The sequence below is a fragment of the Halobacillus sp. B23F22_5 genome (genome assembly GCF_043497085.1).
In the GTDB taxonomy this organism is placed as follows: domain Bacteria; phylum Bacillota; class Bacilli; order Bacillales; family Halobacillaceae; genus Thalassobacillus.
The window spans coordinates 228,797-286,467 of the sequence record NZ_JBIEKI010000001.1 but is presented as its reverse complement, the minus strand read 5'-3'; the positions used below and the strand labels follow the sequence as shown (position 1 = coordinate 286,467).

Sequence of the window (57,671 nt, the reverse complement as noted above, 5' to 3'; positions counted from 1 at the left end):
ACCTGATTTAATACTGGTGTCACTTCACATTCATCGAGGATACGCTGCAGGTGGTCGATGTCAAAGTTACATACACCGATTGCTTTTACACGTCCATCATGATACAACTTTTCCAAGGCCTTATACGTCTCTACGTAGTCATCGAACTCTGGTGTCGGCCAATGAATCAGATATAAATCTACATATTCAAGCCCAAGCTTTTCTAAGCTTTCGTCGAAGGCTTTTAAGGTATTTTCATAGCCTTGATCGGTGTTCCATACTTTCGTGGTAATAAAAAGCTCCTCACGCGGTAAACCGCTTTCCTGGATGGCTTTCCCCACTCCGCGTTCATTTCCGTAGATGGCAGCTGTATCTATAGAGCGATAACCTGTTTCCAAGGCTTTTTTTACTGCTGGAACAGCCTCTTCATCTTCTACTTGCCACACTCCAAAGCCGAGCTGTGGCATGATGTTGCCGTTATGTAAAGTTACTTTCTGCATAGAAAACACTCCTTTATTTGTAATAACTGTAGTTTATCATAAGAGAATAGGGTAAGACCTATATAAGCAATTAAAACAAAACAGACCGGAGGGGTTCCCATGCTGGATAAAGCTAAGCTATTTGCAGAGAAAGCTCATGAGGGGCAGCAAAGAAAAGGCACAGGTAAGCCATACATCGTCCATCCAATACAAGTAGCAGAAACGCTGCACCAGGCAGGCTGCTCTATAGAGGTGGTTTGCGCGGGCTACCTGCATGATGTCGTGGAGGATACCGACTATGATATTTCAGATATTGAAAACGAGTTTGGCAAAGAAGTTTCACGTCTGGTAGCTTCCCATACAGAAGATAAGTCAAAAACCTGGAAAGAACGCAAACAACACACCATCGATACGGTTAAAACAGGATCAAAAAATGTTAAGTACCTGATTATCGCCGATAAACTGGACAATCTTTTATCAACAGAACAAGAGTTGGAAAAGCACGGGGATAAAGTTTGGAACAACTTTAACGCCGGATACGAAAAGCAAAAATGGTACTACGAATCAGTTGCTAACCACATGTATGACGGCTTTCTAAAAGCTGAAACCCCGGACTTCTTCAAGAAGTATGAAAAAGCAGTTGCCAGAGTCTTTGGATAATAACACAAACATTTGACTCCTTTCACATGGTAATAACCAACCTTTATACTAATAAAGGATAGGCCTGGTATTTTAACGTAAGCCTGTCCTTTGTTTATTTTTCTCCGATAATCTTTTTATGCATCCAGATTGCAGCCTGAAGTCCTTCTCCCATAGCTACGGCCACTTGTTCCGAATGGGCAACGACATCCCCGGCTGCCCACACCCCTGATATATTCGTCATTTTCGTCCTGCCATCGACAAGGATATGTTGATTATGATGCAGTTCGACTCCGATTCCTTTTGCCAATTCAGATTTCACTTTATTTCCTCCAAAAGCTAAAAAAGCATACTTCACTTCGATCCGGCTACCATCTTGTAAAACAACCCCATGGAATGTATCCTCATCTGATAAAACCCGATCCACTGATTGGTGAATATACTTAATATTTTTTTCGGCAAGTTGGGCCTGTAAATTGGAATCAACTCCCCTCCGTTCATGATTGATGTAAGTAAGATCCTCCGTCCAATAAGAAAGAGTTAATGCCATATTAGCCCCCGGATTTCCTGTCCCAAGCACTAATGTCCGCTCCCCTTTCACTTGATACCCATCACAATCCGGACAAATAAACACACGTAACCCAAGACAGGGGTAAAGGTCTGTAAACTTAGGAGGAATACGATCGACTACACCGGTAGCCAACAAAACGCAGGAAGTAATGAAGTCGCTATGTTCATTGGTAGAGATAAGAAAGCCATTCCCCTCTTTTCTTACATCTGACACAGTATCCTGAAGAAAATTAACTCCTAATCGTTCTGCCTGTTGTTTACCAATTGACCGAAGCTCCTTGCCACTGATGCCATCAGGCCATCCTAGCAAGTTATGATAACAACGACATAAATTCGACCTTCCTCTGTCTGAATCAATCACCAAAGTTTCATGCTGATACCTCCCCAACTGAATCGCCGCCTGAAGTCCTGCAATGCCTCCCCCTACAATTACTGCCTCATATTTTTTCACTGGTACCACTCCTAATTATTCACCTATCCTCTTAGTGTCACTTACCTTGTGAATCCCATACATTAGTTCACTCATTTAAATATATTCCCCAGGAAATATTAGAAATCATTTATCTATCTAACAAAAAAACCTCTCTTTACGAGAGGCTTGTTAACGGATGTGAAGCAGGTATCCCTAATTCATCAAAAGTGAATAACAGGTATTCTACTTCTACTTCATCAGAGGTGTTTTTTAGATTGATTTTACTTAATTGCTTTATCAGATCTTCTTTGGTTTCCTTCACAAAAGCACTGACAACAACATAACTTATACTGATTTTCTTATTTTTATGGATGATTTTTTGATATTCAACTGTTTCGTGCAGGATGTGTTGAATGGAATAGGTGAGTGGTTCGATAGGAAATGGATCATGAGGAATGATTTTAGTAGCACATATGACATTTTTATCTTTCAGTTCTAACAGCCCGTCAAACTCTAACCGCTTCTCCTTTGTTGTAATCCTAATATGGCGCTGGATTGGGGTATTGTAGCGTCTTTCGATTTCTTTAAAAGCAAAATCTTCTGCTATGAGAGCTAATTGTAAAGGCTGCAAAGTTTCTATAGTATTTACTCCCCCAGGGGTGGCAGTGACCAATTCCGCATCATCCGAAGACTGTTTTTCACCTTGTTCAAACTCGATGATCTCCTGAAGTTTATGATCGAATATCTCCTGGTTCGACACGAACTCTTTTTTATAGTCGAAATACTCTTTATTCCCCCGTATAATAGCAGCGAGATTCTGCAAATATTCCGTCCTGGTAACAGCACTGGCAATGATGAATATTCCAGCAAAATAGCTCCATGTGTTATTGGCAAACAAACATAAGCCAAGCAATAACAAAATTCCAGCAATTTTTAAAGCATGAGCTTTTAACACAGATTTGAATGAAAGAAATGAACTGATAAGTCCAAGCAAAATAGTTACTGCCGCTAAGCCTTCTCTTAAATTTTCAGGTAAAAGTATCTCGATCCCCTCCACCTCCCAACTCGTTTATTACATTATATGCCCCAGAACATGGAAAAACAACGCAGCCATTTCCCTATTAAATCAGGACTTAATACTTATTTTTTAGATTTAAAACCCTGAGTTTCACTTATTAGAAAAACTTGGCTTATCGCCAAGTAATTATGGCGAAAGCCTTAGTTTTTCTTATACTTTAATCCTTTAACAAGGTTAAACTATCCTAAAGTATAAAAAAATGACTTTCAGGAAAAGCACTACCTTTTCTGAAAGTCATTTTTTATTAATTATTCATTTTTGAAAGAAAGCCTCCAAGCAGATCATCATCCGATTCTTCTTCATCGTCTTCGCGATCATCTTGGTGCTCTTTCAGTTCGTCTCTCATTTGGTCAAAGTTAAGGTCATCCAAAGCCTTATCCATCTCTGCCCAGTCTTTCTCGTCTTTCTCTTCTTTTTCTGATGGTACAGGCTCACTTTTTTCTTCTACCGCAGTAGTTGCTGCCATTTCTTCTTGTAAGTATAAAGCTTCATCTATATTTAGATTGTTGCTATTCATAGAAGCAAGAAGCGAAGTGGCTCTGACCGGATCAGCAAGCAAGTGATGAATGATGCTCCCAAGCAGCGCTTCCGAATGCTCATGTTTGATCCAATTTCGTTGTTCTTTTGTCAATTGTCTTGGAAGTGGAATCGTGATAGTCTCCCTATCTTTTGAAAGAGATTCATTGACCCCATCTAAAACGAACTGAGCAATTTTACTCGAGAAATTCCTGCGTTCTGTTTCTTTCAATTTACTCAGTTGTTTTAGTAGATGGTCAGGCGTGTCAGAAGGGACGCGAAATGTGATGGACTGTCCCCTCTGAATACCTTTCCCTGCATTACTCATACAATCACCCTATTTTGATGAAGAAGCTTTTTGTTTTTCACCTTTTTTATCTTCCACTTTACGGCTGTCGTTCTTGCGGATAAAGTCAGAGATCAGCTTGTAGTAAGCATTGGACATCATCCAGATACTTTCTTTTTCATCCTCAAAGAATTCAATATTGAAACCATCCAGGTTGTTATTCAATGTCTTCAAGTAATCTTTCAAGACAGAGGCACCACCTCCGACAAAGTAGCAGATTTCTGACTGGGAGTTCTTTTGCCATACATTACGAAGGAAGCGGTATTCTTTTTTCGCAAGTTCCAGCAAAATACGATCCGTAATATCATGCACGCTTGTTCTGCTACCTTTAACCATGATGTGGTTACGGTCATTTTTACGAGTAATGATATCAACGACATCTCTGCGGCTGTCTAATTCTACGCCGTGCTTGCTTCTGATTTCTTCACGGATTTGTTCAAGAGATTCAGATACCCCAAGATTGAACCCTTGCGCCTTATCATCATCTACATTACGGTTACGGATCACAGCGATATCTGTAGAAAGTCCCCCGATATCCTGAATAAGAATCTGCTTATCGATCAAGTCTTTATTGATGATATTCAAATGGTTATCCATTACCAGGTTGATATATGCCGCGAAACCTTCCGGATAAACTTTCACTTCCTCAAATTTAATATTTACTTTCTTGCCTTGATATTTTGGCGTTACAAGAAACTCTACCTGGTGCACTGAACCTAGCAGTTGAGAACGATAGCCAACATCTTTTCCTTCTTTTACTTCTCTTAATGGCAGGCCGGTACCCAATGTGTAATTTGCATCGATGACACCATTATTCGTTTTGAAGCCTTTTTCAGGTGTTTTTTCATTTACAGCATCCAGTGCAAGCGCTGCAAACAACATGACTAATGTCTGATCTTCTTCTGCTTTACTGCTTCCTGGATCCAGTTCTGTAGAATTGGAGCTTTTCGTTGCCAGGTTACCCACACGGTAGATTGCATTATTTTCATGAAGGGCAGGGGAGTGGACACGAATGTGAATGTTATCGATGGGATCCTTATCATCTAAATCCTCAATTCCGATCACCGGGCGATCTTCAACCTCACGCGCTATCACATTCGGTATGTATAGATCGGAATCCAATTTTCCAAATAGTGCTTTTACAGCATCATTACCAACATCAACAGCTGCAATTCTTGAATTTGTCATTTTTTACAACTTTCCTTTCTATTTTGGGATTACTTTTCATACTGTTCCATAAACTACCTATATATCCAATTACTATTTTAAAGTTATAGCAGATTGATAGTATCGTCAATAAGAAAATAGTTGCATACATTCAAGCAAACAAGCATACATTTCCGTGTACTTGTAAGACAATTTGTACACATGGCTATGTAACAGCATGTATACTGATTTGTGTACTTGCACACCAATTTGTGTGCAATTTGTATTCTTTTTGTGTACATGTATACTTTTAAGTACACTTGCATGCATTTTTGTATACTTGGGAAAATATCTGTTAATATTCTATTATTTTACAAATACGAAAAGCCTCGAATAATGAGAGATTATAGTATATCCGAAGAGAATTGAGTTTAATTGTATGGTATTTAATGGAAAGATAAGAGGGTAATAGAGAGAAAATGATGAATTACTATGAAAAAAAGGGAGGGAGGGAGGGAGGGAGAAAGAAAAGGTTTATATTACAAACAAAAAAAGCCATTATCAATAATAAGATAACGGCTAAAATGAGGGAGAAAATATCCAAAAGTTAACAGATAGGATTATTGATCCGCTGGATAGACAATTCCAGCCTGCTTCCTGGCTTCTTCAACTATTTTAATGGTAGTGAGAGAGTGATGATGAGAGTTAATAGCCGACTCTCTTTTACCTTCTTTAATAAGTTTAATGAACTCAGCTGCCTCATAGTACATAGAGGGAGAAGCAGAGGGTTGAGTAAGATTTTCCTCACTCCCATCCTTATATCTAATCTCTACGTGCTCAGGGTCGGAAATGTTATCAATCAATATACTGCCATACTCCCCCTGTATTTCAGATGGAGAAAAAGAGGTAGAGATCTTGGAGTGCATCACCACCGCTTCCTTATCATCATAACTGAAAATGATGCTCCCTTCTCCATCCACACCCGTCTCCAGCTTCACTGCATGAGCTTGTATGCTTTTAGGAGCTCCGAAGAGAAGCAGCATCGGGTAAATACAATACACACCTAAATCCATCAACGAACCATTCGAAAACTTCGGATTGAAGGCATTAAGGACCTCTCCCTCCTTATAAGCATCATAACGAGAGGAATACTTACAAAAGCTTCCTACATAACGCCTTACCTTCCCTATTTTATGGATGTTCTTTTGTATACTTAGAAAGTTTGGCAGGAAAGTGGTCTTCATGGCCTCCATAAGCAGCACATCATTTCTTCCAGCTGCTTCAACCATAGCTTCTACTTCTTTAACATTTGAGGCCATCGGTTTTTCACATAACACATGTTTTCCCTGCTCCATTACTGTGATTGCCTGCTGAGCATGAAAAGAATTGGGACTGGCTATGTAGACAGCATCAACATTATTACTTTTTGCCATATCTTCAACGCTTACATATACCTCTTCAGCACCGAATCTTTCAGCAAACTCTTCAGCTCTTTCTTTCGTACGAGAATACACTGCTGTTAGCTGGAAGTCCTCATAACCTTTTACATCTTCTAATAATCGTTCCGTAATAAAATTCGTACCGATAATACCAAAACGAACCATAATTATTAATTCCTTTCCTAAAAACATTTGGTTTACCTTCATATTGCACTAAAGGGCATTGCCTCTTTGTCACCCTGCATTCAAATCATTATTTTGTTGGGCTCTTACTAGATCCGCGTAGAAACCCTCTTTTTTAAGCAGTTCCTGATGACTGCCTTGCTCGATAATTTTCCCATCCTGAAGTACCAGTATCAAATCGGCTGAACGGATGGTATTAAGCCTATGGGCGATGACAAAACTTGTCCGTCCTTCCATCAAATTAGCCAATGCTTCATTGATTTTGATTTCTGTCACGGTATCGATGCTGCTTGTTGCTTCATCAAGTATCAATAGAGACGGATCGGCCAGTATTGCCCTGGCTATAGAGAGCAACTGGCGCTGGCCATGACTGATTCCTTTCCCATCCGCATCAAGGACTGTATCATAGCCTTCCGGAAGACGGCTGATAAAGCTATGGGCATTAGCTGCTTTGGCGGCATCTTCTACTTCTTCATCACTGGCATCCAGCCTGCCATAGCGAAGGTTCTCTCTAATCGTAGTATGGAATAAAGTAGCATCCTGTAATACGACCCCCATCTGCTTTCGGAGGCTGTCCCGTGTGATATGCTTGAGATTCTGTCCATCTACTAGTATTTCGCCTTCATCCGTTTCATAGAAACGCGACAGGAGAGAAATGATGGTTGTTTTTCCTGCTCCCGTCGGCCCGACAAGGGCTACTGTCTCTCCCGGTGAAGCTGTAAAATTAATATTTTTCAGGGTTGGCTGCTCATCCTCGTAGGAAAAGTAGACAGAACGGAACTCTATTCCTCCGTGGAGGTTTTTAATAGCTTCTGCTTGTTCCTCATCTTTTGTCTCTTCTGTTTCATCAATAATCTGAAAAACGCGATCAGCCCCTGCAACTGCCGAGAGAATCATATTGAATTGGTTGGCAAGGTCGTTCAATGGACGGGTGAACTGCCTGGAATAGGTAGTGAACGTAACAATTACCCCGATAGAAACGGCACCATTTACAGCCAGAATCCCTCCCCCGCCGACGATGATGGCAAAACTGATATTATTCAGCATATTCATCAGCTTCGGGATAAAACCGGAGTACGTCTGTGCCCAGTAACTGGCGTGCTTAAGGGTTTCGTTTTTCTTCCGGAAGGTGTCGATGACATTTTGTTCCTGGGAGAACATCTTGATGATCGTCTGCCCGGAAAACATTTCCTCCACGTAGCCATTCATATCCCCAAGTTCTCTCTGTTGATCCTTGAAAAACCGCCCCGTCCGTTTCGTAATCCATTTCATTCCGAAATACATCACCGGCACAATGGTGAGCGTAAGTACCGTCAATAGTGGACTTAACCACAGCATCATTCCAATAGTTCCGAGAATAGTGATCAGGCTGGTAGTGAATTGGATGACGGCGGTGTTCAATGTTCTGCTGACATTTTCCATATCATTCGTCAGCCGGCTCATCAGCTCTCCGAATTGCCGTTCCTGGAAAAATAAAATCGGCAGCCGCTGGAGATGTGAAAACAGGTGGTTACGCATCGTAAATACCGTGTTTTGCGATATGCCGATCATCCAGTAGTTTTGCAGCCATAAAGTTATAGAGTGAAATATATAAACCGCTCCTAATAGAACCAGCATTTGCAGCAGTGTACTGGTCTCTGGATCTTCAATCACTCTATCAACTGCCACTCCGAGCAGGTAAGGACCTAACAAAGACAATAACGAACTGATCAGAACAATAACCAGTACCAGCCAGAACAACCGCTTCTCGCTTCGCATATAACTCCAGACTCTCTTTATAGTTGCCTTAATGTTTTCTACTTTTGGAGGCCTTGTTCCGATACCGTGATGACGGGCTTTTGGAAGCTGGGGAGACTCTGTCTGTTTATGCCCCTTGTTATCCGCCATTTAAATCGCCTCCGTTTCTTGCTGGGACTGGTAGACTTGCTGGTAATAGGCATTATTCTTCAGTAATGTTTCATGGTCGCCTGCTGCGAGGATGTGACCTTGATGCATCAATAGTATTTTGTCAGCGGCCTTTAAAGAGCTTATCTTTTGAGCGACAATTACTACCGTGCACTCCTTCTTCCGCAGGCTTGCTAACAGCCTGGCTTCTGTATGCGCATCAAGCGCACTGGTACTGTCATCTAACAAGAGTATCTTAGGGTCCCGTACGAGCGCTCTCGCGATCGACAGGCGCTGTTTTTGCCCGCCGGAAAAGGTAACCCCTTTCTGACCGAGTTTCGTCTCATAGCCGTCCGGAAGGGATGTAATAAAGTCATGGATTTGAGCATCCTTTGCCGCTTTTATCACTTCTTCCATGGTGGCATCATCTTTTCCCCATTGAATGTTTTCCTTCACACTTCCTGAGAATAAATGAATCTCCTGGGGAACAAGACTGATTTGCTTACGCAGTGCTTTGACATCATATTCTTCAATCGGCATTCCATCGATAAGCACTTTTCCACTAGTTGCCTCCTGCAGTCTCGGGATAAGATGAAGGAGCGTCGATTTACCTGAGCCAGTTTCTCCTAAGATCCCCACTGTCTCCCCTGCTTTTGCGTGAAAAGTGATCCTTTCAATAGCAGGCAGCTTAATGGATGGATAAGTATACGAAACTTCTTCAAACCCGACGGCACCCTGGATTTCTTTTTGTATTCCACCTTTTTGTTCGTGAGTCTGTACTCCTTCAGCCTCTATGATTTCATTAATCCGGTTAGCAGAAGCTTGTCCTCGCGAAAATACCATGATTAAAAAGGTGAACACAGAAAAGGTGAACATCATACGGGTAGCGTAATTAATGATAGCCACAACTTCCCCCGCTTTCGCAGTTCCGAGATTCAGCTGGCTAGCACCGAACCATAAGATTACGAGTATGACCAGGTTCATTCCAAGCATGACCATTGGCATGGCTAACTCCATCAGCCATAACGCTTTTTTGTTATCGTTCATCAAAGATGTGTTAGCATTCTTGAACCTGCCTTCTTCATAGTTACCCCGGTTAAAACCTTTGATCAACCGGATACCGGCAAGGTTTTCCCTGATAATGGTGTTTAGGTTATCCAGCTTTTCCTGAACACGACGAAAATACGTCACACCCTTTGTCAGTATCCAAAATAAGAACAACAACATAAGGGGCACGGATAATAATAAAATCATCGCTAATTCTTTATGTACGGTAAATGCCATCACGAGCCCGCCGATGATGAATAACGGGGCGCGCAGGGCTATCCGCATGAACATAAAAATCAAGTTCTGGATTTGTGTAACATCATTTGTCATCCTCGTGATCAATGTCGGTGTTGAAAAACGCTGAAAGTTTTTACTGGTGAATTCCTGGACTTTTCGGAACATGTCATCGCGCATGTCGTAGCCTGCCCCCTGGCTGACATTCGCTGCAAAATAGGAATTGGTGATGCCGGCTGCAAAAGCAACCAGTGAAATCGCCACCAGTACACCTCCCCAAATCGCAACTGTCTTAAGATCTTCCTGCAAAATTCCATCATCGATGATTCGGGCCATTAACAATGGCTGGATCAATTCGACAACCAGCTCGACAACCATCAAAAACAACCCAATGTACATCGATATTTTATAGTGGTAAGCATAAGCAAACATTCTTCGCATGTCCGGTTCCCCCGATAGTTCTGAAAGTTCTTATAATTATACAGCAAAAACGGGTTTCAGCGAACCATTAAGCAGGTCTAATACCCCTATATTTTGGAAAAGATAGTACCAAGTATTTATAGGAGTGAAAAAATATGCTGGAGCTATTGAAAGAATCATTGCTTGTACTTGGGCGTATTTCCACTATCGTCCCTTTGATGCTCATTACCGCTATTTTTATGGGGAAAAGAGCGATCGGAGAACTTCCGATTTTCGACTTGCTGATCATCCTGACCCTCGGGTCTGTCGTTGGGGCGGATATCGCTGACCCGTCAGTAAATCATATTCCTACTGCCGTGGCCATTATCACCCTGGGGTTATTACAGAGGCTTGTCGCAAAACTGAAAATATCCAGCCGTTCGTTCGGAAGATGGATTACGTTCAAACCGACTGTGGTTATTCAAAATGGCAAGTTCATCAATGAAAATATGAAAAAAATCCATTACTCGATAGATAATGTCCTCCAGATGCTGCGTGAGAAGGATGTCTTTGATATCGCGGAAGTTCAGACAGCAATCGTGGAAGCGAATGGCGAGTTGAGTGTACTGAAACATGCGCGCCATCAGACTGTGACGAGACAGGATATGAACATCATCCCCTACTCTTCCGATATCGCTCTGCCGATCATCATTGAGGGTGATATCTCACGGGAAGTTTTAAGTTACTTTGGAGTGAAAGCTGTCTGGGTACGCCGCCAGTTGCTTAATAATGGAGTCAAAGATATCAATGATGTATTTTATGCTTCCCTCAATCGGGAATTAGAGCTGCACTATACGCTGAAAAGTGAAGTTAGACAAGCGGTACCACCAGTACAGCATTAACAGTAATACAGTCATTTTCTCGCTTTCGATACAAACCGGTTTCCAGTTACCCAAAACCTCCAGGGATAATCACGAGCTTCTCCACTGTTATCGATGCCAACCCGAGGACCGGCAGATATGGATTCAGGCTTATCTCCATCTGCGATATATAAGGGCGGGCGGTCGAATTTCAGACCATAGTCTGATTTGATGATTCCCAACGCTTTCGTGAGCTTCCCCGGTCCATTAGTCAACTCGATCTCTTTTTTATTTTCTCCGCGGCGCTGGTACATCAAGTTAATCCCTTCCAGCGGCTCTACAGCACGGATCAATATCGCTTCCGGTTCCAGCACATTGCCGCTCACTACGTTAACAAGGCAATGGGTATGCATCACATACGTATAGACATGACCTGGCGCTCCAAACATAACCTCCGTCCGTTTCGTCCTCCGATTTCCATAACTATGGGCTGCACGGTCACCTGGACCTATGTAGGCTTCTGTTTCCACAATTCTGCCTGAAGCAGTTCCTTCCTCGGTTTCTTTCACTAATGTTTTCCCTAATAACGCTTCAGCGAGCTCTAATGTAGGCTGGTGAAAAAAATCTTGTTCCAGCGGTTGATAACTCATTCAGACACCTCCTGTATCGGTATCATTCCCCATTATCAGCTTGTCAAAAATATTCCTTTTATAGAATACTCTGGTTTTGTTCATACTTTAACTATACTTAATTTTACAATAGGTGGTTTTGATGGAAATGAAAAAAGTGACAATCAGCATTAATGGTCAGGAAATCGAAGCTAATGAAGGACAGTCGATCTTTGAAGCCGCACGTGACAACGACATTTACATGCCGGGAATTTGCGCTTCACAGCCTGATTTAGGAGTGGGAGTCATCCAGACGTGTGACACTTGTTTTGTCGATGTAAATGGAAAGCTTCAGCGCTCCTGCTCCACTAAAATCGAACAAGGCATGCAAGTTTCCGATAAATCCGACAAGGTTAAGGAAGCCCAGCTCGAGGGAATGTCCCGTATATTAGAGAACCATGAGCTGTACTGTACCGTTTGTGATAATAACAATGGAGACTGCGTCGTGCATAACACTGCCGAGCATCTGCAAGTGAACCATCAGAAATACCCGTTCACACCCAAACCTTACACGGCAGATAACACCCATCCATTCTACCGGTATGAACCAGACCAGTGTATTCTTTGTGGATTATGTGTAGAAGCCTGTCAGGACTTACAAGTCAGTGAGGTGCTTTCGATTGACTGGGAACGGAAAGAACCCCGTGTCATCTGGGATAATGATGTTCCGATCAATCAGTCCTCCTGCGTTTCCTGCGGCCACTGTGTCAGTGTATGCCCTTGCAACGCCTTAATGGAAAAATCGATGCTTGGTGAAGCAGGATATATGACAAAAATACCAAAGAACATACTTGAACCAATGATTGATGTGACAAAGGAAGTTGAACCAGGCTATAGTGGCATTTTTGCCATATCCAATGTTGAAGCTGCGATGCGGGAAAGCCGGATCAATAAAACGAAGACAGTTTGCACGTACTGTGGGGTCGGATGCAGCTTTGAAGTATGGACAAAGGGCCGGGATATTTTAAAAGTCCAGCCTCATCCTGAAGCACCTGCCAACGGAATTTCCACATGTGTCAAAGGGAAATTCGGCTGGGATTTCGTTAATAGCAAGGAACGGTTGAAAACACCATTGATTCGTAAAGGAGAAAAATTTGTAGAAGCCTCATGGGATGAAGCCCTCTCACTTGTGGCAGAAAAACTGCAGGGCATCAAACAGCAGAACGGTTCCGATGCGCTTGGTTTCATAGCTTCCTCTAAGTGTACCAACGAAGAAAACTATTTGATGCAGAAGCTTGCCAGACAAATTTTCCATACGAACAATATTGATAACTGCTCGCGTTACTGCCAGACTCCTGCCTCTGCCGGGTTGATGCGGACAGTCGGGATCGGCGGGGACTCCGGGACGATTGAAGATATCGCTGCCGCCGAATTGATTATCGTCGTAGGGGCGAATCCGGAAGAATCGCACCCGGTTCTTGCTACCCGGATCAAGCGGGCACATAAACTGCATGATCAGAAGCTGGTAGTCGCAGACTTACGTAAAAATGGTCTGGCGGAACGTGCAGATTTACACCTGCATCCTAAGCCAGGCACAGACCTTGTCTGGATTTCAGCCGTAGCGAAATACATGATAGACCAGGGATGGGAAGCCAAAGACTTTTTAAAAGAACGTGTCAATAATGTCGAAGAATACATGCAATCCCTGGATAAATTCACGATGGAATATGCAGAAAGCGTGACAGGCCTTACCCAGGAGACCATGAAAAAGGTAGCGGAGATGATTCATGAATCCAATGCGACTTGTATCCTGTGGGCGATGGGGGTCACCCAGCATATGGGGGGCACCGATACAAGCACTTCGATTGCCAACTTGCTGCTGGTGACTGGAAACTTCGGCAAACGCGGCACAGGAGCTTATCCGCTTCGCGGGCACAATAACGTGCAGGGTGCCAGTGATTTTGGTACGATGCCGAACTTCTTCCCGGGATATGAAGCTGTCGATGATGACGCAATCCGCGGCCGCTATGAAAAAGCGTGGGGAACTCAACTGCCGAAAGAACCCGGGCTAAATAATCATGAAATTGTCGCGGCCATTCATAAAGGATCCGTCAAAGGTGTCTATCTGTTCGGCGAGGAAATGGGACTGGTCGATTCAAACATCAATTATGTCCATGAAGCTTTTGAAAAACTCGATTTCTTCGTTGTGCAGGACGTGTTCTTTTCTAAAACAGCCCAGTTTGCCGATGTCGTTCTTCCGGCTGCCCCGAGTCTAGAAAAAGAAGGTACATTTACCAATACGGAACGGCGCATCCAAAAGCTGAATAAAGTGATGGAGCCATTAGGCGACAGCAAACCGGATTGGGAGATTTTCCAGGAGCTTGCTAATCGGCTTGGTGCTGATTGGAATTATGATAACCCAGGTGAAATTATGGCTGAATCAGCAGCGCTTGCCCCTGCATTCGCAGGCGTTGATTATAAACGACTGGAAGGATGGGACAGTCTCGTATGGCCAGTCGATAAAGATGGACAGGATCATCCATTACTATATGAAAAAGAATTTGCCTTCCCGGATGGAAAAGCAAAGCTCTTCCCGGTAGACTGGACCCCGCCTTATGAAGCTGGCGAGGGGTATGATCTCCATTTAAATAACGGCAGGATTCTGGAACATTTCCACGAAGGAAATATGACTTACCAATCAGACGGGATATCTCATAAAGTACCAAACCCATGGCTGGAAGTATCTCCGGAGCTTGCCAAAGAAAGAAACATAGAAACGGGGGCATTAGTGCGTCTGACTTCCCCTTATGGAAAAGTGAAGCTGCGTGTCTGGGTGACTGATCAAGTTAAAGGTAACGAGCTCTATCTGCCAATGAATACACGGAAGGAAATAGAAGCCGTCAACAAACTGACGAGCAGCTACCATGATAAAGATACGCATACCCCGAACTACAAAGAAATGCAGGTGAAGATGGAGCTGTTAGAAGCAAAAGGAGAATCTCCTATTGTTGTTGGAAACTTCCGTCTGGGCAACCCGCAGCCACAAATCGGTGTCAGAGTGACAAAAAAATGGGAGCGAGAAGATTTCACTCCAATACCTGAATTGATTGAAGAGGAGGGGTTGTTCGATGGCCAAAGCGATACAGCAAATTGATACCCAGCAAGCGACTGCTGAAGAACAGCAACATAAAGACATATCAGCATTAGTGAGTCAGATTGCTGATAATAAACAGGCAATCGCCAGCATGCTTGAAATTGTCGAGCAATTGGAAGCAACGGGAGCACTCGATATTATGAAAGGATTTCTGAGCGCGCGTGAAAAAATCGGCACTATCGCAGTAGAGCAAATCAACCAGCCGAATATTCACCACACCATAAAGAATAGCTTTTATGCTTTAGGATTCGCCGGTAATCTGGAGCCTGAAAAATTAAGGACGATGCTGGAAAGTGTACAGCAAGGAATTGAATCAGCCTCCAGCCACGCAGAAAAAACAGATAAGAACAACCTTTGGGGATTGATGAAATCTCTTCGTGACCCACATGTTGTTACCGCCCTTTCCACCATGGTCAGCTTTTTGAATGGAATGGGTAAAGGATTAGAAGAAAAAGGTGATAGCCATTGATTACACGTACATTTTCAATAGCTGATTTCCACAAGGATGATGAGGCACGTGTTGAAGAAATACTATATGATGTGTGGGGAGTTCGGAACGTGGAGGTCAACTCCCACCTGGGATTGGCAACGGTCTCTTTTGATGAAAAAGCCGCTTCCTGGCAGGATTTCACCCAGGCAGTCGCCGACTCCGGATTTGAAGTAAATGGATAATGGTATCGTAAAAGAGGCACTAATCCAAGCAGGATTAGTGCCTCTTAGTTATTTCCCGGGAAATAACTCATTTATCTGCCACTGACGGAATCACGGTGAAAGCGGCCGTTAGCTTGATATAGCAGCTTTTCTGGCACCACTTCTTCAATCATTGGAAAAATTGTCCGCTCTTCTAATCTTACATGTTCGTCTAGCAGTTCTCCTAATTCTCGAAACTGTTCCGCGGTTAAGCGCGGCTGCTCGCGAATCCGTTCGACCATGCCTCTAATTTGTGCATGCTGGATCAGCATCTGTCTGATCGGCTCTTGATCGACATTTCCATACTGGGCGTACAGAGGAAGCAGCACCTCTTCTTCATCGCGAAAATGCCCACGCCCGTCCTGGTTCCAAAAATCAATCACACTCCTGCGATAATCCTGCAAACTTTTTTCTGTTTTTTCCGTGCCTGCTTTTTTCAACTCTACCGCAGTAACAAGCGCATGATGATGGTGATGGGATAAAGGGTATAACGCTTCGTGCCTTTTCATATCCTTTCGACCTCCAATCGAAATGAAGACTATATTGCTATTATATACCATGTGATGGATTACAGAAGTGACCTCCCCCACATTACTTATGTGTTTGTAATACCCTTAAAGAATGAACTCTTTCGCCAGATCCCCCCTAATAATAGACTTTTCCACCTAAATCGATTGTCCTAATTACATACGACGAAAGCATTGTTTTCAGATTTTTCAATAAACTATTGACAATTTTCCCTTATACTTCAAGTTATATGACAATAAAGGAGGAATTGGGTGTGAAAAAGACAGGACTCATGCTTATGCTTTGCGCAAGTCTGATCGTTCCCACGACTGCTGACGCTGCGCCTGTCGATGACACCAACGATACATACAACACGAACATTGATATTGAGAATGGGATGACCCAGCCAATTTATTCACTGGATGACGCTATCGAGGAAGAGGTCTATATTGAAACCACGGTCGACAGCGACAATGATGGTGAACTTGATCGTGTCCATGCCACGATCATTCGTCCAGCTGAAACCGAAGAGGGGCTGGATGTGCCTGTGCTTTATACGATGAGCCCTTATTATGCAGGCCTTAACTTCCCATTAGAATTTTATGATGTCAATAAAGAACTGAATGTCGTCAACCATCCTGGCAAACCGCTTCTTACCGGACAAAATAATGCAGCAGGGCTGCCTGGTTACTTAGATGATTACTTCGTTCCACGCGGTTATGCTTTCATCGCTGCAGAAAGTATTGGAACCGGTCAGTCGAACGGTTGCCCAACCACTGGTGATTACCAGGAGGTGGAAGGAACAAAAGCAGTCATTGATTGGCTGAATGGCCGTGCGGAAGCCTATAATGAAAATGGAGAACAGGTAACTGCCGATTGGTCGACCGGTAAAGTCGGGATGGCAGGAGTTTCCTATAATGGTACTTTACCAAATGCTGTTGCTACTACTGGTGTTGAAGGGTTGGAGACGATTGTGCCGATTGGGGCAATTAGTGATTGGTACGATTATTACCGTTCCAACGGTGCTGTTATAGCTCCAGGAGGTTATCAAGGTGAAGATACGGATGTACTTGCAAAAGCTGTGATGACTCGGGAAAATCCCGAAGTGTGCGCTGGGCAGATGGAGGAATTAACAGAAGGACAAGAACGGGAAACCGGTGACTACAATGACTATTGGTACGCTCGCAATTACGTAAAAGACGCCAAGAATATTGAGGCCAGCGTCCTGCTTGTCCATGGATTGAATGATTGGAATGTAAAAACAGAACAATTCCAACAATGGTGGGAAGCCTTAGAAAAAAATAATGTTCCAAGAAAAATGTGGCTTCACCAACAAGGGCATACCGATCCCTATTATGTCCGACAGGAAGAGTGGATGACTACTTTGAACAAATGGTTCGATTACTGGTTATATGATGTGGAAAATGGCATCATGGACGAGCCGATGGTGGATATCCAGCGGGAAGATCAATCCTGGGAAACAATGGCTGCCTGGCCTGCCGAAGACGCTAAGGCCACGAAGCTTCACTTCAGTGCGGAAGAAGGGCTTGGCTCACTCAGCTTCTCGCCGGTATCGAATAATAACAAAACAGAAGATACGATCATCGATGATCCAAGTCGTACCGCAGAAACATTGGTAAAAGATTTGAATGGTAATAAGGATAACCTCGCAGCCTACTTAACGGAACCTTTAGGTGAGGAAATGCGACTTAGTGGTGTACCGGAGGTTTCTCTCCGTGCTGAATTTGACCAGCCAACCGCTAACCTTACCGCTCTGTTAGTGGATCATAGCAATGAAGGTACGGAAATTATTACACGGGGCTGGATGGACCCGCAAAATATCAATTCCGATTGGAAAGCGAAGTCTCTCTCACCAGGGAAAGATTATACTTTCCAGTGGGATATGCAGCCGGATGATTATGTTTTCGAAGCTGGCCACCAGCTCGGCGTCGTAATCATTTCTACTGATTACGATTACACGCTTCGCCCTGAAGGCGGCACAAAAATAACAATTGATCCTGCGAGCAGCTACATCCAGCTGCCATTAGTGAAGTAAATCAAAAGCCAGTATGCACCAGCATACTGGCTTTTACATGGAATAGCGTATAGCCAATATATCAAATAAATATTATTTCCTCATATTCACACTGCTTTCTCCTCCATATTTTGAAATTTAGGTTTTGTCACTTCCCTCAAAGGAAAGAATAAAATAAATTATTCACAAAAACATTACATCGTAATAGATAACGTTGGGGGTGGCCATTATGAACAACTTAGAAGAGTTAGAGCAGAAAATAGAAGAAATGCGAGTATATATGTATTCCCTTTACCATCATGATCCCTTGGATGATAAGTTGATTGAAGCCTCTCAGACGCTGGATCGGCTGTTAAATGAACTTTCAGCGGCAGACAGTGCGATCAACTACGAATGAATTTTCCACCTTGTAAACCAAAGAACATGAAAAAACTGCCTCAAGGAATCGAAGACTGATCCCAAGAGACAGTTTTTTTACGAGAGCCGTTTACGTTTGGACGAGGCAGGGATTTGGAGTTCTTCCCTGTATTTAGCCACCGTCCTCCGCGATACGGTTATCCCTTCTTTTGTTTTAAAATGGTCGGAAATCTTCTGATCGGATATCGGCTTACGCTTATCCTCCGTTTCGATCAAACTTTTTAATAGCGCTTTTACTCTAGCGGAAGATGTATCGTTACCCGATTCACTACTGAGTTTGGAAGTGAAAAAGATACTTAATTCAAAGCACCCTTGAGGGGTCTGAATCACTTTATTCGCTTTGGCCCTACTTACGGTGGACTCATGGACTCCGATTGCTTCAGCCACTTCTTTCAGGGTCAGGGGCCGGATAGCCGTAAATCCTTCTTCGAAAAATCCTGCTTGCTTTTCTACAAGCACTTCGGCAATTTTCATCATTGTTGCCTGCCGTTGTTCCACACTATTAATCAACCATAAAGCCTTTTGGTAATTATCCTTTACATATTTTGCCGTCTGGTCATTTTTATTAATCAAGGTGCGGTAATTCGTATTTACGTGGATCGAAGGTAAATAACTGTCATGGAGAACAATCTTATACTCCCCTTGATGCTTCTTTACGGTTATATCGGGACGCATATATTCTGCAGGTGACTTCGCAATACCTGCAAAAGGCTTAGGTTTTAACTGTTGAATCACTTCTACTGCTTGATGTACTTCAGACAGAGGTGCATTCAATTGTTCAGCCAGCATGCGCCATTTTTTTTCCGCCAGCAACTCCAGGTGATTCGCAGCGATTTGTTCAGCCAATATGTTATCTTCCTGCAACTGTCGTAGTTGAAAAGTTAGATAATCTGATAGATTTCCAGTTCCAACTCCTATAGGGTCAAGGTATTGCAGTGTTTCAATAACCCCTGCCACTTGACCTCTTGGCAGCCCAAATTCATCAGCAATCTCGGACACTGGAATGGGAAGGTAGCCATTGTCATCTAAATTCCATATCAGGTATTGCATCAGCAGTCTTTCTACGTCAGGCAAATCTAATAGGCTTGCCTGCTCCCATAAATCCTCTCTTATATCTTTTTCCCTGGTAGCAAAATCAAGTGGACTGGCACCTGAGTGATAGGACCTTTGCTGATAGACAGGTTCGTGGTCGACCTCTGGTGTTTTTTCCTTTAATTCAATCAGCGGATTTTCCAGTGCTTGTTCCTGGATATACGCTGTCAGTTCCATCGAAGAGAATTGCAGCAATGATATCGCCTGTCGTAATTCAGTTGTCATAGCCAGGTTCGTCGTTTGCCGTTGAGACAGACTTAACTCCATCATGTTTCTCCTCCCTGCTTAAAACCATATGAACGCGCTTACATTTCACAATAGACTGATTTCTTTTAGAATATATTTTATTTTACTATGCATCATGATCAATTAGAAGTTGTTCGAGATTAACTTATACTTATTATCATATTGGCGTATCCATCATGAAATTTCAAGCTCGTATCAAAAAAACTTCCCCAGGAGAACCATTTTCTGGTTCTCCTGGGGAAGACGGTTAAGACGGTTAAAGCTGTTTTACTGATTGTGGGATGTCTTCTGCCTGGGTGATAGCGCTAATGACCGCCACGCCATCGGCACCCGCTGAAATGATAGAAGGCGCATTTTTGCGATTAATACCTCCTATTCCAACTATAGGTATAGAGGGAAAGTTCTCCCTTAGCTCCTTGATCCACGCAGTACCGACGGGGCTTTTGGCATCGGCTTTGGTAGTAGTAGGAAACAGCGGACCGGCTCCAAAGTAATCAACATGTTCTATTGGACTTTTCTCCACTTCCCTCCAGTTTGATACCGATAATCCTATCACTCTGTCAGGAAAAACTTCTCGCAAATCGCCAGGCGATATGTCATCCTGGCCCACATGAACACCATCCGCATCCAGTGATTCAACCAGATCGGTATCATCGTTAACGATATACAGCACTTCATGTTCCTTACAAATCCTTCTCAGCTTCAGTCCTAATTCCAGTTTTTCTTTTCCTTGTAAGGATCCTTCCCCTTTCTCTCGATATTGAAAAGCGGTGATCCCACCCTCAATGGCTTCCAGTAAAATTTCTACCGGATCACGGGTGCAATTAGTACTTCCCATAACTAGATATTTTCGCAGTCTACATGCCAAATTCATCCTTGGAGTCCCCTTTGCAGCTGGGAGAAATCAAACGATAGAGCATCGATGAACCTGGGTACAAACGTTCCTGAACCAGTCACTCCCGGATCTGCAGCAGCATATTCTGCTGCCAAACCGTAAAACTCTACGGCCGCCAATGCCTGCATTTCAGCAATACCTTCTGTAGTTAGACATGCGGTCAATATGGAACCAAGCAGACAACCGGCACCTGTGACTTTTGCAAGCAGAGGATGACCAGTTTCATTTTTCACCAGGCGACTTCCATTACTAATGACATCTGTTGCTCCTGTAACAACCGCCAGGGTGTTGTATTGACGGGCTACTTGCTCGGCAACTTCTTCGGCATCCCCTTCTCCGCGCGATTCGACACCTTTCATTTCCCAGGAAATATCGACAAGGTTTGCAAGTTCAGCTGCATTTCCTTTGATTGCTGTAAGTTTGACTGTTTGTAATATTTCCTCGACGGCACGCCTGCGAAATCGCGTAGCTGCGACCCCGACCGGATCGAGCACAACCGGGATACCCTTTTCATTAGCTGCTTTACCAGCATGAACCATTGCTGGAACCTCTGCAGCGGTCAGTGTTCCGATATTGATCAACACACCATCGGCATTAAAAGCCATCGATGCTGCTTCTTCCTCAGCCTTAGCCATGACGGGGGCACCGCCAAAAGCCAACAGCCCATTCGCTGTAAAATTCATGACGACTTGATTGGTCAAATGATGGATCAGCGGGGTGTGATTACGCACTTCTTCAATGACATTCATCATTTATTCCCTCCTCACGTATCGCCCAGTGATTCGTTGGTCCGTTACCCTTTCCGATAGAAAAGCCATGACGAATCGCAGCAGTGATATAGTGCTTCGCACGTCTCACTGCTTCGTCTAATGGGAACCCCTGACTTAAATATGCAGTAATGGCTGCTGAATAGGTACAGCCAGTACCATGCGTGTTTTTAGTGGTAATACGATCGGAGGTGAACCGATACATCTTTTTTCCATCATACAAGACATCCAGCGCCTCCCCTATTCGATGACCGCCTTTAATAAGTGCCGCTCCTGCACCGAAGCCATGCACGATGTGTTCAGCGGAAGCTTCCATATCGGCTGACGATTCGATGTTTTCTTCCGTAATCATTTCCGCTTCAGGTATATTTGGTGTCACCAGGGTTGTCAAAGGAAGCAAATGCTCCCGTAAATAAAAACGAGCTTCGCTTTCCATCAATACATCGCCGCTTGTCGCTACCATCACAGGATCCATGACATAAGGAGTCTGGAAGCGGGGTATCGCTTCTGCGACCACTTTCATCATATGGATATCTGCAATCATGCCTGTTTTGAGCGCATGGATCGGCATATCTGCTCGTATCGCTTCAAGCTGTTGTTTTATTATCGACGGTGGCAAATGATGGACTCCTTGCACACCAGTTGTATTTTGAGCGGTGACAGAAGTGATGACAGACATGCCATAGCTCTTCAGTTCTTGAAAAGTTTTCAAATCAGCCTGTATGCCCGCTCCTCCACTTGAATCGCTGCCCGCTATGGTCAGTGCACATGGGATTGGTCTGCTCATCGCTGTGTCACCACTTTCTGTACCGGCCATTCTTCACACGTATAGGCCATTTCCCAAAAAGCCAACTCAAGTTGACAACTCTTCCGGAATGCTTCTTTCATACGGGTGCGTTGTTTTTCAGATACTTCTTCTGCCAGTTCATCCAGGCGGTTACGCAGCTTTCCTGTCAGCCCTCTCATCTCAGCATCCGCGTAGAATTTGATCCATGGATAAAACGGATGGCTACCGTTCGGCTCGTATTGACCCGTCAACACCTGACCGATTTCTAAATATGTCCACGGACAAGGAAGCAACGCACATAGGATTTCGCCTAAGTTTCCGGTATGGGCATGGTACATCATGTGCTTGATATAGTGGTCCGCCGTTGGTGGCAGCGGGTATCCTTGCATGTCTTCATATTTCACCCCAGCCTGCTCACAAAAGTTATGATGGGGATGGGTTTCACTGTTCAATACAAAGCCTATCTGGTCATTGAAGAGTGAGATATCATCTCTATTGCCTGATTTGGAGACGGCTATGCCATAGATATGCATGAACGCATTCAAGTACTCAAAGTCTGCTTTGATATAGTGCTCCAGGGCCTCTTTTGGCACGTCTCCTTTTCCTATACCGACCACAAATGGATGGCTGAATATCTTTCGAAAAATATCATCGTTTTCTTTTCTTAAGTCGTTTGAAAAAGTCATGGTAAGCCTCCTTTAATAGTTAGGAAGCTACTAGGGGAATAAAAGTAGAAAGATAGAGGGTGGTGAAGTTGGTCCTCTACTACTTCCCTGCGCTGGCATTATCCAGATCAGGTTCCAAGGGACAAAGGAAATCATTCCTTATCTCAGCTGTACGCGCCCCTAGTAGTTTTCCGTTAAAAAGTTAAACACTATGAAACTCTTCTTGTATTAGGCAATAATTGTTCTTGTTTGATTTTGACGACGACCAGCCAGCCGATTACAGCACCAGTAATACTGCTGACCAGAAATGATGGAATAAAAAACAAAGCTCCAACCGCACTTCCCATCAGCACATTGGCAAAAGGGACGGCAAACAAAGCGCCAATTACTCCAGTCCCCACAACCTCGCCAACGGCAGCCCAGGCTTTTCTGCCCAGCTTCTTGTATAGATAGCCAGCTAAAAATGCGCCGACCATGCCGCCCGGAAAGGCCAGCAAAGTGCCGATTCCAAGCAGATTACGCAAAACGCCGATCATAAACGCAATGACCACCGCCGGCAGTGGTCCGAGCGTTACAGCCGCCATCACATTGACTGCATGCTGGACTGGGTAAGCTTTAGCTATCCCTGCCGGAAACCAGAGCAGCTGTGCTCCCATGGTGCCAATTGCTACAAATACAGCCATTGTCGTAAGCAGACGCGTACGATTCATTTCTCCCCTCCTTTCTCCAAGAGCGCACTAAAAAAGCCAGATCCTCATGGGACCTGGCTTGGTAGGTTAAAAGAAAATAGACGTATCTTCCGACTACTTCCCTCCGCTGGTATTAACCAGATCAGGTCCATAAGAGTCGGAAAGCTTCACGCGCTTTCCTCTCAGCCCACCATTCAGGGCACCCCTAGTAGTTGTTTCATATATTTAATTTGATGTTTCCATTTCATCATAACAAAGTATAGGAAGCTCTTCCACTTCTCTATGATAAATTTTTGAAAATAAAGCCTGCACACGTATGCTTTGATAGATTTAAAAACTCTCAAGCAGCAAATAGAGCCCGGTGAATAACAAAATCATGTACATGAATAGCTGAAATAAACGCTGGTTGATCCATTGAAACAATAATTGGCCCAAAACAAGTCCAGCCAGTACCACAGGCAAGGCTAATCCGCCAGCCTTCCATACTTCGATGTTCGTGCCCGCAAAAACCACTTGAATCAGCAGGCTCACGAAATAAATGAATAAGTAGAAAGCGAGCGTAGTTGCTCTCAACTTTTCCTTCTTCGTATCCGTACCGGAAAAATACAGCAGGAGTGGTGGTCCAGGCATTCCGATACTGGTGGTCATCGCTCCCGATATACCTCCTGCGATAAAGTCTCTACGCAAAGACTGATGAGTCCGGAATTGGAAGATCAAAAGAATTGTAAGCACCAGGATAACGATACTGATACCGAGCTTTAACTTGGTCATGTCTGCCAAAAGAAAGATGAGGATGCCAATCGGAAGTCCGGCACTACTGCCGATGATGAACCTTTTTAAAATTCCTGTATCGACATCATGACGGATTTTCATAATCAAGACACTGGAAATGACCAGTGAAAGAGCCAGATTGATCTGAATCGCTTCCCTGGGAGCGAACAATAATAATAAAAACGGTGTAGCCATGATCGAAAAGCCGAAACCTGTACTGGTTTGTAAAATGGAAGCTAATAAAATGATGACAATAAATAAAAAAATAGAATCCAAATAAACACCTCTGTTTAATACCGATAACAATCCATGGTCGTCCTATTAAGTAGTGAAATCTCTAAGCTTTTCAGGAAAGCTGAGAAAGTATATAATTTAATAAGATTGTCAAAAAATATCAAGAAAATCTTTTCTATTTGATCTTCCTTTTATGATAACATGTTGATATTATCAAGCGTTGCGATTGCTAACTTAAAATACATATAGGAGTGTAACCATGGCTGAAAATAATAAAGGCTCGATGAAATTCGTTGTCATTTTAACTGTAGTTGTCATTGGACTTGTAGCTGCTTTTGTCGTATTAGATAGTAAAAACAATAGCGGAAGTGAAAGCAATACGGCTTCTTCTGGAGATTCTATCTCTACAGAGGGCCAACCGACCATTGGTGAATCCGATGCACCGGTGGAAATCGTCGAATTCGGCGACTATCTTTGCCCAGCATGTAAAGTATGGAGCGACCAGGTCTTTCCATTATTGAAACAAGATTATATTGATTCAGGCGATGCTAATTTGACTTATGTCAACGTCCTCTTTCACGGGGAAGATTCTGAATTGGCTTCTTCCGCAGCAGAAGCCGTTTATAAACAGACTCCGGAAAAATTTTGGGACTTCAGCAAGCAATTATATGCGGCCCAGCCAGAAGAACACCAGGAAGGCTGGCTGACAGAAGAAAAGATTGTGGAAACAGCTGAAGAAAGTGTCCCATCGATTGATATCGAACAAATGAAACAGGATATGAAATCGGAAGAAATTCAGCAGGAAGTCCAAAAAGATGATACGCTCGTCAAAGAACATGGAGTTCAAGTTACACCTACAGTAATGATTAATGGTGAAATGGTGGAAGACCCATTCAACTATGAAGAGATTTCCAATAAAATTGAAAAAGCGATTGAAGATAGCAATGAGTAAACGGAAAAGTAGCAGACAGCATGTTGCACTTTACATTGCATGGCTGGCTGCTGTCATCGCTACATTAGGGAGTCTCTATTTTAGTGAAATAAGGGAATTCATTCCTTGTGAATTATGCTGGGTACAGCGGATATTCATGTACCCGCTCAGCATCATCCTGGGAATTGCGACTTTCCTGAATGACCGCAGTATCGTCATATATGCGCTGCCGCTCTCTATCATAGGCGGGCTCGTTTCCATTTTTCATTATATGGAACAAAAAGTTCCGGGTTTTGCGAGCATTAAACCATGTGTCGGTGGCGTGCCATGCAGTGCGGAATATATCAACTGGCTGGGTTTTATCACGATTCCTTTTCTGGCATTGACCGCATTTACGCTGATAACGATTTTTTTGTTCGCCGCACGAAAGAAATAAGCTGACCAATAAGCTTAGAGCTGGATTCACACGCTCTGAGCTTATTTTTATGATGAAAAGGGGAAAGCTTTCTTGTATGAGTGACATTGGTTAGGACATATGTCCTTTCAAAAATTTTCATCTTCCTTTTAAATAAATGCAGAATAGGAGGATGAAAGATGAAAGGTGCTTTATTTTCACTGCTTGGAGGACTGTGCATCACGATGCAAGGTATCTTTAACGCAAGAATGAGTGATGCGATTGGCGGGTGGCACACAACGGTAATGGTTCATATCGTAGCCTTCACCATCGCCATCATTATTTATATGAAAGTAAGAGATGGTAAAGGAAAAAGCTTTAAAAAAGTTCCATTTCTTTATTTAATTGGAGGATCATTCGGTGTCATTGTCGTTTTCTCAGAATTGACAGCGATTCATAGAATCGGCCCCGCAGCAGCCATCGCTATCCTACTTGTGTCACAGATAGCAATGGCATTTATCATAGAGTCACGCGGATGGTTCGGGGAGAAGAAAATACCTGTCACGTTGCGGCAAGGCCTTGGACTTATGATGATGCTCGCCGGAGTTGTCCTTTTCCAATTGTAAAAGAAGGTGTTTATACGGTGAAAGAAATAGAAGCATTTGATTTAAACTACTACCTTGAGCGTTATGAACTGGATGGGGTCTTTTCAGAGGATTTCAGGCCCCATATAAAAGCCTGCCAGTTTAAAAAAGGAACTGTTCTATTTTCAGCTGGCGAAGAGCTTGATGAACTCTACATTCTGGTAGAAGGAAAAATAAAAATTTTTACACTTACGCCTGAAGGAAAGTCATTAATTAACCGGTTTAAGCGTCCCCTGGAGCTTATCGGTGATGTGGAATATGTTAAAAGGAATGCGGTCTTTAATTCCGTTGAAGCGGTAACGGATGGCGTGATGCTTGCAGCGTCATTTGCCGATTTGGAGAAGCTGGAAAAAGATCACCCGCCATTTATGCGTTTTTTACTGGAAACGTTAGCCCGGAAGTTTTATACCGAATCCCATACGACGAGTCTAAACATGCTTTATCCAGTAGAAGTTCGTCTGGCCAGCTATTTACTATCGATTTCCTCGGTCAGTGAAGGCACAGCTTTTCATCAGGAAATGCATACATCGAATTTATCAGAGCTCGCAGAGTGGCTGGGGACCAGTTACCGCCATTTAAACCGTGTATTGAAGAAGATGAATTCAGACGGCATCATTGAACGCGCCAATGGCACGATTACAATAAAAGACCTTGAAAAATTAAGCATTCTTGCGAAAGGAAATATCTATGAATAAGGAGGAACGCCGATGACTGGAGCGTTATTAGCGATTATCGCAGGCATTTTAATCAGCCTTCAAAATGTATTCAATGCCAGAGTAAGTGAAAAAACAGGCCCGTGGGCAACGACCTCTCTCGTCCTCGGTCTCGGTCTTGTCTGCTCATTGCCGGTATTTTATTCCATCGAGAAAAGAAGCATTTTAGAATTTGGAAATGTCAATCCACTGTTTTTGTTTGGCGGGGTGTTTGGAGTAGGAATCGTTTTCTTCTTAATGAGAGGCGTAACGCTGATTGGACCGGCATATGCAATCTCGATTGCCCTCATTTCCCAAATTGTCATAGCTTTTATTATTAATACGGGTGGCTGGTTTGGCTTTGAGGCCGCTCCACTTTCCTGGCAGAAGCTGCTTGGAATAGCATTATTAATTGGTGGCGTGCTTGTATATAAATTGGAAAAGCAGACGGATGAGAACAAGCAGGTTGTTAAAAAACACAAGCCGGATCGGGTGATTTCTTTTTCAGGAGATCAACCCAGCTGTAAATCAGACCAGAACTTTCAACAGGAAAGGTATTAGAGCCGTTTACCGTCCTTATAACCAATAAGAAAAGAGGCTGCCCCTTAAGGTTTTTCATAGACTTATGGGCAGCCTCTTTCTTCTATTAATTCTATTGCACTGGAACCTCTATTCCCAACAACGGCGGGTACTGCTGAGAGCCAAAGATATCTCCTTCACCTGGGTCACCACTTGGTGCGAACCGACGAATGGTAAATTTAATAGCGTTGGCCGGATCATACTCGACAAAATCGGTTATTCGATCCTCTTCAATGTTGTATAAAGCAGCCAGTTTTTCCCGGTTGATTGATTTACTATTTTTCACCATCTCATACGTATCTTTTTCCTTGAAAATGATATCAAATGTAATTTTATCAGTACCGGCGTTTTTACTTCGAATCGTTTTCGCCAGATCATTCAATGTACTTGTTTTCATATCCGTTCCTCCTTTTATGCCTTTACTGGTTCACCAATCATCTTTGTTCTTACATCAAATAATTCTAGTGGGTCATCGACCGGAACGGTATGATTCATCGTCCAGGAGTAAGATGCTGTTGCTGGCAGGACATCATCGACAACGAATGCCGCTGTACCAGCCGTACCTTTTACTTCTGGAAGGCGTGCGTAAAAAATCTGACGAGTGCCGAACAAAGTCAGTGCCTCTGCTTCCTCGGCGGTTTCTGCAATCCCTTCAACTATTATGCATAATTCATGGGATTTGATTTCTTTTACCGGTTCAAGGTCGCCCATGACACCATTCTTACCAAACACGCGGAAGCTGATTTTATAATCCTCGTCTTTAAATTCCTCAGCCACTTGCTGTTCTGCCATCTCTACGACCTTATCGATATTTTGAATAGTATAAGGGTCGCGCACACCAGCGATTCCAATGTATTTCTCCCCATTTTTCCCGGAGCCTTCTAATTTCACTTTCACTTTTCCTTCCACAGGTACGAACTCCATCCCTGTGATTCGTGTCGTCTTCTCATCATATTGCTCATATTTACAATTGGTCATATCCAGCATACCGCCGGCAACATACTCATAATAAGGATTGGCGCGCTCATACATGGCATGACCTGCCACTGATGCAATCGTACAGCGCTGGTTCGGATGCATGGCCGTTACCTTTACATCTTCATGAGTAATCGTCCCGACGACGCTTTCTTTGGCACCATAAGGTTCTGCACAGAAGGAAGCGCATTCAAGAACTTTCCCAAGATAGTACGATTGGGCTTCAGGGAAACCTTCACGAATTGCCGGTGCAGCAAAAATTGCACAGTCACTGGAACGCCCGCCAATAACTACGTCTGCTCCCATATCTAATGCTTTGATATATGGATGGACGCCTGCAACGCCAACAATACGGTTAGTTTTATCGACTTCCTCTTTCGTTAGCGGAGGACGTTCATCCAGTCCTTCAATGATGATATCCTGATCGATTTTGTTTTTGACATCTTCCTTATCGACTTCCGAATAAAAATAACCGATTTTGAATGGAGGAAGATTATGTTCTTCTGCAATCTCTTTAATTAGTTCCACATACATATCAACCCGGCTGTTGGATCCCGAGTCCCCTGCCGAACCGACAAGCATCGGAACATTTTGTTCCCTTGCAGCCAGAAGCATCAATTCCAGGTCATGCTTCTGCCATTTGCGCATGCTCACGGAACGATCAGCTCCAAGAGCAGTAGCTCCGATATCGTCACTGCCAGAATCACAGCAGTAATAGTCAGGCTTTGTCGCAGCAGCTATTTTAAAACTTTCTTCTTTTGTTGGTGCAAATCCTAGATGACCGTTTGGGCACACAATACGAAGTTGCTCTTTCATGTAAAAAGTTCCCCTTTCGGAAAATAAAAGTATATAACATGTTATAACCAGTTGAACCGAGTATAAGATATCTAAATTTATTTGTCAATTCTGAATTTTAAAATTTAAGATAGCGTTTTCTTAATTTCTTTTATAAGCTGGACTGGCAGGACTGCCGAATAAACGTTTCATGTTCCGTAACTTCCTAAGTTAGAAGATAAAAACACCACAAAAAAATGAACCTATTATTCATAGGTTCATTGGATGGATCTGGTTATAAAGAATTTGTATTTATCTCCTTTATAGTAGGAGGTTCGATACTCAATCGCTCTTTCTCCCATATAAATGATAGACGTCACTTTGAATATTGGTGTCACTTCATTCAGCTTTAATACTTTCGATATCCGCTCATCTGCTAATACGGATTCGAATGTCTGCTTACTATGGGTTGGGGCTATGTCAGCTATATTTTTATATAAATCCAATGTTGTAAAAGGCCGTCCTGCATCCTTTTCTTTCTTGGCTGCTTCCGTCACTTGTTCCCCAATATCAACCGGAAAAAAGCTATCGTAAAAAACAATCGGCAGCTCATCGCCATAACCAACGAGTTGCAGGTTATACAGTCGTTCCATCATTTCTACATTCAATAAAGTAGATAGTTGAAGGTCAGTAACAGCCATCTCCGCCTTCACAATATCTGTAGAAGCGACCAGACCCTGCTGGGATAATGTAGATTGAAAGCTATCAACTTTACTCAATTCCTGCTTTATAGTAGGTGTGGCCACAAAGGTACCCTTACCGTGGGTACGATATAATAACCCTTCATTTACAGCAAGGTCGATTGCCTGCCTTACCGTGATCCTGCTTACTTCATATTCTTTTCCCAGTTCCCGTTCTGAAGGTATCTGCTGTTCCGGCTCCCATTCCCCTGCTTTTATTTTCTCTTCTATCACGTTTTTTAACTGTATGTATAGTGGGGTAGAGCGGTCACGTTTCAAATTCAACATATCTTCACCAACAATCTCTTATAGTTGTATGCACTGATTATAACAATATTTGGAGGTAGATAAAAACCATACACCTGTTAAAATATACTAATATAAAAGTTTCTAAAAAATTATTTGATAATTATCAATAATCTGATATAATCGAAAATACATTACATGTTATAACCAGTTGAAATGGTGTTAATGTCGATTTAGTTTTTTTAATATTATTTGAAAGCGCTTTTATGGAGGTGTGCGAAATGGGAATCCCTTTACCTATGTTCTACTTGATAGGCTTAATCGTTTTTGTTGCTGTCCTGTTTATTGGTTTTAAACGACCGATGTATGAGGTAATGACACTCTCTTTCTTTTTTATCGTCCTGATTTCAGGACAAATGGACATCATGTGGTCCTCCCTGCTTTATCCATCAACAAGCAGTCTATTCTATGCCATTTTCGCTTTTATGGTCGTTGCGGTGTTGTTTGACGCTACGAAAGTCGTACAAAGAATCATCAACCTGATGTTATCGCTCGTCGGTAAATTCCGGGGTGGTGCTGGTTACGTCTCTCTGTTAGGAAGTACATTTATGGCTTCCCTTTCAGGTACTGGACCAGGAAACGTTGCAGCTACCGGCGTTTTCACAATACCGACCATGAAAAAAGCAGGCTACCCTGCCCCATTAGCTGCTACTACTGAAATGTCCTCTAGTATGTTAGGTAACATTGTCCCTCCGTCTGGTATCGTCCTTCTTACGTTTGGAATTTTGAATGAAGTTAACCCAGGGAGTATTACGCTAAGTCAATGGATCATAGCTGCCTACGGAATAGGCTTATGGTTTTTCGTTCAGCGTTGGCTAACACTATGGGGGCTTTGCAAATATTATAAAGTTCAGCCTATTGCTAAAAAAGAACTTCCATCCTTTAAGAAGAGCTTCCGTATTGGCTGGCCGGCATTGATTTTACCAGCCTTGATTTTTGTTCCATTGTTCGCTGATGCCCAGTTCAAAGATTTCATCACCGCCCGTATCGGTGCTGACGGCTCTGAAGCATTTTCATCATCGGTATTGATGTTCACTCCTGCTATTGCAGGTGCTTATGCAATTGGGATTGGAAAGAAAGCATTCTTCAACACCACTCGCTCTCACCTTGACCGGTTAGTTGAAGTTTTCAAAGAATCCTTGCCTCAAGTGGTTCCGATTGGTGTCACCATTTATATGGCCTATGCCACTTCACAGGTATTCATTGGGATGCAGATGGAAGAAGTCGTCCGTAATTGGTTCGTCTCCATGGGAATGACTGCTCCCGTCATGATTGTCCTGCTTCCGTTTTTCTTCATGATACTTGGAATGGTGCTTCCAGGATCAGCCCAAATCGCCATTCTGGGTGGAGCTATGATCGGAGCGTTTGGCGCTTTAGGCGGCGATCCAGTACTGTTTGCGCTTATGCTTCCTGCTATGACCGGTGCTTTGGAAGGAATGACCCCTCCACTTGCACTTGGGCTGTTCGTAGCTATGGGAATTGCTGGTTCAGGGTTCAAAGAGACCTCAAAGCTGGCGATTATATGGATATTACTCCATGTGCTTTTAAGTATCATTTTGTTAACAGGCGTTCTACCGATTTTTGGACTATAACTTGGAGGTGTTTAGCATGAAAAATAAAATTTCCAATATTTTTGCTAACCTTTATGGATGGATTGCTTTTCTGACAATGGCTCTAGGTTTGCTTACTGCTTTGATGTTTGGTGCTTCCTTTATCATTGGAGGTGGCAGCGGGGAAGCGATCGCTGTGTTGGCTGGCAAGATGATGAGTTGGGGTATTCGGTTTGCAGCGATTGCCATGGTAGTCGGCATTGTTCATACGTATGCGTCGAAAGAACACAGCCTGACGCTCAAATCCGAATCTAAACAAGCAGCCGAAAAAGAAATCAATAATGCTAAGATAGAAAAAGCAATGTAAGGAAAAGAGGTGATCACGTTTGAAACCATGGATCGGTGTCACTATCCATATCGATGAAGGAAAAGAAGATGATTTATACCCCAAGCATCCATTGTTGTATGTAGAACGTGATTACATTCAAGCGTTAGAAGCCCATGGTATGCACCCTGTACTAATTCCAGTATTGGATAGCACAGAGGATGTGCCAGCTTACCTAGCCAAATTGGATGGCCTGCTTATGACTGGCGGGGGCTACCTTAATCTCAATAAACCATTGTCTGTTTCTACTAAGCTGAGTGAAACTGGCAGTACGCGTTTTACGTATGAGAAAGTACTATTGGAAAAGGCGGTTGAAATGGGGCTGCCTGTACTGGGAGTGTGCCGTGGAATGCAAATGATAAATGAAATATATGAAGGTACATTGCAAAACCTCAAAACCAGCCACCACCATCAGGAAGTGATGGGGATGGAAGGATCGGTCCCTACGCACCGTTTAACGCTTGAAGAATCCAGTAAACTTTCAAAAATGGTTGGCAATGATCCACTTCAAGTGAATTCCAGACATCGTCAGGTGATTTCTGAGATAGGAAAAGGTCTCAAGCCTGTTGCCTGGTCTGAAGACGACCTTCTCATAGAAGCGATAGAAAGCGAGGATGATAAATGGTTAATGGGACTGCAATTTCACCCGGAACAGCTCTATGCGGACGAGCCCAGATGGTCATTGTTATTTGATTGCTTTAAGGATGCGGCATTGCAATATAGTCATTCAAAAACGTATTCCTAATATTGGATGATAGTTTGGCTTCCGTTTGAAACCCTTTATCCAATCCCCTAAAAGCCCGGCGATATCGCCTGGGCTTTTCTTTTTATTGCTATTCCGACTTAACGCATTCCCGGACAACACTTCAATCATTTCATTTGGTGAGTAATTCTTACAATTGTTAAACTAAGTCACATAGATAAGCTTGGTGATTTTAAGAGGCCTATTCAACTACTGGTCCGTAAAGTCGAAGACCTGATTTCGAGATATTGTTTTAGTTTAGGAGCTCCGGGAAACGATTCGCTTTCCGTGGGCGTGTGCTGAGTCTCCTCAGGCTTCGCCTTGCGGGGCCTCATCTATCACTCAACTCCCACAGGAGTCTCACCGTTTCCCTACGCCCCTTGCCATAATAGGAAGTTCTCGAAATCACCCTTGTGGAAAGAGCCCATGATATTAGAAAGAAGACTTTGACGCCTTTATATCCTTTATAAATGCGTCAACATGAAGGTTTCAGCTACATTCTTTCTCTTTTTGAAGGGTCCGTTTAGTACTAAACTGGCTGGATGGGAAGGGAAACGGCGAGACTCCCGCGGGAGAAGGGGCTAGGCGAGATCCCACAGGGCTTTAGCCCGAGGAAGCTTGCCAGGTCCCCCGCAGGAAAGAAATGAATGCGTAATCGCCTTGGGAGACACGACACGCATAAGCAGAACAGCAAAAGGGAAGGGCTCTTTCTTCCCGTTGATGGATTGCTTATGTAGCGAGTGTCTAGGCGATGAAGCTGGAAAGCGAGTCGTTTCCAAGACCATCCCATTACTCTTATAGTAACGGACCCACTACCTTGAAACTGAGTCTTCATGTAAAGGGAGCTTATCTGTAGAAGCAATACTGAGATTTTACAAAGCAAATTTTTAAAAGAAAGAAGATGAATAAAATGAGTGTAGAACATAAACAAATGCATGAGATACCATTTTCGGTGCTTGACCTCGCACCGATTGTAGAAGGCGGGACACCGGCAGATGCCTTTAAAAATATGATCGAACTTGCCCAGCACACAGAAGAATTGGGCTACAATCGGTATTGGATGGCAGAACATCATAATATGCCCTTTATCGCAAGCTCGGCCACCTCTGTGTTAATCGGTCATGTCGCTGAAAACACCTCAAAGATCCGGGTCGGGTCTGGCGGTATCATGCTTCCTAACCATGCGCCATTGGTAATCGCAGAGCAGTTTGGCACCTTAGAGTCCCTTTACCCTGGACGGATTGACCTCGGTCTTGGGCGTGCTCCTGGTACGGACCAGATGACTGCCCAGGCGTTGAGACGGGGACGTAGAAGTGATGGTCAGGATTTTCCGCAACAATTACAGGAATTAAGAGCTTATTTTGATCCTTCGTTAGCAACGAGTCCTACGCCTATCCGTGCGGTTCCTGGACAAGGATTGGATATCCCGATTTGGTTACTAGGTTCCAGCGGATTCAGTGCGCAGCTTTCCGGGCAGCTTGGTTTGCCGTTTTCCTTTGCCAGTCACTTTTCACCAAATAATACAATGGCTGCACTTGATTTGTACCGCCGCCACTTCCAGCCGTCTGAAACACTCGAGAAACCACATGCCATGTTAGGCTTGAATGTGATTGCGGCTGAGACAGATGAGGAAGCGGAATATCTGGCAACCTCGCTTTATCAGCAGTTCCTGAATTTGATACGCAATGATGAAGCACCATTGCAGCCGCCTGTAGAAAATATGGACGAGCTATGGTCTCCGCATGAGCATGCAGCACTGCAGCAACAGCTAGGGGCTTCCATTATCGGAAGTAAGGAGACCGTCAAGCACAAGCTGGAAGAATTCATCGAGGAAACAAAAGCAGATGAAATTATGGTCACTTCCCAAATCTATGATCATCAGAAGCGGCTTCGTTCATTTGAAATTGTCGCAGATATTGTGAATGGAAAATAAATAGTAAAGGAGCCAGGCAAGCAATGACCTGGCTCCTTTTTATTCGTCTGGAGTATCCTGATAACTTTCCAGCATAGAAATTCGTTCCATCATGGTAGGGTGCCCATACCGTAAATACTTCACCAGGACAGGGGGATGGACATCACTGAGAGCTGTAACGGTTAATTGCTGGAAGGAACCGACCGCAGCTTCTGGGTCTCCGGTCATTTCAATGGCATATTCATCTGCTGATTTTTCCGCTCCACGGGAAATAGTGAGTTCGATCGGGCTTACGATGAACGAAAACAAGCTGAAAATTAACAGCAGTGCCGGCAGAGATGCTATATCTGTTACACGCTTGACACCCCAGGCGTCCCCCCATTTCCTTAGTGCTGCATGGAAGAGTCGATAACCTAAGTACATACCGACAAAGGTGACGGCGATGGAGCCAGCCAGCATCCAGAATAAATGGTTCTTCACGTAATGACCGATCTCATGAGCCATGATGAACAACACTTCATTTTCATTCAGCTTATTCAGGGTGGTATCCCATAAAACGATGCGGAGATTCGATCCGATACCATTAACATAAGCGTTCATCGCATTTGTTTTTTCTGACATGTCTACTTCATAGACGCGATCAGCAGGAATGTCAGCCTGCTCAGCAAGAGAGAGTATCTTTTCTTCCAGCTGCGGGTTGCTGAGTCTGGAAAAATCATTATAAAGCGGATCGATGACGACAGGCTGGATATACATCATGAATATTAAAAATGGAACGAGCAGCATCCAGGCATACAGCCACCATCGTTTTTCAAAACGACGGATCAATACATAGAGAACAGTGATGAGAACGGCCATAATCAGGGTGCTGATCCAAAAGCTGATCATTTGATCACGCATCCAGCCAGAAAAGCTTTGTGTCCCTATCCCATAGTTGATCGACAAGGAACGCCTTATAAAATCGAACGGGAAGGTCACTATCCAGGTCAAAACAGATAAAAGCAGGACGTAGATCGGGATGTTGATCCATGAAAACCGGGAGACACGCTCTCCGAAATTCTTAAACACTTTTGAGATGCCAAGTACCAGCACGCCAAGGTAAATGATCCACTCCAGCGGTAAACCCAGGAAGAACATCATGGATTGATAGCGGGAATATTCCTGGCTTAGCTGCAGCTCACGATCTGTCATAAACGTTGCGGGGTCTGCCGCAGTTCCCTGGTAGGAAGCAGGGACCCCGTTATCTGCCCACCAGAATAAGTAAAGCCCCATGATTAGGGCATAGACGATATAGATGCCAGCAGTCCAAACTGCAAACCGCTTTTTCACGCGCCCACCTCCACTACTTGTACTACTCCTAGCTTATGTTCAAAAAATTAAATTATATCGTTATCTAGCATTTTATCACGGATGGCCGGTCATCCCTCAAGGAACACTCCATAAGGTTTTAACTCTGGTAAGAAGCCCTTTCCATAGGGTACTAAAAAATCGCCCAGTGGAATCCTGGACGATTTTATGTGTGAGATTTACACTTTCATTGGAAACGTTATGGCAATACTGTTGAGCCCATAAGGTAGCGGTCGCATTCGCGTGCTGCTTCCCGTCCTTCGTTGATAGCCCAGACGATCAGGCTTTGGCCACGGCGCATGTCTCCGGCAGCAAATACGCCTTCGACATTTGTGCGGTAATCACCATATTCTGCTTTAATCGTAGAGCGTTCTGTAGTTTCTATTCCAAGCTGGTTGATCAGGTCTTGTTCTGGACCTTGGAACCCGATAGCCAGTAACACAAGGTCCGCCGGCCATACTTTTTCGGTGCCTGGAATTTCTTCACGGATTCGCTTGCCATTCTCATCCTTCGTCAACTTGACGTTGATGGTATGGACTTCTTTGACATGACCGTTTTCATCACCGACGAACTTTTTAGTCATAACTGCATAAGCACGCGGGTCATCCCCCAGGACTGATGCAGCTTCTTTATGACCATACTCTACGCGGTGAACAACTGGCCACTGTGGCCATGGATTATCTTCGGTATCACGTGCAGAAAGCTTTTTATCATAAATATCGAATTGGGTAAGACTTTTACAGTTATGTCGCACAGAAGTAGCAAGACAGTCTGTACCTGTATCGCCTCCGCCGATGACAATAACATCCTTATCTTTGGCGGAAATATAGTTGCCGTCTTCATGGTTGGAGTCTAACAGGCTCTTGGTGTTGGCGTGCAGGAAGTCCATGGCGTAATGGATTCCCTTCAGTTCTCTCCCATCGGCAGGGATATTGCGGTGGACAGTTGAACCGCCACAGAGGATGACAGAGTCAAAATCCGCACGCAGTTTGTCTTCCGGATAATCCTTACCAACCTCAGTGTTTGTGACAAATTCTATTCCTTCTGCTTTCAAAATGTTTACACGGCGCTCGACAATTTCATAGGAAAGTTTCATTTCAGGAATACCGTATGTCAAAAGGCCGCCGACACGGTCGCTGCGTTCAAATACAGTCACCCAGTGGCCAGCTTTGTTCAACTGGGCAGCAGAAGCAAGACCAGCAGGACCAGAGCCTACTACGGCCACCTTCTTACCTGTACGCTGAGCTGGCGGTTCCGGTTTTACCCAACCTTCTTCAAAACCTTTTTCAATGATGGCGCGCTCCACGCTACGGATAGCCACGGGCGGTTCATTGATGCCAAGGACGCAGGCTCCTTCACAAGGTGCCGGGCAGGCAATGCCGGTAAACTCAGGGAAGTTGTTGCGCTCATGCTCCTTTTTCAGGGCTTCCTGCCATTGGCCACGGTAAACCAGGTCATTCCATTCCGGAATCAGGTGATTGACCGGACACCCTGTTGTCTGCCCTTTAATCTCTGTACCTGTATGACAAGTAGGAACGCCGCAGTCCATGCAGCGCGCCCCTTGAATTTGGACCTCTTCTTCTTTCATCGGAGCTGTATAATCCGACCAATCTTTCGTGCGTTCAGAAGGGTCACGTTCACGTTGTGATTGGCGTTCGTATTCCATAAATCCTGTTGCTTTTCCCATCGTATCCCCCTCCTCTTATTATTTTACAAGCTCTTTGCTTCGTTTACTTTCTTCAAATGCTGTCATTTCAGCATCAAACTTACTCATACCTGTATCTAACAAGCTGGCAATCCGCTCTTCCATCTCAAGGTAAGCGGTTGGGATGACACGTACGAATTTGGAGACGTATTTATCCCAATCATTCAAAATACGATGTCCTTTAGGACTGTTGGTGTATTCCACGTGCTTCGCAATCATCTTATACAGCTCTGTGATTTCCTGTTGGTCGGTCAATCGCTGCAACTGTACAAGCTCCTTATTACATTTACTATCGAAAAGTCCTTCTTCCTCTTCCAGGATATAAGCGACACCACCGGACATACCAGCAGCAAAGTTTCTGCCTGTACCGCCTAAAACGACGACTTTTCCGCCAGTCATATATTCACAGCCATGGTCCCCAATACCTTCGACGACGACATTGGCTCCACTATTACGTACGCAGAAACGTTCACCGGCAAGCCCGTTGATATAAGCTTCCCCGGCTGTCGCTCCATAGAAAGAAACGTTACCAACGATGGTGTTTTCCTCTGGTGCGAATGTAGACTCTGCTGATGGGTAAACGATGATCTTACCACCTGATAATCCTTTACCGATATAGTCATTGGTATCGCCGATCATAGTCATCGTCACGCCCTTTGGAACAAAGGCACCAAAGCTTTGACCTGCGGACCCCTTGAAGTTCAAGCGGATCGTATCTTCAGGCAAGCCTTCTGCTCCGTAACGGCGAGTAATTTCACTTCCGAGCATCGTACCGGTTACCCGGTTGATATTTCGGATCGAGTGATTGATCTCCACCGGTTCTTTATTCTCGATTGCCTTTTTGCAAAGTGGGATCAATTCCTGCATGTCTAATTTTTCCGGCAGCTCATGGTCCTGTTTGATAGTTTGATAGGTTCCTCCGCCTACTGGTACGGCTGGCTGATAGAGAAGCGACGTAAAGTCGACGCTTTTCGCTTTCCAGTGATCAATATCCTCTTTTGGTTCTAATACATCGGAACGGCCGACCATTTCATTAATGGTGCGGAATCCAAGCTCCGCCATCAACTCACGCGCTTCTTGTGCAATGAAACGCATGAAGTTTGCCACGTGATCGGCGTTTCCAGTGAACTTTTTACGCAGTTCCGGATTTTGTGTCGCGACACCGACTGGGCATGTATCTAAGTGACAGACACGCATCATGATACAGCCCAATACAACGAGCGGTGCTGTGGAAAATCCATACTCTTCCGCTCCTAACAAAGTAGCGTAAACAATGTCACGCCCGGTCATCATTTTTCCATCTGCTTCCACCGCAATCCGGTCACGCAGGTTATTCAAAACGAGCGTCTGATGGGTTTCAGCAAGACCGATTTCCCAAGGCATACCAGCGTGCTTAATACTTGTTCGAGGTGCAGCACCGGTACCGCCGTCATAACCACTGATTAAGATATGATCGGCTCTTCCTTTTGCAACCCCGGCAGCAATTGTTCCTACTCCATCAGCGGAAACGAGTTTGACGCTGATACGGGCTCTAGGATTGGCATTTTTCAAGTTATGAATTAATTCAGCCAAATCCTCGATGGAATAAATGTCATGGTGCGGCGGTGGTGAAATCAATTCAACCCCTGTGGTTGATCCACGTACTTCCGCAATCCAAGGGTATACTTTTTTGCCAGGCAGGTGACCGCCTTCCCCAGGCTTGGCGCCTTGAGCTACTTTGATTTGCAGTTCATCGGCATTGACAAGGTAATGGCTGTTGACACCAAAGCGGCCAGAGGCAATCTGCTTGATGGCACTGCGGCGCAAATCTCCATTTTCATCAGGCGTGAAACGGTCAGGGTCTTCCCCGCCTTCCCCAGAGTTACTCTTTCCACCGATTTTGTTCATGGCGATAGCTAGTGCTTCGTGTGCCTCTTTACTGATGGCACCAAAGGACATCGCCCCTGTTTTGAATCGCTTAGTAATATCATCGACGGACTCTACTTCTTCGATAGGAATCGAACGTCGTTTTTTGAAGGTCAGTAACCCACGAAGTGATTGCAAATTGTTACGCTCATCCGTCAACAACTGCGAATATTCCTTGAATAATTCGTAATTGTTACTTCGGCATGCATGCTGCAGCAGGTGGATCGTATGTGGGTTATATTGGTGATCCTCGCCGTTTTCACGGTATTGGAACTCGTCCCCTGCTTCCAGATTTTTGGAAACATTACGATTCTCCCCATAAGCACTTTCATGGCGCATCAATACTTCTTTTTCAATGATATCCAGACCGATACCACCAAGACGGGTAGCTGTACGCGTGAAATACTTCTCTACGACTTCACTGCTGATACCTACGGCTTCAAATATTTGTGCACCGCGGTAACTTTGAATTGTAGAAATCCCCATTTTAGAAAGCACTTTGACAACCCCATCCGTCACGGATTGGACATATTTGTCTACCGCTTCCTCAAACGTCACTCCGGTCAAGTCGCCTCGTTCAATCAAGTCATTCAGTGAGTCAAAAGCAAGGTAAGCGTTAATTCCTTCTGCCCCATAACCAAGTAAGGTAGCAAAATGATGAACTTCTCTCGGCTCGGCAGACTCTACCAGGAGACTGACTTTAGTACGCGTTCCCTGACGGATCAAATGATGGTGCAAACCGGATACAGCAAGCAGGGCTGGTATTGCCGCCTGGTCACTATTAACACCGCGGTCAGATAGAATGATCAGAGTGGTTCCGTTTTCTACTTCACGGTCAGCTTTTTCAAACAGATCTTCCAGAGCGGCATCCATTGCTCCTTCGCCCTTTGCATCAAATAATATCGGCAGCGTAGCAGCTTTGAATCCATCCACATGCTGTTGGCGAAGCTTCTCCAGTTGACGATTGGTCAAAGCAAACGTATCAAGACGGAGATGCTTACAGCTGTCTGGCTTCGGCTCAACCAGATTTCCTTCTGCTCCAATTGTCGTTCCTACTGCTGTAACGATTTCTTCACGAATCGCGTCAATAGCAGGGTTCGTGACCTGAGCAAAAAGCTGTTTGAAATAGTTATATAGCAGCTGCGGCTTTTTGGATAACACAGCTAAAGGAGAATCATACCCCATGGAACCTACCGGGTCTTTTCCGCCGGAAACCATCGGCTTCAAAATTTTGTTCAACTCTTCTGTTGTATAACCGAAAGCAAGCTGATGGTCGAGAAGCTGATCTTCCTTCGTCAAAGGAGCTTCTTCCACAGGTTCCGGGAGGTCGTCTAAATCGTGCATATGATCAGCAATCCATTTATCGTAAGGCTGCTCTTTAGCGATTTCAGTTTTAATTTCTTCATCAGGAATGATTTTTCCTTTTTCCAAATCGACAAGCAGCATCTTACTAGGATGGAGACGATCTTTATATTCGATTTCATCAGCAAAGATATCCAGGGCTCCTACTTCAGAACCTAGGACAATCATGCCATTTTTCGTTACATAATACCTTGCCGGCCGCAGTCCATTCCGGTCGAGACAAGCACCGATCTGTGTTCCATTGGTGAACACCAATGCAGCTGGTCCATCCCAAGGTTCCATCAATGTGCTGTGATACTCATAGAAATCACGTTTTTCCTTCTCGATGGTAGTATTATTCGGCCACGGTTCAGGAATCATCATCATTGCTGTATGGGCAAGTGAACGGCCGGATAAATGCAAGAATTCAAATGCATTATCAAACATGGAAGAGTCACTGCCATTGTCATCAATGACCGGCAATACTTTTTCTAAGTCTTCTTCACTGAAATATTCAGATTGGCATAGCGATTGACGTGCCCGCATCCAATTGACGTTTCCTCTTATTGTATTGAATTCACCGTTGTGGATGGTGTAGCGATTCGGATGGGATCTCTTCCAACTTGGGAAAGTGTTGGTACTGAAGCGGGAGTGTACTAATGCCAATGCGGATATAAAATCAGGGTGGTTCAAGTCAATATAGAAAGAATCTAACTGTTCAGGGATGAGCATCCCTTTGTAAACAATTGTGCTGGTCGACAAACTGCTGATATAAAAATCATCGCAGCCATCCATTTCAGCAATTTTCAGTGCTGCACGTTTGCGAATGATGTACAAACGTCGTTCGAATGCCATTCGATCTTTGAAATCTTCTGAAGGTGCGATAAAAACTTGTCTTATAAATGGCTTCGTCTTTTTAGCACTGTCACCGACAAACGAATCGTTGACTGGAACTGTCCGCCAGCCCAGCAGCTCCTGGCCTTCATCACGAATGATATCTTCCAAAATTTCAATACATTGATGACGTTTATAGCCATCTTGCGGGAGAAATATCATTCCGACCCCATATTCGCCTTCTCCTGGCAGTTCGATATTTTCTTTCTCACATTGTTTTAAAAAGAAACGATGGGGTATCTGTGTAAGTATACCGGCCCCGTCTCCCGAATTGACGTCGGCTGACTGGCCGCCGCGGTGTTCAAGGTTACACAGAATAGTAACTGCGTTCTGAACGATATCATGGGATTTTCTTCCGTTGATATTGGCAATCATACCGATTCCACAAGCTTCATGCTCGTTGGCAGGATTATAGAGACCTTGCGGAATTGGATATCCATGTTTTTCCATGATCATTCCTCCTCTATTTATAAAAAATTGTACTATTGTAGGGAAAGTGAAAAAATTCAGTCTTTTCGAGTATGAAAAATAGTATACCATGAAATTGTCAGTCGATTACAGTCCTATACAATAACTGCAACTTTAGACCTATGTAATGTTACAAAAAAGACAACGCTTTCATGCGTTTCTTATTTGCTTTAAACCCTTATATGACAGGGGTTCGCAGAAATTTTGAACTTTTTTTGAACTTTTTATTTGAGTAAGTCGTGTTAGGTTCTAATTTTTGTAATGTATAAAGATTATATTTATGTTTTATTTATGCAAATTGCTGGTGGCTGAAAATAACCAGACCTTAGCAAAATTGGATATAAACCGTAAAAAGAAGCTTACATTCTTACTCAAAACTTTTGCAAAACCAGTGAAAGAGCCATGGAAAACTTCTCCATGGCTCTTTCACTGGTCACTTTTCTTTTAACGCTTTATTCCAATACGATTCATACGCTTTTAAATCCTTTTCACTGAGCAAAACAAATCGGATATGTTTGACATGTTTCAGCACTGTTATCTCATTAAAAACTGTGTTTAAAACTATAGGAATTGCTTCTTTAAGCGGATAACCAAAAGCCCCCGTTGATATAGAGGGAAATGCAATACTTCCCACCTCTTTTTCGTCCGCTTGCTTCAATGCCTCAACATAACAGCTTTGCAACAGCTCACCTTCTGGCTTATCCACCCCATAAACAGGACCGAGACAATGAATGACATAATCGTTCGGCAGTTTGAAAGCAGGGGTGATAACAGCTTGCCCGGGACTGATGGGAGCGAACTGCTTTCCAGCTTCGGCAAGTTCAGGACCCCCCACTTTATGCAGGGCACCGGCAACTCCTCCTCCTGTACGAAGTTCAGCATTCGCCGCATTTACTACCGCATCCATGTCTGTTTGATTTGCAATGTCGCCTTGTATCGCCTCCACTACTACACCCTCAATCGTTCGTTTCAATATAAGTCACCTCTTTTATAGAACGTTTTATATATCCATACCTCTTTCCACTAACATTTTAACTTCATGAAAAAAGCAGTATCTCCCTTATTAATGGAAGATACTGCTCTTAAAAGAATCTATATAATGAGCAGCTTACTGTTGTCCGAACTCCAGTACTGGCTGCTGTTGGATAGGTTCCGGTTGTGGGGTGATGCGTTTGCGTTTCTTGATACGCGTAGCAAGCGAATCAAACGCTGCTAAAACAGAGAAAAATCCAAAAACAGTTAGAGACAAAATTGATAGAGAGGTTACCATACCCACTATCCCCTTTCATATTTCTTTATATATTATTATTTCCACCTATATAATATCAAATATTCTTATAAAGTAAATACATATCATGAAATTCTTAAAAATACTATCGTATTCTTGGCTATATTGTGAATAGCTTGGAATTTTTAAAAAAATTGCACTCCCTTTTCATAGGGAATGCAACCGTTAATTTATGGCATTATCACCATTGATATAACCCGCCCCATAGACGTTCGGATCCTTATTACGCCAAATATCAGCGCTCTCTTTCAATCGTTTTTTTATCTCATATGGTGTAGCTTCAGGGTTATGCTGTTTCATCAATGCCACAACACCTGCACAAAGGGGAGTTGCCATGGAAGTACCAGAAAGTACAAAGTAATCGTTGTCGACACGGGCGGTTTTTTGGGCTTTATCCAGATAGGACCCTGGGGATCTCAATGAAATGATATTTACACCGGGGGCAAGGATATCCGGCTTGGTAACATCATAGATGGTAGGTCCTCTGCTTGAGAATGATGCCACATCATCATCTTCCCTTGTATCCATGGAGTTCTTATCGTCTAATGCCCCGACAGTGATTACCTGATCACTCAAACCAGGGCTTGCGATTGTTTTTGCTTCCGGCCCTTCATTTCCTGCCGCTACGCAAACGATAATCCCTTTTTTCCATGCTTCTTCCACAATTTTAACCATCGGATCTTGATTTTCGGATGGAAAAGCCTGAGCTGTACTTCCAAGCGACATGCTGATGATATCAATCCGATTCTCCGGATGTTCTTCATTATATTGAATACACCATTCTACCCCTTGCATGACCGTTTCAAGGGATCCTGATCCGATTTTGTCCAGTACTTTGACACCAACAAGATTTGCTTCTGGAGCAGGACCCTGGTATTTACCATCAGAGGCTGAACCATCCCCTGCAGCGTCTCCGGCACAATGCGTTCCATGTCCATTATCATCATAAGGAGCAGTACGTTTATTAATAAAGTCTACAAAGTCTACGATTCTTCCCTCTAAATCCTGGTGTGGATGGATGCCTGTATCAATAATCGCTATCGTGACGTCCTTACCTGTCAACCGCTTATTATTACGTACGATATTTTTTGCATGGGCTGCTTCAACAGCTACATCCAGTAAGGCATGAACTTCTTTATTCACATATACTTTTTTAATATGATTACAGTTTGCCAGGATGTCCTCCAGCCCGGCAGGCGTCACTTGTGCACTGCAGCAGGATATCCGAGAAAAATCATGGTTGAATTTGCACGCATGATGACGTTCCAGTACTTCATGAAGCTTGATACAGTCTGCTTCATAGTAGCCTTCTTCAAACTCGACAATCAAGGAAAGCTTTTTTCTTTTCTTCACATACCCTTCAAATACACGATGTAGAAAGCATGGCGTCCATTTGAATGGACGATAGCCATTTAATATTTCATCTCGCAACGGCTTTTCTAACTTATCGGCGTAAGCTCTTACCATTTGAACCATCGAATAACCAAACATTCTTTTTCCCTTCCTTTCTTTGGTGTTCCTATAATCTATGAATGAAAAAAAGGAAAGGAAAGGTGTTTGTCCATTATTCTAGTAAATTGGCTATTCACCTGTAATCTGTAATAGTGGGTAAAGTGCAAGGGAATTTGGGTGATTTCCTTCCCGTCAACACGCATTTCTTGGTTCACAATAGAGAAATGAAATTTAGCATTAAAAACCCCCTGAGATGGGTTATCTCAGGGGGAAGCTTTTAGAATGGATTGGTCGCCCACTGTGCGGATGTTTTGATGAAGATTCGCGGGTGGAGTTTCAATTGGGCAATCATATATTCAGCAATGTCTTCCGGCTGCATGAATTTTTGCTTTTCCTCTTCTGTAATGTCTCCTTTACCAGTAAGCTCCGTAGCAACCATACTTGGAGTCATGGCAAACACACGGATATTGTGTGGACGAACCTCCTGCATCAAGGCTTCACTCATTCCCAATAAGCCGAATTTAGAAGCACTGTAGGCCGTTGATCCTGCTGTCCCCTTCAATCCGGACATGGATGAGATATTGATGATATCTCCGCCTTGTTTTTCGATCAACTGCGGCAGAACATTTCGAGTGACATGGTAAACACCCATGAGATTGACATCAATGGTTTGTTTCCAATCCTCCGGATCCATTTCCAGGAAAGAACCTTTTTTCATAATGCCCGCATTATTGATCAGAATATCAAAGGTTCCCAGCTTATCTGTCAGATTTGCCACCGCTTTTTCTACCTGTTCTGGTGAAGATACATCTACTGCCGCATAGGCTGCTTGTACCCCCAGCGTTTCTGCTTCGGCTGCCACTTCTTTTAATGACGCCTCTGTTCGCGCGATTAAACCGACATTTACTCCCTCTTTCGCCAGGGCGAGTGCTGTCTCCCTGCCGATACCTCTTCCTGCCCCCGTTACCAGGGCGACTTTTCCTGTCAGTGACTGTGCCAAATTCATTCTCCTTTCTATTTCATACTGTTTCAAGGGTATCAAAAAAAAGCATATCTGTTTATTTTGATGCCTTGCTTCTATTAAAGTTAAGAGTGAAATAGTTAAAAGGAGGAATGATGAATTGAGCAAAAGCAACGATTTCATCCAATACTTTTTATCACATCGTACCGTTACGAATGAATTGATAGGAAAAATCGGAACAGAACATGTAAACTATCAGCCTACTCCGACCTCCATGCCTGCCCTCAAACTGGTAAACCACATGCTGAAAAGTTTTTACCAGTTCACTGCTGCTGCAGCCAAGCAAGAGCCGAAACAACTTTTTGAAGAGGAAGAAGGAGTTTCGCTTACGGAACTGGCAGAGACTTATACCATTGAGACGAAAAAACTGATCGAATCTATGGCTGATGAGGATTTTGCTAATACCATTGATTTGACGGAAATGTTAGGAGCAAAGCTTCCGGCAGAGCAAGTGTTGAACCTGGCAATGGATCACGAAATCCATCATAAAGGCAACCTGTTCGTGTATGTACGGGAAATGGGACATACGGAGCTTCCGATGTTTGTAAAACAAGGGTGATAGATAATCGGTGATCCTTTTAAAAGGATCACCTTATTTATGAAGGATATCGGTTGCCCCTGGCGAATATAGATTGAAGTAACCATAATGTCAGGAGGAATACCCTTGATCGAATTCAAACCAATGAACGACAAATCCTATCAAGCATACATCAATTTTCTTATCCCTGATTATGCGGACGAAATCGGGCGCAACTTCAACAAACCTGCTGAAAAAATTCTCGAAGATGCCTACGAACAATTTGCTCAGCTGCTTCCCGATGGAAGGAATACGGAGGATCACTATATCCTCCACATTCATGACCTCTCCACAAAGCAGCACGTCGGCAAATTGTGGTACAACATAAAAAAGGAAGAAAACTCCGCCTATATCTATCATATTTTGATTGACGAACCTTTTCGCGGAAAAGGATACGCAAGCCACACATTGTCCCACCTGGAAAAGGTTTTAAAAGCACAAGGTATCGCCACTATCGGCTTGAATGTATTTGGGGATAACAAAAAAGCCTACCATCTCTATCAAAAAATGGGGTATAACACTGGTGCTATCGTAATGGAGAAAGTTTTATAGCACACTAATGTTTCACGTGGAACATTTTGGAACAAAAAAAGCAGTCATTGGCTCATGACCAATGACTGCTTTTTTATTGTGCTAAATTAGTTCTGATTTTCGTAACAGGCACATAAAAGAACTGGATCAGCGGACCGATGCCAAATGCCACAAGCACAGTACCAACCCCGATTGGTCCTCCGATAATGAATGCCACTATCATGACTGAAACTTCGGTAACCGTCTTTGAAAAAGATAAGCTTTTTCCAGTACGGAAGTGAATCGCCATCATCAAGTTATCGATCGGATTTCGTGCATAATTGGCTTGCAAATACATCGAAACACCAATTGCAATAATTATGATTCCCCCAAGCAGCATAGCGAACCTGACAGCCAGGAACTCTGCTGCAAAACCCGGAAATACGATCAGCAGCCAGAAATCGATGCATAATCCGATTGTGAAAATAGTGATAATGGCTGAAAAGTCGGGTTTCTTTTTTAATAAGTAACCATTGATGAGTATCAGAATGATTCCTGCAATGAACATCCAGCTTCCCACGGTAAGTCCGAGGTGGTCAGAAAGCGCAACAAATAATGCATCCCAGGGACCGGCACCGAGGTTTGCTAAAATCATCATACTGATTCCAAATGATAGGAAAATCAACCCGATTGTATAAAAGACAGCGGTTAATAGACCGTTTTTCATGGTGTCACCTTCTACTTTGTTTTTCTTATGCTATCAGTTAGCTTACCATGAAATGCAGTGACTGCCTATATTTGGTTATTTATGACCTTGATAATCTTTAGGTTTGATTTCTTCTCCATTCTTACCACTGTAACGAAGTCCCCAGCCAGTCAAGGCAGCGATCAACATGACAATCAATAACCCCCATCCTTGAAAGACGAATGGAAATACTTCGGTCGGGCTTACTACCGGAAGAAAATCGTATTCTTCAGCAGCACCTTTGATTGTTGCCCAGGCAAGCAGGACACCTCCACTCCAAGGGAATATATACCCTAGAGATGAAGACACGGTATCTAAGAAATTCGCTCTCCGATAAGAATGAATATTCATTTCTTTCCCGATTTTTCTGACAAAAGGTGCGGCAGCGATTTCTGCAGCAGTATTGATGGTAATGAACACATTCAAGAAAGCTACAATGGCAAAAATAGAAAGTTCTGCGCGACGCACAACATTTTTAATGATATTGAGGAAGAAATTTTTAATTGTTTCCATTGTCCCGGCTACTTCCATCAAATGAGCGGCAGCGAGAATAAATAAGATTAAGATGGCCATATTGAAATAACCGCCGATTCCGCTCATCAATGCCCCTTCAATAACTGCTTCTCCTGAATCGTTCCGATACACATGAAGAACTTTTGTCAAACTGGTTCCTGTCAGGAAAATAAATACGACCGATGCGACGATTCCCCATGTCAAGGAGGTCAGAAGATGGTGCCCTGATAAGGCGAGGTATAACACGAGGATGAATGGAATCAACATCCATAACCCGTTTGGTCCAACCTGACTTTGTAAATTACTTAATGCAGTTTCATTTCCACCGGAACCACCGCCGCCAAAAATAATAAATAAAATCAATGCTGGAATGGCTGCAGTTACAGAATATTTGAATCGTGAGCGTACAACACCAGGTACATCTGCTTCCTGTGTTGTAGCGGAAACAATCGTCGTATCAGAAACCGGTGCCAGGTTATCTCCGAATACAGCACCACTTAAAATCGCAGCTAATAAAATAACCGGATCTGCACCAAGGATGACACCAGCAGGATACATCAATATCCCGAAGGTCGCTACAGTTCCATAGCCTGTCCCGACAGCTGTTGCGAACAAAGCTGACAGCAGGAAGGTCAAACCGACGAACATACCGCCTTCAACACCAGTCTGGAAACCGAACCAAATCAACCCATCCACTAATCCACCTGCAGATAACATTTTCGCGAACATTCCCGCCCAGAACCAGGCGATTACGGCAATAACACCAATTGGCTGTGCCATACCCGTAAATAAGCTTTGCGCATAATTCGACCATTTCGATTTAGTGAAAAACAATCCAAGGGCAATACCAATCACCATACCAAGCACAAGCGCTTCTTCTGTTACTAGCTTGGCCACACTCAATGAAATTGCCCAAATGATGAAAAATACTAAAGGAATTGTTGCAGCAAATACACCGCCCCTAAATTCCAGCTTTTCGATTGATTTTTCACCAATTGCTTCATCAATGACTTCATCTTGATGTTTTTTACTCATATGACTCCCTCCAAGTAACTATTTCACTGCATAAGTGTATCATATCTGCGATTTTTGTAAACGTTTTCAAAATATGGCAGCTGTAGTTGCAGTTATGATAGGCACATTCATCTATTCGAAATGTGTGTAATTTTTATGTCCCTATAAATGTGCCCATCCTCACTTTTGTTTATTAAAAATAAGGAGCAAAAGGAGTCAGGGAAATAACTCATTTTTTCCTCACCTGTGTATTTTCACTCTATGAAAGCGAAAATCGAGTATCAAACCTTTTTGGCTTCACACTCGATTTTTTTGAGTTACTTTTGATTATTTCCTTCGAATTCCACTTAGTTTCATTCCTGACTCTGGAACGGAAGGCATTCGTACCATACTGTAGGTCAAATCCTGTTCCGGCACCTGATACGTGATATCTTTGGTAAGAAAATCGAGGCTTGCCTTCATGACTCGCAGTGTCGCCCATTCTCCGGGGCAGCGATGGTTTGTATTATAATCACCGCCGCCTTGTGGAATCAGATCGAATAGGCTGCCGTTCCAGTCCTCAAACCGTTCCGGGTAGAACTTGTCCGGTTCATTCCATAGCCGTGGGTCATGATTCGTTCCGTAGATGTCCAGCAATACAAGCCGGCCTTTTTTAAATTTGATATCATTCCAGATGAAACCCCGGCGTACACGCGCTCCTACAAATGGTCCAAAAGGATAATAGCGGCGGACTTCCTGGGAAAACATCTCAAAAAAGTCATCATCCGCTTCCTGAAGCTTGTTGCGATATTGCGGGTGATCATGCAACGCTAAAGCGCTGAAAGCGATGAAGTTTGTAATCGCAACGAGCGGCCGGAGTACGTTAATCAATTCAATCGCCGCCATCTCGGAATCTAGATGCTCTCCGTCCAAATCACGGTGGAAAGCCATGGAATAAAGAGCTGTATCCTCCTTTGCTTCCAACTCGCCATCACGCACCTGGTGGATCACTTTTTTAATCCACGCTTCGCCTCTCTTTCTGGCTTTTCTCCCTTGCCAATGTCTCGGTCCAACCGCTCCAAATGCATCGACCATATACCAAAAGTCGTCTGCCCGCTCTTTTACTTCCTCTTCTTCTAATGGAACACCGGCCCAACGGCACGCAGCTCGGCACAACACTTCCTTTGTTTCTTGAAAAAGCACCACCTTTTCAGCTTTTTGCCATGCCGGGAGTTTTCTACGCCATTCTTCAGTTGTTAGTTCAGAAAGCCGCTGCAATCGTTCTTCCGTCATCAGCGTCATAAATAACTGCTTTCGGTGTTCATGAGCCTTTCCATCCATTCCCTGAATGGCATTTTCACCAAAAAGCGTTTTTTGAATTCGCTTTGGCGCAGCACCTTTTCGTGTGAATTTTTCTTTATTATAAAAAAGCTCCGCTGCCTCTTCCCCGCTCATGCACATCACTTTTTCACCTAACAAACGCGTTTCAAATATATCAGAGCCATAATTTTGGCACCTGTCAGGAATGAATCGATATCCCTCTTTCAATAAAGCAAGGCTGTTATCAAGTGTTTGTTCACTTGGGATTGGAGTAACTGTATTCATCGGATGATATCGCTCCTTTTCCTATAGATCGTTTGTAGTTATGTTCCCCTGAATACTTCCAGCAAACCCGTTCCATTTCAGTAAAACATAAATATTTTTTCATTTTGTTCATAAGTTGAAAAATAAGGAGCTGATCATCCATGAATATGGAGCAACTGTGTCATCAGTTCGGAAGAATATTGGGTGGAGAAGGAAAGTTCGAGCATGGCGTCTGTTCGGTGGAGCTGGAACGTGATTTGAACGTACGGATCCAGGGGCGGCCAAGCAAGGCAGAGCTCCATGCCGAGATGATGTTCGAATCGTTAGATCAAAACGGTTTGGCATTGAATATGGGGGAGACGGTTATTTTAGAAGAGGAAGTTTATCCATTCATGTCGGTGTTGCAGAAAAATGGCATCCTGGTGAGTGCTTTGCATAACCATTGGCTGTTCGCTGAGCCGACAATTCTTTATCTTCATTTTCAATCGGTAGAACCGCCGTTGTCGTTCGCCCATAAGGTGGCAGAAGCATTGCGGGTATTTCAAAGATAAAAACTGCTAATCAAGACTGTATTGTTTAGTAGCTAGTTGATTAAAACTTGGCGATCCGCCAAGTTTTTCTTATGTCATCTATCCTTCTGAAAATTACAAACCCTTAACATTTTCTCCATACAAGATTAATAGTTTCACCGTAATATGATGGCTGTAACATCAATAACATAACATATTGGGAGGAATCAGGTTTGTTTAACAAAAAGTTTTCTAAGAAACTACTACCAGTCGCAATCATGTCTACCTTTGTTTTTGGCAGTACGGCAGGCTCATTCGGCAATGAAGCCGCTGCTAAGTCAGACACTAGTAATAGTGAAATCAAAAACGTCATTTTCCTGATCGGGGATGGCATGGGTACCTCTTACACTTCGGCTTATCGATACTTAAAGGACGATCCTGCTACCCCTTACACAGAGAACACCGCTTTCGATGAAGATTTGATCGGCATGCAGGAAACGTATTCCTGGGATGAAGAAGAAAGCATCACCGACTCTGCTGCAGCTGCCACTTCCATGGCTGCCGGAATCAAAACTTACAACAACGCCATCGCTGTCGATATGGAAAAAAATGAAGTAAAAACAGCTTTAGAATTGGCGAAGGAAAAAGGAAAATCGACCGGGCTGGTTGCTACCTCCCAAGTGAACCATGCAACACCAGCATCTTTTGGTGCTCATGATGAATCCCGTCATAATTACAATGATATTGCTGATGATTATTTTGATGAAAAAGTGAATGGAGAACATAAAATCGATGTCATCCTCGGCGGAGGAACTTCTTATTTTGACCGCGAAGACCGCGACCTTACCGAAGAATTCCAGCAGGATGGATACAGCTATGTGGATTCACGTGAAGAATTGCTTAACAATGACAATGAGCAGGTGCTTGGATTATTCGCTCCAAAAGGAATGGACAAGATGATTGACCGCACGGAAGAAAGTCCATCTCTAAAAGAAATGACCTCTACTGCATTGGATCGTTTGAGTAAAAATCAGGATGGATTTTTCCTGATGGTCGAAGGCAGCCAGATTGACTGGGCGGGCCATGACAATGATGTCGTTGCTGCGATGAGTGATATGCAGGACTTTGAAGAAGCTTACCAGGAAGCAATCGAATTTGCCAAAAATGACAAGCACACCCTTGTCATTACTACTGCTGACCACTCTACTGGCGGTATGACTATGGGCCGTGACGGAGAATACAAATGGGACCCGGAACCAATCAAAGCAGCAAAGCGTACGCCGGACTTCATGGCTGCTGAAATTGCAGACGGTGCTGATGTAGAAGAAACGCTGTCCAACTATATTGATTTAAAACTGACACAGGAAGAAATTCAATCCGTCAAAGATGCAGCAGCCAACGGGGATAAAACGGAGATTGATAACGCGATCGAACGAATCTTCGACCTGCGCTCCGGCACGGGCTGGACAACTGGCGGGCATACCGGTGAAGACGTCATCGTGTACGGCTATGGTCCACAATCCAACCAGTTCGCAGGGTTGCATGACAACCATGAAATTGGGCAAAAAGTGATGGCAGTATTGGAAGGAAATCGTTAGGCACTGAAAAAATAATAGGAATGCGCCGCTGCCTTTAGGGCAGCGGTCATTTTTCTAACACCGGTTGAATAAGGAGGCGATGTTCATGAAACATCTGATAATGGTGGTGTTCAGTTTGGTTTTGTTAACAGGATGTTCGACAAATAGCAATAACAATGAAAGTCATGCGGAAGCAAAGGACAGCCCAGCACCGTTTGAGATTCCTGAAAAAACAAAATATACGAACAACCCTCAGGCAAGCGATGACCGTGATTTGAAAAAAGCAGGCGATCACATCGAGGATGAAAACGGCCAGCTGACACTCGAGACCATTAAAGAAGGGCAAACAGTTGAAGAAATCGGGCCTGTACAGCTTGTAATTGAAGATGTAAAAGTGATGAACTACTCCCCTTCTCCAGATCTGATCGACTATTTTCATGGATTTAGCGATAATGAAGCGAATTTCAACTATATCAAGTTTACAGTAGCCGTTAAGAATACCAGCGAACAGCCGACCAACTTCGCTCCGGTAGATTTACTGGAAACGAATGCAGGCGAGAAAAAAGACTTTGACGATGATTTTTATTTGGAAAAACTTTACGGAAAATATGAAGCTGGCGAAGTGAAATTCGGCAATATGGGTTTTGTGCTCAATGATACCAAGGTGGATGAGCTGAAATCTATTACAATAACAACCAGTAATGTGATGGATGAGAGCCAGGACACAATCGCTGAAGCGGAAGAGTTTGAGATTGGTTTAGAATCCGATTGAACAAGAAACAGCTTCCATACTCCACATATAAAATAACGCAAGGACTAAACCTTAAAAATTTAGCCCTTGCATTATTTTTATCTGCACAAATGGGAATGCTACAGAGTTTTCATACTGTTGTGAGTATTGTTACCACTTACAGAATCCGCAAGCTGCTCCCACAATAATTAATAAAATAAACAACACCACAATCAATACAAAGCTATCGTCTTTGCGTGCAGGAGCCATATATCCATAACCAGGCGATGGAGGAACATTAGCTGCCATTGTTGGAGCTGCGTTCACATTAGCCCCCATATACGGTGCTGCATTTACATTTGCATACATGAATACACTTCCTTTCAAGTTTGTTCACTACATTATATTCACCTAGTTTTATACAGAGCCCGTCAATATCCAAAATGGGCTGGAATCACGATGATTTAACTATTAATCATTTTATATAGATAAAAGCGATATTGTTCACATGAAATGGAGCTTTTATTATGGTGCACTACGATCTGCTGCTTTCTATAATTTGTATAAACTCTATCTGAATTTTTGTTACTTGTTAAATTATAAAAAGTAAGCCTTGTAACTAAATTTGTTAAATAAGCCGTAACATTACTTCCTTTTTTTCTGTGTTCATTTAAAGTATGTATCATCTCTTTATCGTTTTTTATCCCAAATCCATGTCCAAAGAATTTCCCACCTGTCATAGCCACAGCATTTACCCCTCTAAACCAGGGGGTTGCAGGGTTATAATCAGGGTTTTTGAAATATACAACATCACCAGGTATAAAATGATCCGAATAAAAAGTTTGTAGTCCTAGATCTGGATCAGTATGCCAACTGTATAAATAGAGGTTTTGAAACATGAAGTTAAATGCTTTTGTACCTATACTTTTCAATAGGGCATGGTAAAAGATGATTACACATGCTGTGGCACATTCAAAAGCATAAAGCGAACTGTTTCTATAAATGTCCATAATAGCATCCGAGGGAATTATATTAGGCTTTAATAGAAACCCGCCTTGAGTCGTCAAATCCCAGTATTAAGTATTACAGCGCGCATATTTAAAGGTTGTAAATTCAGCTTCACTTTGATTCATTGCTTTTGCACTTTCTATCATGTTATTTCGAACTTTAATTTCAAACAAAAGTTCGTTAAGGGAAGGAAAAGAATAAAGGGAATGAGAGTTATTCATTTTATGGATGATGATTCGTTCCACATTTCCAACCTTCAACGAGTCAATTGATTGAAAAGGCATCCCCGATATTTGTATCAATGGAATTCTCCATTCTATATCAAATTTGTTATTGTTAGCTATCTTATTCGAGTTTTGTTTTAAAGATGTTTTTTTTAGAAATCATGATTTCTTTGTGCCTTGTAGAAAAGAATCAACATGTACAGACTCAACTCGTCTGCCGTTCAAAAATAGTTTGATCGCGTGCTGCGCCGAAGCCTGCCAGAATCATCATAATTAAAATACCTATGAAAATTATTATCGGGACATTGACCGTTGCGGATACATCAATGACAATACCAATCAGCGTGGGACCAATGGCAGCCAGTGCGTATCCGAACGACTGCGCCATTCCGGATAACGCTGCACTCTCGCGGGCATTGGCAGCACGTAGACCAAGCAGTGTGAGCGCGAGACTGATACTGGATGCCTGTCCCATCCCCATCAGCATGACACTGCCAGTAAGCCAGGCTGTACTGGTGCTGACTAACATCCCAGTCAATCCAGTGAGATACAAAATGCCAATCATCATAATCAAACCCCGCTGATTGCGGAAACGGTCTGCCAGTACAGGGGTCAGGAATGTCATCGGAAGCCCGGATAGCTGCATGGTGGAGACCATCCATCCTGCAGCTGCAATGCCAAGTCCTTTTCCGGTCATAATTTCAGGCAGCCAGGTAATCAGACTGTAAAATAAAAACGATTGCAGCCCCATGAAAATGGTAACCTGCCAGGCTATTTTCGACTTCCATATCGGTGGTCCTGAAAGCTCAGGAATGGTTTTATCCTCTTTTTTCACAGGAAGAGTAAGCTGGGGAATCCATAATAAAGCGGCAACCATGGCGAGCAGTGCCCAGGCAAGCAGAGCATTTTCCCATCCTAAACCCAGCCCTTTCGCAAGCGGGATACTAAGCCCGGATCCGACTGCGGAAAAGACGGACATAGACGTCGTATAAACCGCTGTCATCAAACCGATTTTCCCAGGGTACCGATCCTTGATGATACCCGGAAGCAGTACATTGGAAATGGCGATGCCTACTCCAACAAGCGCTGTTCCGGTATATAACGTTGGCGCGGCGGCAATATAACGGATAGCGATGCCGATCATCAACGTTATTAACCCGGCGAAGACCATCCGCTCATAACCAAACCGGTTGCCCAGCTTTGGGGCTAAAAAGGAAAATACTGCAAATGAAATTAACGGAAGCGTGGTAATGAATCCGGCAGCCCCGTAGGAAATGCCCAAATCTGTCCGAATGGAACTGATGAGTGGGCCGACCCCGGTGATGGCTGGACGTAAGTTGAACGCTACAAACATGATGCCAATGATTAAAATTATTTTCTTTGTTTGGGGTGGTTGATCTCTCATTTCTATTTTCCTCTCAGGTCATAAATCATTAATTACCATCCTATCATTTTCAAAATTATTGTAAATCGGGAACATCTTTCAAATAAGTTGCTCGAACGCTTAAGGGAACGTAAAATAGAAAGAATATAATACATCGGAAAAGGTTGATGCAGTATTGAAACACTTATCTCTTAAGTATTACTGGTTAGGAAGACTACTCGCTTCTGACCCAGGACGGAAGCGGTTGAACCAGGCAGGCAAAGCGACATTGAGCCTGATTTCCTCGGTCTTTACCGTGATTTTCCTCTTCAACTGGATTAATCAGGAGGCGTTGACCCCGGCAATTGTAGCTGGAATGGCTGGAATGTTGGGCATCATGGCTGTCATGGACGAGACGAAACAGGAAAAGCAAATAACTACGGGGCTGCTTGCGATCGCTGCCGTAGGAGGCGTCACCCTGGGCGCTTTATTTGCTGAAAGTGTTTTCCTCGTTTCCACCCTGAT

The 57,671-nt window shown here is 43.5% G+C and carries 54 protein-coding genes, 1 pseudogene and 2 riboswitches (2 of these 57 running past the window's edge); of the genes and pseudogenes, 22 read left to right on the top strand and 33 right to left on the bottom strand.

Annotation, left to right across the window (positions count from 1 at the left end):
• On the bottom strand, window positions 1-479 hold the 5' portion of the coding sequence (locus ACGTN9_RS01415) for an aldo/keto reductase (protein ID WP_499589800.1). Its footprint begins 346 nt before the window's first position; the window shows 479 of its 825 coding nt (coding positions 1-479); its start codon is at window positions 477-479; its stop codon lies beyond the left edge, outside the window.
• A gap of 99 nt (window positions 480-578) precedes the next feature.
• On the opposite strand from ACGTN9_RS01415, the gene ACGTN9_RS01410 reads away from it, so the two are divergent.
• A complete protein-coding gene (locus tag ACGTN9_RS01410; protein WP_499589798.1) occupies window positions 579-1,118 on the top strand; it encodes an HD domain-containing protein in 540 nt (179 codons plus the stop codon).
• 94 nt (window positions 1,119-1,212) lie between these two features.
• On the opposite strand, the gene ACGTN9_RS01405 is transcribed toward ACGTN9_RS01410, so the two are convergent.
• The 7 genes from ACGTN9_RS01405 to ACGTN9_RS01375 form a co-directional block, all read right to left on the bottom strand.
• Window positions 1,213-2,118, bottom strand: coding sequence for an NAD(P)/FAD-dependent oxidoreductase (locus ACGTN9_RS01405; protein WP_499589796.1), 906 nt, complete (start codon window positions 2,116-2,118; stop codon window positions 1,213-1,215).
• A 136-nt stretch (window positions 2,119-2,254) separates the two neighbouring features.
• Entirely contained in the window at window positions 2,255-3,136 is an 882-nt protein-coding gene (locus ACGTN9_RS01400) for a hypothetical protein (protein WP_499589794.1), read from the bottom strand.
• A 265-nt stretch (window positions 3,137-3,401) separates the two neighbouring features.
• Window positions 3,402-4,001 (bottom strand): hypothetical protein, encoded by a 600-nt coding sequence (locus ACGTN9_RS01395; RefSeq protein ID WP_499589792.1) that lies wholly within the window; start codon window positions 3,999-4,001, stop codon window positions 3,402-3,404.
• A gap of 9 nt (window positions 4,002-4,010) precedes the next feature.
• On the bottom strand, window positions 4,011-5,207 hold the full coding sequence (locus ACGTN9_RS01390; RefSeq protein ID WP_499589791.1) for an Alp7A family actin-like protein: 1,197 nt from the start codon (window positions 5,205-5,207) through the stop codon (window positions 4,011-4,013).
• Between the two features lie 578 nt (window positions 5,208-5,785).
• Window positions 5,786-6,769: a Gfo/Idh/MocA family protein gene (locus ACGTN9_RS01385; protein ID WP_499590495.1), complete on the bottom strand. Its 984-nt coding sequence runs from the start codon at window positions 6,767-6,769 to the stop codon at window positions 5,786-5,788.
• A 69-nt stretch (window positions 6,770-6,838) separates the two neighbouring features.
• On the bottom strand, window positions 6,839-8,674 hold the full coding sequence (locus ACGTN9_RS01380) for an ABC transporter ATP-binding protein (protein WP_499589789.1): 1,836 nt from the start codon (window positions 8,672-8,674) through the stop codon (window positions 6,839-6,841).
• Window positions 8,675-10,393 carry an ABC transporter ATP-binding protein gene (locus ACGTN9_RS01375; protein WP_499589787.1) on the bottom strand — a complete coding sequence of 573 codons (1,719 nt, stop codon included), beginning with the start codon at window positions 10,391-10,393 and terminating at the stop codon, window positions 8,675-8,677.
• A 134-nt stretch (window positions 10,394-10,527) separates the two neighbouring features.
• Between ACGTN9_RS01375 and ACGTN9_RS01370 the strand changes: the two genes are divergently transcribed.
• Window positions 10,528-11,253: a DUF421 domain-containing protein gene (locus tag ACGTN9_RS01370; RefSeq protein WP_499589785.1), complete on the top strand. Its 726-nt coding sequence runs from the start codon at window positions 10,528-10,530 to the stop codon at window positions 11,251-11,253.
• A gap of 11 nt (window positions 11,254-11,264) precedes the next feature.
• Here the strand turns inward: ACGTN9_RS01370 and ACGTN9_RS01365 are convergent, their stop codons facing one another.
• The gene (locus ACGTN9_RS01365; protein WP_499589783.1) at window positions 11,265-11,861 is read right to left on the bottom strand and encodes a DNA-3-methyladenine glycosylase; all 597 of its coding nucleotides are present in this window, start codon (window positions 11,859-11,861) and stop codon (window positions 11,265-11,267) included.
• Between the two features lie 121 nt (window positions 11,862-11,982).
• Between ACGTN9_RS01365 and fdhF the strand changes: the two genes are divergently transcribed.
• From fdhF to ACGTN9_RS01350, 3 genes are read left to right on the top strand one after another with little or no spacing between them, the layout of a single operon-like run.
• Complete coding sequence (gene fdhF / locus ACGTN9_RS01360; RefSeq protein WP_499589781.1) at window positions 11,983-14,973, top strand: formate dehydrogenase subunit alpha; 2,991 nt, start codon at window positions 11,983-11,985, stop codon at window positions 14,971-14,973.
• The gene (locus tag ACGTN9_RS01355; RefSeq protein WP_499589779.1) at window positions 14,948-15,442 is read left to right on the top strand and encodes a helical membrane plugin domain-containing protein; all 495 of its coding nucleotides are present in this window, start codon (window positions 14,948-14,950) and stop codon (window positions 15,440-15,442) included. Before fdhF ends, ACGTN9_RS01355 begins: the two co-directional genes overlap by 26 nt.
• Window positions 15,439-15,645, top strand: coding sequence for a heavy-metal-associated domain-containing protein (locus ACGTN9_RS01350; RefSeq protein ID WP_499589777.1), 207 nt, complete (start codon window positions 15,439-15,441; stop codon window positions 15,643-15,645). Before ACGTN9_RS01355 ends, ACGTN9_RS01350 begins: the two co-directional genes overlap by 4 nt.
• A 71-nt stretch (window positions 15,646-15,716) precedes the next feature.
• On the opposite strand, the gene ACGTN9_RS01345 is transcribed toward ACGTN9_RS01350, so the two are convergent.
• The gene (locus ACGTN9_RS01345; protein WP_499589775.1) at window positions 15,717-16,172 is read right to left on the bottom strand and encodes a hemerythrin domain-containing protein; all 456 of its coding nucleotides are present in this window, start codon (window positions 16,170-16,172) and stop codon (window positions 15,717-15,719) included.
• A 266-nt stretch (window positions 16,173-16,438) separates the two neighbouring features.
• Between ACGTN9_RS01345 and ACGTN9_RS01340 the strand changes: the two genes are divergently transcribed.
• Window positions 16,439-18,226, top strand: a complete 1,788-nt coding sequence (locus tag ACGTN9_RS01340) for a Xaa-Pro dipeptidyl-peptidase (protein WP_499590493.1) — start codon at window positions 16,439-16,441, stop codon at window positions 18,224-18,226.
• Between the two features lie 208 nt (window positions 18,227-18,434).
• The gene (locus ACGTN9_RS01335; RefSeq protein ID WP_499589773.1) at window positions 18,435-18,602 is read left to right on the top strand and encodes a Spo0E family sporulation regulatory protein-aspartic acid phosphatase; all 168 of its coding nucleotides are present in this window, start codon (window positions 18,435-18,437) and stop codon (window positions 18,600-18,602) included.
• 77 nt (window positions 18,603-18,679) lie between these two features.
• Here the strand turns inward: ACGTN9_RS01335 and rpoN are convergent, their stop codons facing one another.
• The 7 genes from rpoN to ACGTN9_RS01300 all read right to left on the bottom strand — a co-directional run bounded on the left by rpoN (window position 18,680) and on the right by ACGTN9_RS01300 (window position 24,810).
• Window positions 18,680-19,984 (bottom strand): RNA polymerase factor sigma-54, encoded by a 1,305-nt coding sequence (gene rpoN / locus ACGTN9_RS01330; RefSeq protein WP_499589771.1) that lies wholly within the window; start codon window positions 19,982-19,984, stop codon window positions 18,680-18,682.
• A gap of 232 nt (window positions 19,985-20,216) precedes the next feature.
• Window positions 20,217-20,834, bottom strand: a complete 618-nt coding sequence (gene thiE, locus ACGTN9_RS01325; RefSeq protein ID WP_499589769.1) for a thiamine phosphate synthase — start codon at window positions 20,832-20,834, stop codon at window positions 20,217-20,219.
• Window positions 20,831-21,607 (bottom strand): hydroxyethylthiazole kinase, encoded by a 777-nt coding sequence (gene thiM / locus ACGTN9_RS01320; RefSeq protein ID WP_499589767.1) that lies wholly within the window; start codon window positions 21,605-21,607, stop codon window positions 20,831-20,833. Before thiM ends, thiE begins: the two co-directional genes overlap by 4 nt.
• Entirely contained in the window at window positions 21,591-22,439 is an 849-nt protein-coding gene (gene thiD / locus ACGTN9_RS01315; protein WP_499589765.1) for a bifunctional hydroxymethylpyrimidine kinase/phosphomethylpyrimidine kinase, read from the bottom strand. Before thiD ends, thiM begins: the two co-directional genes overlap by 17 nt.
• On the bottom strand, window positions 22,406-23,095 hold the full coding sequence (gene tenA, locus ACGTN9_RS01310) for a thiaminase II (RefSeq protein WP_499589763.1): 690 nt from the start codon (window positions 23,093-23,095) through the stop codon (window positions 22,406-22,408). Before tenA ends, thiD begins: the two co-directional genes overlap by 34 nt.
• A gap of 67 nt (window positions 23,096-23,162) precedes the next feature.
• Window positions 23,163-23,266: riboswitch (TPP riboswitch) on the bottom strand.
• 17 nt (window positions 23,267-23,283) lie between these two features.
• Complete coding sequence (gene thiW, locus ACGTN9_RS01305; RefSeq protein WP_499589761.1) at window positions 23,284-23,784, bottom strand: energy coupling factor transporter S component ThiW; 501 nt, start codon at window positions 23,782-23,784, stop codon at window positions 23,284-23,286.
• A gap of 81 nt (window positions 23,785-23,865) precedes the next feature.
• Window positions 23,866-23,980: riboswitch (TPP riboswitch) on the bottom strand.
• Window positions 23,981-24,093: 113 nt separating this feature from the next.
• The gene (locus tag ACGTN9_RS01300) at window positions 24,094-24,810 is read right to left on the bottom strand and encodes a sulfite exporter TauE/SafE family protein (RefSeq protein WP_499589759.1); all 717 of its coding nucleotides are present in this window, start codon (window positions 24,808-24,810) and stop codon (window positions 24,094-24,096) included.
• Between the two features lie 217 nt (window positions 24,811-25,027).
• Here ACGTN9_RS01300 and ACGTN9_RS01295 point away from each other — a divergent pair, with 217 nt between their 5' ends.
• The 5 genes from ACGTN9_RS01295 (at window position 25,028) to ACGTN9_RS01275 (ending at window position 27,990) form a co-directional block, all read left to right on the top strand.
• Window positions 25,028-25,720, top strand: coding sequence for a DsbA family protein (locus tag ACGTN9_RS01295; protein WP_499589757.1), 693 nt, complete (start codon window positions 25,028-25,030; stop codon window positions 25,718-25,720).
• On the top strand, window positions 25,713-26,135 hold the full coding sequence (locus tag ACGTN9_RS01290) for a disulfide oxidoreductase (RefSeq protein WP_499589755.1): 423 nt from the start codon (window positions 25,713-25,715) through the stop codon (window positions 26,133-26,135). The genes ACGTN9_RS01295 and ACGTN9_RS01290 overlap by 8 nt, the downstream gene beginning before the upstream one ends.
• A 158-nt stretch (window positions 26,136-26,293) precedes the next feature.
• On the top strand, window positions 26,294-26,719 hold the full coding sequence (locus ACGTN9_RS01285) for a DMT family transporter (protein ID WP_499589753.1): 426 nt from the start codon (window positions 26,294-26,296) through the stop codon (window positions 26,717-26,719).
• A gap of 17 nt (window positions 26,720-26,736) precedes the next feature.
• Complete coding sequence (locus ACGTN9_RS01280; protein ID WP_499589751.1) at window positions 26,737-27,432, top strand: Crp/Fnr family transcriptional regulator; 696 nt, start codon at window positions 26,737-26,739, stop codon at window positions 27,430-27,432.
• 12 nt (window positions 27,433-27,444) lie between these two features.
• Window positions 27,445-27,990 carry a DMT family transporter gene (locus ACGTN9_RS01275; RefSeq protein WP_499589749.1) on the top strand — a complete coding sequence of 182 codons (546 nt, stop codon included), beginning with the start codon at window positions 27,445-27,447 and terminating at the stop codon, window positions 27,988-27,990.
• Between the two features lie 91 nt (window positions 27,991-28,081).
• Here ACGTN9_RS01275 and ACGTN9_RS01270 read toward each other — a convergent pair whose 3' ends face one another.
• The 3 genes from ACGTN9_RS01270 to ACGTN9_RS01260 all read right to left on the bottom strand — a co-directional run bounded on the left by ACGTN9_RS01270 (window position 28,082) and on the right by ACGTN9_RS01260 (window position 30,782).
• A complete protein-coding gene (locus tag ACGTN9_RS01270) occupies window positions 28,082-28,405 on the bottom strand; it encodes a DUF4387 domain-containing protein (RefSeq protein WP_093042456.1) in 324 nt (107 codons plus the stop codon).
• Window positions 28,406-28,419: 14 nt separating this feature from the next.
• A complete protein-coding gene (locus tag ACGTN9_RS01265; protein ID WP_499589746.1) occupies window positions 28,420-29,799 on the bottom strand; it encodes an acyclic terpene utilization AtuA family protein in 1,380 nt (459 codons plus the stop codon).
• Window positions 29,800-30,035: 236 nt separating this feature from the next.
• On the bottom strand, window positions 30,036-30,782 hold the full coding sequence (locus ACGTN9_RS01260; RefSeq protein WP_499589744.1) for a GntR family transcriptional regulator: 747 nt from the start codon (window positions 30,780-30,782) through the stop codon (window positions 30,036-30,038).
• Between the two features lie 242 nt (window positions 30,783-31,024).
• Between ACGTN9_RS01260 and ACGTN9_RS01255 the strand changes: the two genes are divergently transcribed.
• The 4 genes from ACGTN9_RS01255 (at window position 31,025) to ACGTN9_RS01240 (ending at window position 35,413) form a co-directional block, all read left to right on the top strand.
• Window positions 31,025-32,395, top strand: a complete 1,371-nt coding sequence (locus ACGTN9_RS01255) for a TRAP transporter large permease subunit (RefSeq protein ID WP_499589742.1) — start codon at window positions 31,025-31,027, stop codon at window positions 32,393-32,395.
• Window positions 32,396-32,411: 16 nt separating this feature from the next.
• Window positions 32,412-32,720, top strand: a complete 309-nt coding sequence (locus ACGTN9_RS01250; RefSeq protein WP_499589740.1) for a hypothetical protein — start codon at window positions 32,412-32,414, stop codon at window positions 32,718-32,720.
• A gap of 19 nt (window positions 32,721-32,739) precedes the next feature.
• A complete protein-coding gene (locus ACGTN9_RS01245) occupies window positions 32,740-33,483 on the top strand; it encodes a gamma-glutamyl-gamma-aminobutyrate hydrolase family protein (protein ID WP_499589738.1) in 744 nt (247 codons plus the stop codon).
• Between the two features lie 898 nt (window positions 33,484-34,381).
• Window positions 34,382-35,413 carry an LLM class flavin-dependent oxidoreductase gene (locus ACGTN9_RS01240; RefSeq protein WP_499589736.1) on the top strand — a complete coding sequence of 344 codons (1,032 nt, stop codon included), beginning with the start codon at window positions 34,382-34,384 and terminating at the stop codon, window positions 35,411-35,413.
• Between the two features lie 39 nt (window positions 35,414-35,452).
• On the opposite strand, the gene ACGTN9_RS01235 is transcribed toward ACGTN9_RS01240, so the two are convergent.
• The 7 genes from ACGTN9_RS01235 to ACGTN9_RS01205 all read right to left on the bottom strand — a co-directional run bounded on the left by ACGTN9_RS01235 (window position 35,453) and on the right by ACGTN9_RS01205 (window position 46,798).
• Window positions 35,453-36,721, bottom strand: coding sequence for a M48 family metallopeptidase (locus tag ACGTN9_RS01235; protein ID WP_499589734.1), 1,269 nt, complete (start codon window positions 36,719-36,721; stop codon window positions 35,453-35,455).
• A gap of 217 nt (window positions 36,722-36,938) precedes the next feature.
• Window positions 36,939-38,426, bottom strand: coding sequence for a glutamate synthase subunit beta (locus ACGTN9_RS01230; RefSeq protein ID WP_499589732.1), 1,488 nt, complete (start codon window positions 38,424-38,426; stop codon window positions 36,939-36,941).
• Window positions 38,427-38,444: 18 nt separating this feature from the next.
• A complete protein-coding gene (gltB, locus tag ACGTN9_RS01225; RefSeq protein WP_499589730.1) occupies window positions 38,445-43,034 on the bottom strand; it encodes a glutamate synthase large subunit in 4,590 nt (1,529 codons plus the stop codon).
• 451 nt (window positions 43,035-43,485) lie between these two features.
• Window positions 43,486-44,025 carry a macro domain-containing protein gene (locus ACGTN9_RS01220; protein ID WP_499589728.1) on the bottom strand — a complete coding sequence of 180 codons (540 nt, stop codon included), beginning with the start codon at window positions 44,023-44,025 and terminating at the stop codon, window positions 43,486-43,488.
• 135 nt (window positions 44,026-44,160) lie between these two features.
• Window positions 44,161-44,322, bottom strand: a complete 162-nt coding sequence (locus ACGTN9_RS01215) for a hypothetical protein (RefSeq protein WP_499589726.1) — start codon at window positions 44,320-44,322, stop codon at window positions 44,161-44,163.
• 183 nt (window positions 44,323-44,505) lie between these two features.
• On the bottom strand, window positions 44,506-45,831 hold the full coding sequence (locus ACGTN9_RS01210) for a S8 family peptidase (RefSeq protein ID WP_499589724.1): 1,326 nt from the start codon (window positions 45,829-45,831) through the stop codon (window positions 44,506-44,508).
• Between the two features lie 238 nt (window positions 45,832-46,069).
• On the bottom strand, window positions 46,070-46,798 hold the full coding sequence (locus ACGTN9_RS01205) for a 3-ketoacyl-ACP reductase (RefSeq protein WP_499590491.1): 729 nt from the start codon (window positions 46,796-46,798) through the stop codon (window positions 46,070-46,072).
• 115 nt (window positions 46,799-46,913) lie between these two features.
• On the opposite strand from ACGTN9_RS01205, the gene ACGTN9_RS01200 reads away from it, so the two are divergent.
• Complete coding sequence (locus tag ACGTN9_RS01200; protein ID WP_499589722.1) at window positions 46,914-47,372, top strand: DinB family protein; 459 nt, start codon at window positions 46,914-46,916, stop codon at window positions 47,370-47,372.
• A 105-nt stretch (window positions 47,373-47,477) separates the two neighbouring features.
• Window positions 47,478-47,942 carry a GNAT family N-acetyltransferase gene (locus ACGTN9_RS01195; protein ID WP_499589720.1) on the top strand — a complete coding sequence of 155 codons (465 nt, stop codon included), beginning with the start codon at window positions 47,478-47,480 and terminating at the stop codon, window positions 47,940-47,942.
• A 73-nt stretch (window positions 47,943-48,015) separates the two neighbouring features.
• On the opposite strand, the gene ACGTN9_RS01190 is transcribed toward ACGTN9_RS01195, so the two are convergent.
• The 3 genes from ACGTN9_RS01190 to cypC form a co-directional block, all read right to left on the bottom strand.
• Window positions 48,016-48,627 carry a YczE/YyaS/YitT family protein gene (locus ACGTN9_RS01190; protein ID WP_499589718.1) on the bottom strand — a complete coding sequence of 204 codons (612 nt, stop codon included), beginning with the start codon at window positions 48,625-48,627 and terminating at the stop codon, window positions 48,016-48,018.
• Between the two features lie 75 nt (window positions 48,628-48,702).
• A complete protein-coding gene (locus ACGTN9_RS01185) occupies window positions 48,703-50,193 on the bottom strand; it encodes a Na+/H+ antiporter NhaC family protein (RefSeq protein ID WP_499589716.1) in 1,491 nt (496 codons plus the stop codon).
• Window positions 50,194-50,499: 306 nt separating this feature from the next.
• Window positions 50,500-51,756, bottom strand: a complete 1,257-nt coding sequence (gene cypC, locus ACGTN9_RS01180) for a CYP152 family fatty-acid peroxygenase CypC (protein ID WP_499589714.1) — start codon at window positions 51,754-51,756, stop codon at window positions 50,500-50,502.
• Window positions 51,757-51,896: 140 nt separating this feature from the next.
• On the opposite strand from cypC, the gene ACGTN9_RS01175 reads away from it, so the two are divergent.
• The 3 genes from ACGTN9_RS01175 to ACGTN9_RS01165 all read left to right on the top strand — a co-directional run bounded on the left by ACGTN9_RS01175 (window position 51,897) and on the right by ACGTN9_RS01165 (window position 54,593).
• A complete protein-coding gene (locus tag ACGTN9_RS01175) occupies window positions 51,897-52,286 on the top strand; it encodes a DUF1259 domain-containing protein (protein ID WP_499589712.1) in 390 nt (129 codons plus the stop codon).
• Window positions 52,287-52,477: 191 nt separating this feature from the next.
• Entirely contained in the window at window positions 52,478-53,842 is a 1,365-nt protein-coding gene (locus ACGTN9_RS01170) for an alkaline phosphatase (RefSeq protein ID WP_499589710.1), read from the top strand.
• Between the two features lie 85 nt (window positions 53,843-53,927).
• Window positions 53,928-54,593 (top strand): hypothetical protein, encoded by a 666-nt coding sequence (locus ACGTN9_RS01165; protein ID WP_499589708.1) that lies wholly within the window; start codon window positions 53,928-53,930, stop codon window positions 54,591-54,593.
• Window positions 54,594-54,722: 129 nt separating this feature from the next.
• Here the strand turns inward: ACGTN9_RS01165 and ACGTN9_RS01160 are convergent, their stop codons facing one another.
• The 3 genes and pseudogenes from ACGTN9_RS01160 to ACGTN9_RS01150 all read right to left on the bottom strand — a co-directional run bounded on the left by ACGTN9_RS01160 (window position 54,723) and on the right by ACGTN9_RS01150 (window position 57,188).
• Window positions 54,723-54,920, bottom strand: coding sequence for a YjcZ family sporulation protein (locus tag ACGTN9_RS01160; RefSeq protein ID WP_499589706.1), 198 nt, complete (start codon window positions 54,918-54,920; stop codon window positions 54,723-54,725).
• A 95-nt stretch (window positions 54,921-55,015) separates the two neighbouring features.
• Window positions 55,016-55,861 (bottom strand): annotated as a pseudogene (gene tgl / locus ACGTN9_RS01155) (spore coat transglutaminase TGL).
• Window positions 55,862-55,988: 127 nt separating this feature from the next.
• Window positions 55,989-57,188: a CynX/NimT family MFS transporter gene (locus ACGTN9_RS01150; protein WP_499589704.1), complete on the bottom strand. Its 1,200-nt coding sequence runs from the start codon at window positions 57,186-57,188 to the stop codon at window positions 55,989-55,991.
• A 154-nt stretch (window positions 57,189-57,342) separates the two neighbouring features.
• Here ACGTN9_RS01150 and ACGTN9_RS01145 point away from each other — a divergent pair, with 154 nt between their 5' ends.
• Window positions 57,343-57,671: the start of an FUSC family protein gene (locus tag ACGTN9_RS01145; protein WP_499589702.1), read on the top strand. 1,834 nt of this gene lie beyond the right edge of the window; only the first 329 of its 2,163 coding nucleotides appear in the window; the start codon lies at window positions 57,343-57,345; its stop codon lies beyond the right edge, outside the window.

Excerpts from the sequence above, each read along its gene's own strand:
- ACGTN9_RS01410 (WP_499589798.1), top strand. The coding sequence starts at position 579 with ATGCTGGATAAAGCTAAGCTATTTGCAGAGAAAGCTCATGAGGGGCAG.
- ACGTN9_RS01395 (WP_499589792.1), bottom strand. The coding sequence starts at position 4,001 with ATGAGTAATGCAGGGAAAGGTATTCAGAGGGGACAGTCCATCACATTT.
- ACGTN9_RS01390 (WP_499589791.1), bottom strand. The coding sequence starts at position 5,207 with ATGACAAATTCAAGAATTGCAGCTGTTGATGTTGGTAATGATGCTGTA.
- ACGTN9_RS01385 (WP_499590495.1), bottom strand. The coding sequence starts at position 6,769 with ATGGTTCGTTTTGGTATTATCGGTACGAATTTTATTACGGAACGATTA.
- ACGTN9_RS01380 (WP_499589789.1), bottom strand. The coding sequence starts at position 8,674 with ATGGCGGATAACAAGGGGCATAAACAGACAGAGTCTCCCCAGCTTCCA.
- ACGTN9_RS01375 (WP_499589787.1), bottom strand. The coding sequence starts at position 10,393 with ATGCGAAGAATGTTTGCTTATGCTTACCACTATAAAATATCGATGTAC.
- ACGTN9_RS01370 (WP_499589785.1), top strand. The coding sequence starts at position 10,528 with ATGCTGGAGCTATTGAAAGAATCATTGCTTGTACTTGGGCGTATTTCC.
- ACGTN9_RS01365 (WP_499589783.1), bottom strand. The coding sequence starts at position 11,861 with ATGAGTTATCAACCGCTGGAACAAGATTTTTTTCACCAGCCTACATTA.
- fdhF (WP_499589781.1), top strand. The coding sequence starts at position 11,983 with ATGGAAATGAAAAAAGTGACAATCAGCATTAATGGTCAGGAAATCGAA.
- ACGTN9_RS01355 (WP_499589779.1), top strand. The coding sequence starts at position 14,948 with ATGGCCAAAGCGATACAGCAAATTGATACCCAGCAAGCGACTGCTGAA.
- ACGTN9_RS01345 (WP_499589775.1), bottom strand. The coding sequence starts at position 16,172 with ATGAAAAGGCACGAAGCGTTATACCCTTTATCCCATCACCATCATCAT.
- ACGTN9_RS01335 (WP_499589773.1), top strand. The coding sequence starts at position 18,435 with ATGAACAACTTAGAAGAGTTAGAGCAGAAAATAGAAGAAATGCGAGTA.
- rpoN (WP_499589771.1), bottom strand. The coding sequence starts at position 19,984 with ATGATGGAGTTAAGTCTGTCTCAACGGCAAACGACGAACCTGGCTATG.
- thiE (WP_499589769.1), bottom strand. The coding sequence starts at position 20,834 with ATGAATTTGGCATGTAGACTGCGAAAATATCTAGTTATGGGAAGTACT.
- thiM (WP_499589767.1), bottom strand. The coding sequence starts at position 21,607 with ATGATGAATGTCATTGAAGAAGTGCGTAATCACACCCCGCTGATCCAT.
- thiD (WP_499589765.1), bottom strand. The coding sequence starts at position 22,439 with ATGGCCGGTACAGAAAGTGGTGACACAGCGATGAGCAGACCAATCCCA.
- tenA (WP_499589763.1), bottom strand. The coding sequence starts at position 23,095 with ATGACTTTTTCAAACGACTTAAGAAAAGAAAACGATGATATTTTTCGA.
- thiW (WP_499589761.1), bottom strand. The coding sequence starts at position 23,784 with ATGAATCGTACGCGTCTGCTTACGACAATGGCTGTATTTGTAGCAATT.
- ACGTN9_RS01295 (WP_499589757.1), top strand. The coding sequence starts at position 25,028 with ATGGCTGAAAATAATAAAGGCTCGATGAAATTCGTTGTCATTTTAACT.
- ACGTN9_RS01290 (WP_499589755.1), top strand. The coding sequence starts at position 25,713 with ATGAGTAAACGGAAAAGTAGCAGACAGCATGTTGCACTTTACATTGCA.
- ACGTN9_RS01285 (WP_499589753.1), top strand. The coding sequence starts at position 26,294 with ATGAAAGGTGCTTTATTTTCACTGCTTGGAGGACTGTGCATCACGATG.
- ACGTN9_RS01275 (WP_499589749.1), top strand. The coding sequence starts at position 27,445 with ATGACTGGAGCGTTATTAGCGATTATCGCAGGCATTTTAATCAGCCTT.
- ACGTN9_RS01270 (WP_093042456.1), bottom strand. The coding sequence starts at position 28,405 with ATGAAAACAAGTACATTGAATGATCTGGCGAAAACGATTCGAAGTAAA.
- ACGTN9_RS01265 (WP_499589746.1), bottom strand. The coding sequence starts at position 29,799 with ATGAAAGAGCAACTTCGTATTGTGTGCCCAAACGGTCATCTAGGATTT.
- ACGTN9_RS01255 (WP_499589742.1), top strand. The coding sequence starts at position 31,025 with ATGGGAATCCCTTTACCTATGTTCTACTTGATAGGCTTAATCGTTTTT.
- ACGTN9_RS01250 (WP_499589740.1), top strand. The coding sequence starts at position 32,412 with ATGAAAAATAAAATTTCCAATATTTTTGCTAACCTTTATGGATGGATT.
- ACGTN9_RS01240 (WP_499589736.1), top strand. The coding sequence starts at position 34,382 with ATGAATAAAATGAGTGTAGAACATAAACAAATGCATGAGATACCATTT.
- ACGTN9_RS01230 (WP_499589732.1), bottom strand. The coding sequence starts at position 38,426 with ATGGGAAAAGCAACAGGATTTATGGAATACGAACGCCAATCACAACGT.
- gltB (WP_499589730.1), bottom strand. The coding sequence starts at position 43,034 with ATGGAAAAACATGGATATCCAATTCCGCAAGGTCTCTATAATCCTGCC.
- ACGTN9_RS01215 (WP_499589726.1), bottom strand. The coding sequence starts at position 44,322 with ATGGTAACCTCTCTATCAATTTTGTCTCTAACTGTTTTTGGATTTTTC.
- ACGTN9_RS01210 (WP_499589724.1), bottom strand. The coding sequence starts at position 45,831 with ATGTTTGGTTATTCGATGGTTCAAATGGTAAGAGCTTACGCCGATAAG.
- ACGTN9_RS01205 (WP_499590491.1), bottom strand. The coding sequence starts at position 46,798 with ATGAATTTGGCACAGTCACTGACAGGAAAAGTCGCCCTGGTAACGGGG.
- ACGTN9_RS01190 (WP_499589718.1), bottom strand. The coding sequence starts at position 48,627 with ATGAAAAACGGTCTATTAACCGCTGTCTTTTATACAATCGGGTTGATT.
- ACGTN9_RS01185 (WP_499589716.1), bottom strand. The coding sequence starts at position 50,193 with ATGAGTAAAAAACATCAAGATGAAGTCATTGATGAAGCAATTGGTGAA.
- cypC (WP_499589714.1), bottom strand. The coding sequence starts at position 51,756 with ATGAATACAGTTACTCCAATCCCAAGTGAACAAACACTTGATAACAGC.
- ACGTN9_RS01175 (WP_499589712.1), top strand. The coding sequence starts at position 51,897 with ATGAATATGGAGCAACTGTGTCATCAGTTCGGAAGAATATTGGGTGGA.
- ACGTN9_RS01165 (WP_499589708.1), top strand. The coding sequence starts at position 53,928 with ATGAAACATCTGATAATGGTGGTGTTCAGTTTGGTTTTGTTAACAGGA.
- ACGTN9_RS01160 (WP_499589706.1), bottom strand. The coding sequence starts at position 54,920 with ATGTATGCAAATGTAAATGCAGCACCGTATATGGGGGCTAATGTGAAC.
- ACGTN9_RS01150 (WP_499589704.1), bottom strand. The coding sequence starts at position 57,188 with ATGAGAGATCAACCACCCCAAACAAAGAAAATAATTTTAATCATTGGC.